The sequence below is a fragment of the Corynebacterium sp. Z-1 genome (assembly GCF_031844665.1).
GTDB classification, from domain to species: domain Bacteria; phylum Actinomycetota; class Actinomycetes; order Mycobacteriales; family Mycobacteriaceae; genus Corynebacterium; species Corynebacterium sanguinis.
Genome location: NZ_CP134621.1, coordinates 2,102,452 through 2,159,632 on the forward strand (window position 1 = coordinate 2,102,452; position 57,181 = coordinate 2,159,632).

Here is a 57,181-nt window from a genome sequence, read left to right on the forward strand (position 1 = left end):
CAGATTGTTCCTGCCCGAGGTGGGCTTTGCTCAACCCGGCTTGCCGTGCCCCTCCCCTTTACGCCACCAGCGGCGCCTTGGTGGCGCCGGGGATGGACTCCTCTAGAAACTCCTCCACCAGCGCAATGAGGCGCTGAACCACGCGAGGGTCGGGGTGTGGCTCGATACCGGTGATGACCCGACTGCGCTGGACGGAGAACGCGGTGAACGTCTCGGCCCACTCCTTGCCGCGCTCCGACGTCAGCCGGAGTTTGTCCCAGGCGCTTGCCGGTAGCCTTTTGCGCTTGCGTATGACTGGCGAGCCGGCGTTGACTGCCCCCGCCACCCTCAAGGCGGCACGGTACGCGTTTTCCATCGCCACATCGAGGGCGCCAGCTGCGTAGTCTGCCTGCGCCTGGGCGAGAAGCACATAGGCAGAGCGGAAGAATCGCTCACGCCTGGTTCCGTGCGCGGCAGATCCATAGGCGGCCTTGGTGGTGGCGGAGACGATGCTTGACATTTCTTACCTTCCGAGTGCGGGTCGTTTAATTACCTTGATTGCCATCACTCTAAAACGCACGTTCGACATCCCCCGCTCCTTTATAGTACATTTGTTCTAATTACGTAAATGTCTGCTGAACACTGCCATTTCCAGCACGCCGCGTGGTTCGATAGAAGGGTGACTGTGACATATCGTCGCCTCAGCGGCCCCGAGTTCGCGATCCTCGCCCCCGACCTCGTTGACATTTACATCGCGGCGATGGGCTACGACCCCGCGATTCGCTCTGGGCGCATCGCGGTCTGGCAACGCGAGATCATCTGGCCCGGCTTCACTGCCGTCACCGCCATCGAACGCACCGCGTCCAACACCTCCGGCGGCACGGTCGACGAACGGGTCGTCGGCATCGCCTATGGGTTTATCGGGAACCGCGAACGGTGGTGGGACCAACAACTCATGCGGGGCCTGCGCGAAAGCGGCGGGCTGAGCGCGCAGCACTCCGCGATGCTGCGCGACTACTTCGAGGTCGCCGAGATCCACGTCCACCCCTCCCGCCAAGGCGCGGGAATCGGGCGGGCCCTGTTGTCCCAGTTGTTGTGGAACGCCCCGGCGCGCTGGGCGTTGTTGTCCACACCCGAGGTGCCGAACGAATCCAATCACGCGTTCGGCCTATATCGTTCGATGGGCTTTCACGACATCCTGCGCGACTTTTACTACGCGGGCGACGATCGCCCCTTCGCAATTCTTGGCCGCACCCTTCCCCTGCCCGCCGGCGGGTAGTGTTAAAGCGAAATATCATCGCGGATTTATAAGGAGAGCGCAGTGGTGAGTGTGCCGAGCGAATTGGCCATCGGCGAAGTAAGCCCGGCCGATTTCCCCTCCGCTGTAAAGGACGCTCTCGAGGAATTCCTCGACGAGCGCTACGCCGAGGTGGAGAAGATCGGCCCCCCGGTCACCCGCTCCGTTCAGCACCTGCGCGACTTCATCCTCGGCGGCGGCAAGCGGATCCGCCCCCTGTACGCCTGGACCGGCTTCTTCGGCGCGCGCGCCGCAGGCGGGGTTGGCTCCGAGGACCCGGAGGCTGTCCTGCGCGCCGTGAGCTCGCTCGAACTGATCCAGGCGTGCGCGCTGATTCACGACGACATCATCGACGCCTCCGATACCCGGCGCGGCAACCCCACAGTGCACCGCGCCGTGGAGGCCCGCCACAGTAAAGACGACCTGTTCGGCGACTCGGCGGACTACGGGCGCAACGAGGCCATCCTCATCGGCGACTTCGCACTGATCTGGGCGGAAGACATGTGGCGTTACTCGGGCCTCAGCGAGGCCGCGCTGACCCGCGCCGCCGAGCCGTGGCGCGGCATGCGCACCGAAGTCATCGGCGGCCAGCTGCTCGACATCGCGCTCGAGGCCGCCGCCAACGAGTCTGTCGAGATGGCCAACAACGTCAACCGCTACAAAACGGCCGCCTACACCATCGAGCGCCCGCTGCACCTCGGTGCCGCGATCGCCGGCGCGCCAGCGGACACGATAGAGGCGTTCCGCGGCTACGGCCGCGACATCGGGATCGCCTTCCAGCTTCGCGACGACCTACTCGGCGTCTTCGGCGACGAAGCCGTCACCGGCAAGCCGGCTGGCGACGACCTGCGCGAGGGCAAGCGGACGGTCCTGCTCGCCGCGGCGCTGAATCGTCTCGACGCCACCGACCCCGTCTCCGCCGCCCGCCTGCGCGATCGCGTGGGCCGCACGAGCGATCGCGACGAGCTCGCGGAGCTCGCGGCGATTGTGGAGTCCAGCGGCGCGATCGCGGACGTCGAAAAGCAAATTGCGGACTTAACTGAGTCCGGGCTTGCCCACTTGAGCAGGGCGGGTATTGATGGCGAGGTTGCGAACACGCTGCGTGATCTGGCGATTCGGGCGACGGAGCGCCGTGCCTAGGTCGGTATGGCTCGGCCTCGCCGCGGGGATTGTTATCGCCCTCGGCAGCTACGGCGCTGGCGCCACCCGCAACCGCGGCGGCGTAATGCGCGAGCTCGGCTTGGGCCACCTCATGTACGGCCACGGCCGCTCCATCATGGACGCGCTGCTCACCGCCGGCATTATTGCCCTAGTGGTGGCGTGGGTCTGGTTTGGGCGCGACCTCACCCGCCAGCGCGCGGGTTTTGCGGAGACTCGGCGCGCGACCTGGCTATGGACCGCCGGGCTCGCCCTCGCCGCGCCGATCCTGTCGCGCGACGTCTACTCCTACCTCATGCAGGGCGCAATGCTTCGCGACGGCTTCGACCCCTACACCGAAGGCGCCGCGGTCAATCCGGGCCCCTACCTCTACGAAGTCAGCCACGACTGGCGCAACACGACCACCCCCTACGGGCCGCTGCACCTGTGGATTGGCGAGCGGATTACCACCCTCGTCGGCGACAACGTCACCTTGGGGATCGTGGCGTACAAGCTGCTTACCCTCGCCGGGTTCGCGGCGATCGTCTGGGCCGTGCCCCGCATCGCCGCAGAACTCGGCGGCAACCCCGCCCTCGCGCTCTGGCTCGGCGTGGCCAACCCGGTGATGCTGCTGCACATGGTCGGCGGGATGCACAACGAGGCGATTATGGTCGGGCTCGTCAGCGTGGGCCTGCTCGCCTGCCTGCGCAACCGTTTCGTGCTCGGCATCGTGGTGATTAGCCTCGCGGTGTCGCTCAAAGCCACCGCCGCGATCGCCCTGCCGTTCGTGGTGTGGATGGCCTACAACCGCCGCCGCAGTGACACCGCCACACTCGCGCGCAACGCTGTCAATTTCGTGCTGGTCGGCGCGGTGTCGGTCATGCTGACCATGGCCGTGCTGTGGGCCGTTACTGTGCTCTCCGGCTCCTCCTTCGGCTGGGTCGCCGAGATCTCCGGGAACTCAAAGGTGGTCAACCCGCTCGCCGGCCCCACCTTGGTCGCCGACGCGTTCACTCCCCTCGCCCAGCTTTTCGACGAGCACTTCCGCTACAACGCGGCACTCGCACTCGCGCGCCGGATCGGCGCGGTGCTGATGCTCGTCGGCCTGGCTCTGACGTGGTTTATCTTCCGCCGCAACGACCGCGAGGCGGTGGCGGGCATCGCGTGTGCCTACGCAGTGGCGTTCGTCGCCAACGCGGTGACCTTCCCGTGGTACTACGCCTCGCTGCTCTCCCTGCTGGGCACGGTGAGTACGCCGCTGTGGGTGCGGCGCGCCACGGTCTTCTTCTCCGTCGTGGTCGCTCTCGCCTTCACCGGCAGCGGCAACCACCGCTTTTACGACGGCTGGTTCATCGTCGTGTCCTTCGCCGCCGCCTGGATCGCCGCCGAGGTGGTCTACCCGCGGGCGCCGACAACGCCGGCTGAGGCTAGAACGCCATCGCCTGCGCTCGCCTGATCACCTCACGTGCGCCGTGGCCGTGCAGGGCGTCGACGGGCCGGCCGGGCAGCGACTCGTCGTCGGTGAACAGGTAGTGGAGGATCTCGTCGGCGCTGTAGCCGCCGTCGTGAAGCACCATGATGGCGCCGCCGACGAACTTGGATAGCTCCCCGTCCTCGCCTAAGAGGCGCTCGGGGACGTACTTCACCCCGTCTTTGCGGTAGACGAGCAGCTTGTGCGCGCCAACAAGGTCGTGCACTTTGGTCACGGGGACGCCAAGGTACTCGGCAACATCTGGCAGGGGTAGCAGCGCCTCGTTGGCGAGCAATCCGTCGAGGTCAATATTCGGCGTAGTCACGTGAGATACCTTACCCGCGCGACGGCTGTGGGTTGGCTGTTGGAGGCGCTTGTCGGCCATACTGGAACACATGACTGAGCTTGCCGTGGGTGACTATCTGGACAACCGCTACGTCATCGATCGCCCCATCGCCCGCGGTGGCATGTCCACGGTGTACCGCTGCGTCGATGTCCGCCTCGGCAGGGAGGTCGCCGCGAAGGTGATGGATAACCGCTACGTCGACGACCACCTCTTCCTCACCCGCTTTCGGCGCGAAGCCCGCGCCATGGCTCAGCTGTCGCACCCCAACCTGGTCAACGTCTACGACTTTTCCCACGAGGGCGACCACGTTTTCCTCATCATGGAGCTGATTCGCGGCGGCACGCTGCGCGAGTTGCTGGCCGAGCGCGGCCCGATGCCCCCGCACGCGGCCGCCGCGGTGATGCGCGCGACGCTGACCGGGCTCTCGATCGCCCACCGCAAGGGGATGGTGCACCGCGACATCAAACCGGACAACATTCTGATCAACTCTGACCACCGCGTGAAGCTCGCCGACTTCGGCCTCGTGCGCGCGGCCGCCGATTCAACCCATTCAACCGACCAGATAGTGGGCACCGTCAGCTACCTCTCGCCCGAGCAGGTTGACGGCTCCCCGATGGGCCCGGCCTCCGATGTCTACTCCGCCGGCATCGTGTTATTTGAGCTGCTCACGGGCACCGTCCCGTTCTCCGGCGACACGCCGCTCGCCCACGCGTACGCGCGGCTGAACAGGGACGTCCCGGCGGCGTCGTCACGCATTGAGGGCGTGCCCAAGCTTGTCGACGAGCTCGTGGCGACAGCCACCGCCCGCCACCCCGAGGACCGCTTCGTCGACGCCGCCGAGTTCCTCGCCGCGCTTGACGACGTCGCCGCAGCGCTCGACCTGCCCGACTACGTGGTGCCCGTGCCGCGCGACTCCGCCGCGAACCGCGCCGCGGCCCACCCCACGGCCGTGACCCTGCTGAACACCCCGCAGCCCAAACCTGCGGCCCCCGCGCTTGAGCAGCGGCTATTTCCTGAGTCGAGCAGCACCCGCGTGATTGGCGCGGCGCCGCCAGTTGCCCCCGTACCCGCTGTGCCGCCAGCGCCCGCCCCGGTTCCGGTGCCCGCCACCCCGCGCCCGCCGGAGCAGCAGGCGCCAGCGCCCGTCGCCCCGCCACCGGAGCCGCTGACCAACCGCAGCGCGCTCGGCACCGCGTTCTTTGCGGTGCTGTCGCTGCTGGTCATCGCGCTAGTGGCCATCGGCGCGTGGTGGTTCGGCTCGGGCATGTACGGCGAACTCCCCGCCCTTATTCGCTAGGACGGGGAGACGGTGTTCGAAGACTGCGCTTAGTAGCGCAGCATCTCCGCGACGAGGAAGGCCAGCTCGAGGGCCTGCTCGGTGTTCAGGCGCGGGTCGCAAGCGGACTCGTAGCGACCCGGCAGGTCCAGGTCGGTAATGTCCTGCGCGCCGCCGAGGCACTCGGTGACGTTCTCGCCGGTCAGCTCGATGTGGATGCCGCCCGGGTGGGTGCCCATCTCGCGGTGCACCTCGAAGAAGCCCTGCGCCTCGTCGATGATCTTGTCGAAGTGGCGCGTCTTGTACCCATTGGAGGCGGTGAACGTGTTGCCGTGCATCGGGTCGGACTGCCAGACCACCTTGTGGCCGGAGGCCTCGACGGCCTTGACAATCCCGGGCAGCACGTTGCGGACGTTCTCATGGCCCATGCGGATGACCATGGTGAGGCGGCCGGGCTCGCGGTTCGGGTCCAGCTTCTCGGCGTAGGCCACGGCCTCCTCAGGCGTAACCTTCGGGCCGAGCTTGATCCCGATCGGGTTGTTGATCATCGCGGCGAAGTTGACGTGGAAGTCCTCCATGCCGCGGGTGCGCTCACCGATCCAGAGCTGGTGCGCGGACAAATCGTAGAGCTTGGTCTCACCCGAGCTGTCCTCGGCCAGGCGCAGCATGGCGCGCTCGTAGTCCACCAGCAGCGCCTCGTGCGAGGCGTAGATCTCGCTGGTGCGCAGGAGCTCGTCGTTAACGCCGCAGGCACGCATGAAATCGAGCGAGCGGGTGATCTCACGCGCCAGCGCCTCGTAGCGCGCGCCTGCCGGCGACGCCGCCACGAACTGGCGGTTCCAATCGTGGATGTGGTTGAGATCCGCGGTGCCGGACGAGGTCAGCGCGCGTACCAGGTTCATCGCGGCGGAGGCGTTTGCGTAAGCGCGGACCATGCGGGCCGGGTCGTGGCGGCGGGCCTCCGGCGTGGGCTCCACGCCGTTGACAATGTCGCCGCGGTAGTTCGGCAGGCCGTTTTCGTCCAGGTCGGAAGAGCGCGGCTTCGCGTACTGGCCAGCGATGCGGCCAAGCTTGACGACGGGCACCGACGCGCCGTACGTCAGCACCGCCGCCATCTGCAGCAGGGTGCGCACGTTGGCGCGGATGTGCGGCTCGGTGTTGGACTCGAATGTCTCGGCGCAGTCACCGCCCTGCAGGAGGAACGCCTTGCCCAGTGCGACGTCGGCAAGCTGAGTCTTCAGCGTCTCGATCTCGGGCGCGAGCACCACGGGCGGGACCGACTCGAGGAGCTTGCGCACGTTGCTGGCCTCATCCGCATCCCACGACGGCTGCTGCTTGGCATCGCGGGAGATGACGTCCAAAAACGTCTCGTTCAAGTCTCCCGGCAAGGGGGGAAGATCGGGTAGCGCCTCTTTGGGGATGTCAATTGTCCAACTCACCCCTTAAGTTCTATCACGCCGCCGCTAGTTTTGAAACCCCAGGTCACACCAAGTGCAATTCACCTGGTGGAACGGTGCTCCCGCAGCGTGGAAATGGCTCCGCTGTCCTCGAGGGGTAAAACCTCCCTGCAGGCGTTGAACTTAGCCACGTTGTGGCGGGCGTCGACAAGCGCATTGTGATTGCCCTTCGGCAGGCTCGGCAGCTTCGGCCGCCCGGCCATCTCCCAATACTGCTTCAGCTCGCGGGTAAAGCGCGGCAGCGTGCGCGGCAACCCGCTCATATCGCCCCACAGCTGCGCCAGCACCACATGGTCGTAGGCGCCGACCCACGCCCACAGCTCGGGCTGGGTGTCGGAGGCGGTGAGAAACGCGGCGACCTCGCGGCGGATCTGCGCCTTCGTCTTCCACTCCTCGCCTCCCGGGCTCGGCAGCTTGTCCAACACGTTGTCGCGCACCCAGCGGTTGGCCCGATCGGCGCGAAATTCCGTGGACACGGCGTAGTACTCGCGCCCGTCCTCGGCGACGATTCCGATGGAGACCAGCTCGATGGTCACGCCGTCTTCGATGAACTCGGTGTCGTAGAAGTAGCGCACCCGGCTCACGCTCGGTCGCCCGGCTCGGCAGGCGGGGCGTCGTGCGCACCGCGGCGCGGCCAGAACATCACGAGCCCCACCCCCACTACCGACAGCGGTGCAACAATGTTGATGCCGCGCCCGGTCTGGGTTGCAATCAGCACCGCAATCACGAAAACGCAGCACAGCGCAATGCGGATGATGAGGTCTCGGTCCATGGGTTCAATCCTATTTACCTGGCTTTGGGCTCGGCGCCCTCGGGGTAGCCGTTGCCCTCTTCGAGCGACTTCTTCACGTCGGCGGCGTACATGTCCACGTACTCAAATCCGGACAGCTGCTGGATCTGCGCCATCACGTAATCCGAGAAGGGGCGCATCACCTCGCGCGACTGCGGGTCGAACCCGTTCTCGCGCGCCCACTCGTGCGGGTTGATCGGGGTGCCAATCTTCATGCTCACCTTTTTCGGCCGCGGGATCACGGTGCCGATCGGGTTGGCGTCGCGCGTGCCGAACATCGCCACGGGGATCACGTCGACGTTGTTGGTCATGGCGATGCGCGCCATGCCCGTCTTCGCCTTGTACAGGCGCCCGTCCGGGGAGCGGGTGCCCTCCGGGTAGAAACCGAGCAGCCTGCCCTCGTCGAAGACTCCCTTTGCGGCGCGCTGCAGGTCCTCTGCGGCACCCGCGGACGTGCGGTCCACCGGGATCTGACCCACCGAGCTGAAAAAGAAGCGCTGGATCGCGCCGGAAAGCCCGGGAGAGGTGAAGTACTCCTTCTTCGCGGGGAAGGTCAGCTCGCGCCACACCATCAGCGGCAGATAGAAGGAATCCATCACTGCCTGGTGGTTTGATGCCAGGATCGCTGATCCCTTACGCGGGATGTTGTTGGAGCCCTCAATCTTCGGGCGGTTCCAGAACAACAGCGGGATCCCGATGAAGATCCTGAAAATCATGTACCAGACGCTGACCATTTCCCCTCCTACACCAGTTCGCGGGCCAAATCGGCCACTCCGAGCATACCCGCTTCGGGGCCTCGTTCGGCGCACGTTACGTGCGGAAGCGGACGATACCCCGCCCCCACCATGTCGTGCGCCATCGCCTCGCGCGCGGTTCCTAAGAAAAGGTCCGCGTCACTGCTGACTCCCCCGCCGAGCACGATCAGCTCGGGATCCAGGACGTCAGCGACGATGGAGAGGCCCATGCCCAGCCAGCGGGCGAACTTATCGACGGCCGCCTTGCCCAGGGCGTCGCCACGCCGCGCCGCGCGCATCACATCGTGGCCCGTGGCGCGCTTGTCCACCACCGCGCGGTAGAGCCCGCAACCCTTGTAGCCGCCTGCCGACGCCACCTCGACGGCCGTGTCGACGAGCGCCGTGCCCGAGGCGTAGCGCTCCAGGCAGCCGTGCTTGCCGCAGGAGCACACCCGCCCGCCCGGCACTACCGTGATGTGTCCGAACTCGGGCGCGGTGCCGAACGAGCCGCGGTAGATCTCGCCGCGGTGCATCAGCGTCGCGCCGATTCCCGTGCCCACGGCGAAAAACACCCACGTCTCAGCGTCGCGGGCGGCGCCGAAGCGGTACTCGCCCCACGCCGCCGAGTTCGCATCGTGCTCGAGGCGCACCGGCAGGCCGATGGACTCTTCAAGGATGGCCTTCACGGGGGCGTCGTTACGCCACGGCAAGTGCGGGGCGAAGCGCACCTTCTCGCAGGCCGGGTCCAAAAATCCGGCGATCGCCGCGCCGACCGCCGCGATGTCGTGGTCGCGGCGTACCTCGGCGACGAGCCGGGTGATCGCGGCGGTGAGCTCCTCCGCGTCGTGCGGCGTAGCGATCGAGTGCGAGTCGATGATTTCCCCGGCGCCCGTGACCACGCCCGCGCGCGTGTTCGTGCCGCCAATATCGAAGCCGATGGTCAACGGCGCGGCGTTCGCGCTTCGGGTTTCGGAGAGCATAGCCAACTATGTTAACCCGCCGGGCACAGAAGGCTGTAGAGCCTATCGCCCAAGGCCTCCCAAGAAAAGGCGCGCTCCACGTGGGCGCGGCCGCACCGGCCCATCTCGCGGCGGCGCGCGGGGTCATCCAGCAGTGAGACGATCGCGGCGGCCACCGCGTTTGCATCCCGGCCGTCGACCACGATGCCGGTCTGATCCGTCACCGTCTCCGGCGCCCCGCCCGAATCCCCCACCACAACGGGCACGGCGCACGCCTGGGCCTCGAGGTAGACAATGCCGAGCCCCTCGACGTCGAGGCCCGCGCCGCGCGTGCGCGCGGGCATGGCAAACACATCCGCCGCGGCCACGATGTCGCGCAGGCGCGTGCGATCCACGGCGCCGGTAAACACCACGGCGTCGCCGAGACCCTTCGCGCGCTCTTTCAAAGCTCGCTCGTAGGGGCCCGTGCCGACGATGACGAGGCGCGCGCCCGGGTGGGCGGAGAGGACGTTGGGGAGGGCATCGAGAAGCGTGTCTTGGCCCTTGCGGCGCACCAGCCGCGACGCGCAGACGATCAGCGGCCCGCGGACGCCCAGCTCGGCGCGCACAGCGGCGCGCTCAGCCTCGCTTGCGGGGCGGAAAAACTGCTTGTCGACGCCCGACGGCAACGCCACGAATCTCGGCGAGGACCCAAACGCGCTGCGGAAGCGCCCGAGCGCGTACTCGGAGATGTACGTGACCACGTCCGCGCGCCGCCCGATGACCGAGAGCACCTGACGCGCGCCAGGCAGCATCGACCAGCCGACCTCATGGCCGTGGGTCGAGGCGAGAACCCGCCGCGCTCCAGCCGACTTCGCCGCCGCCCCCATCAGCGCCAGGGGCGCAGCGGCTCCGAACCATACGGTGTCCACGCCGTGTTCGCGGATGAGGCGGCGCATCTCGCGGACCGTCGCCGGGGTGGGGAGCATGACGCGGCGCGGCCAGCGCACCACGGTGTAGCCAACGTTCGCGTCCCAGCGCCTAGCCGCGTCGGCGTCTTGAGTGGAGGCGAACACGAGGAGCTCGTCGGGGCCGGCCCTCCGCACGAACTCATCGGCGAAATCCCTCACATACGACTGAATCCCACCGACAGCGGGTGGGAAGTCGTTGGTGACGAGCAGCACCGGCATTCTAGTAGCGGACCGCTCCCTGCACCGGCATCGAGTTCAGCGGCACGACCTGGACGGGGATGCCGTAGTCGGATGCGTGGACGACCTGGCCGTTGCCGATGTACATGCCCACATGCGTGACACCCGGGTAGTAGCCGACGATGTCGCCCGGCTGCAGATCCGACATGGACACGGGGGTGCCACCAGCTAGCTGCGCCTGGGAGGTGCGCGGGATCGACTTCCCGTTCTGGGAGTACGCCCACACCATCAGCCCGGAGCAGTCGAAAGCATCGGGCCCGGCGGCCCCCCAGCCGTAGGGCTTGCCCAGCTGCGCGAGCGCAGCGGCCGTGATCGCGTTACCGAACGCACCCGGGTCAAGCATGTCCGCAGGCACGGGGTTGGACTGGTTCGTCCAAGCCTCACGCGCCGCGGGCGAGAGCGCATCCACACGGGCCTCAACGTCTTTGATCCGGGCCTCGATGTCAGCACGCTCCTTTTCCAGCTGCGCCAACTGTGTGTCGAGCTTGACGCGGTTGTACTGCGCGGTCGCCTTAGCGACGTCCGCTTCACGCGCGGCCTGAATCGCCTCTTCGTTCGCGGCGCGCAGGCCATCAAGCTGCTCCTGGCGCTTGCGGGAAATGGATCCGAGGTAGGTGGTCTTGTCAATGACCTCCTGCGGGGTAGCGGAACCGAGCGTGTTCACCACATTGTCCACCTGCAGCGTGCGGTAGGTCGAAGTCGCGACAGCGTTGACGTCCCCCTGCTGCATGGCGCGGGCTCCACGCACCTCCTCGGCCCTAGCCTGGGCAGCAGCGGCCGCCCGAGCGCTATCATCGAGCTCCACACGCGCCTGCTCGAGCTGGCCCTCGAGGTCCTTAATCTGCTCCATCTTCGCGGTCGCTTCGTCCGAGACGGTACCTAGTTCCGCAATGAGGGTGTCCAGGTCTTCGGCGTGTGCGGGAGAAACGAGTCCGGCCACGGTGGCACCCGCGACGGCCAGGGAAACGGTTGTGTATGCAATTGTTCCGGCGCTTCGGCGAGCGCGCGGAGGAAGAGAGTGCTTACCCACGGTGGACTTCCTCGACACTTTCCTTGTAAAACCCTTTAACAGGATATGGGCCGCATCCGCAACGGACACGGCGCTGGAGCCGCAGCTAAGCAGCTCGAGCTTTATAGAACTGTTACACACTATAGCGCCCCGAACCCGAGAATCAAGACATTGCCCCCGATTTGTTTTGAGGCGCAAAACTGGCCCCGCACGCCGTCGCGCGGGGCCAGTTTGAGAATGCGTTTAGAAGCGAACCACGGAGTGGATCGGCATCATGTTGAGCGGGCGCTCCGTAACCGGGGAGCCGGAGTTTAAAGCGTCGATGATGGTGCCGTTGCCGGCGTAGATGCCGACGTGGGAGGCGCCGCTGTAGTAGACAACGACGTCGCCCGGCTGGATGTCGTTCAGGCTGACGGGGGTGCCGCCGGAAGCCTGCGCCTGAGAGGTACGCGGGATGGACTTACCAGCCTGTGCGTGGACCCAGGAGGTGAAACCGGAGCAGTCGAAGGCGTTGGGGCCGGCCGCGCCGTAGACGTACGGGGAGCCGATCTTGGAGCGGGCGATGTCAACGATCTGCTGGCCAGCGGAGGGTGCCGGAGCGACGATTGCCGGTGCCGCAGCAGCTTCGACGGTCTGCGCGGACGTGTCAGCCGGGGCGGTGGCGTAGCGGGTCTCAGCCTCCGCGAGGAAGTCGGAGAAGCCCGGGATGTTGGTTACGCCCGGCACAGCCTTGACTGCCGCGATTGCAGCTGCGACGTCACCGGTGGGTGCCTGACCACCCAGCGAGGGGATCCACATCTCAATGCCGGGGATGGCAGCGATCCCGGGGACGTTCTCGATGCCGGGAACCTGGACGCTGACGGGGCTGTTGGGGACACGAACCTCAGCAGCCTCTGCGGTGGCCGGTGCCAGAAGGGTTGCGCCCGTAACGAGGGCGGAAACGGCAGCAATGTTGCGCGCTGCGGACGAGTTCTGGCGACGGTGCTTTGTCACGTGAAATACTCCATATCTTCTCTTGCCTACCGGGTTAGCTGTCGGGTTGGACTCGAGAAAAGTCCTGCGCCGCTCCTTCTTGACCCAAACGAGTCGGGAAAAGATCCTTGCGCGCATTCACCCCAGGTGTGGCCCGCGGGCCCTGTAGTGGGTCCCCGGCTCCCCTTCAGCCGCAGGCGCCTTGTGCGCTGTGGCTGCCGAGGACTCGGCGTTATACGTTTTTGTTGTCGTAACTTGCATCCAACGATCGTTGCCGCAATGTCTCGAGTAGGTTACGAAACCGCAACGGCAATTGTCCAATGCGACATCCGTTATCGCGTCGTTATTTTTGTACAACCGCGCATTCAGCCTCACCCGAGGGGTGGGCTCACCGTTGCCACCACGGGGACTAAAGTAGAAATTATGCTTTCTAGCTGCATGTTTACGAAATTCCCGAGGGTCAATCGCAGAAACCGTTGCCCCGGCGGCCCCGCCGAAGATTGGCCGCTGTGACGTTTGACACACGTAATACGTTACCGGGTCGCAATAGAGAAATGGGCCTCCCTTTCGGGAGGCCCATTATTCGCGCTCTAACGCGGCACTGTTCTCAAACTACTTGTCATCTCGCGGCGTTGCGTCGCGGTCAGATGAGTGCTTGGTAGCTTCCAATGTGCGCAGCGTCTCAATTTCGTCGTGGTGGTTGCTCTCCGCGGCGTCGCGCACCCGCTCGGTGACGCCGAGCTCCGCCGGAGAGAACGTGCCGATCGTTTCGGAATCCGCGTAGCCCAGCTGGTTCATCTGCTTCGGCACACGAGCACCCGCGTACTCCAGCGGGATCGGGTGACCATGCTCGTCGACCGGGCCGAGAGGCTGGTGGATCTCCACGAAGGCGCCGTTCGGCAGCTTCTTGATGATGCCGGTCTCGATACCGTGCTCCAGAACTTCGCGGTCGGAACGCTGGAGGCCGACACAGATGCGGTAGGTGATGAAGTACACCAGCGGCGGCAGAACGATCAGGCCGATGCGTCCGAACCAGGTCATCGCGTTGAGCGAAATCTGGAAGAAGTGTGCGACGTGGTCGTTGCCGCCGGAGATGGTCAGCAACAAGAAGAATGTCACGGCCATGACGCCGATGCCGGTTCGCACTGGAACGTCGCGGGGGCGCTGCAGGAGGTTGTGGTGAGCACGGTCACCAGTGACCGCCTGCTCAATGAACGGGTAGGCAAAGAGCAGCATCACGAGGATGCCACACATCAACGCCACCCAGAACGCACCCGGGATGGTGTAGTTGCCCAGGTATAGCTCCCACGCCGGCATGACGCGCGCCGCGCCGTCCGTCCACAGCATGTAGACGTCGGGCTGGGAACCAGCGGAGACCTGCGAGGGGTTGTAGGGCCCCAGGTTCCAGATCGCGTTGATGGTGGTCAGACCCGCCATGCCGGAGAGCACGGCGAAAACAACGAACATGAACCCGATGGCCTTGACCGCGAACACCGGCATGATGCGGATGCCTACGACGTTGTTCTCCGTGCGGCCTGGGCCGGGGAACTGGGTGTGCTTCTGGAACCACACGAGAAGCAGGTGGGCCGCGACGAGCGCGAGGATCAGGCCCGGCAGGATCAGAACGTGCAGGATGTAGAAGCGGTCCAGCATGAGGTCCGACGGGAAGTCGCCGCCGAAGATCGCCCAGTGCATCCAGGTACCGATGATCGGGATGCCGACGATGATGGCGGACATGATGCGCAGGCCCACGCCGGAGAGCAGGTCGTCGGGCAGGGAGTAGCCCATGAAGCCCTCGATCATGCCGACGAGGATCAGGGTGACACCGATGATCCAGTTCGCTTCACGCGGGCGTCGGAAGGCGCCGGTGAAGAAGATGCGCAGCATGTGCGCGAACATGGACATCATGAACATCAAAGCGGCCCAGTGGTGCATCTGGCGGACGAACAATCCGCCGCGCACCTCGAAGGAAATGTCCAGTGCCGTTGCGTACGCACGCGACATCTCGACGCCGTTGAGCGGCAGGTAGCCACCGTCGTAGATTACCTTGGTGATCGATGGGTCGAAGAACAACGCCAGGTAAATACCGGTCAGCAGCAGGATGATGAAGCTGTACAGCGCCATCTCACCGAGCATGAACGACCAGTGCGTCGGAAAGACCTTGTTCAGCTGCGGGCGCAGGAAACCAGAGACAGTGTAGCGCGAATCAATATTGTCCGCGGCTTGTGCGAGTTTAGTGCTCATTAGGACTTACGCTCCCAGAATGCAGGGCCAACGGGCTCGATGAAGTTTCCGCTGGCAACGAGGTAACCTTCTTCGTCAACTGTCACAGGAAGCTGCGGCAGGGCACGTGCGGCCGGGCCGAACACCGGCTTGCCGTAGTGCAACGCATCGAACTGCGACTGGTGGCACGGGCACAGGATGCGGTTGGTCTGAGCCTCGTACAGAGACGTCGGGCAACCAATGTGCGTGCAGATCTTCGAGTAGGCGTAGTAGTCGCCGTAGTGGAACGTTTCCTGCCCCTCGCGCTCGACGACGCGGTTAGCGTCCTCGGAGCGCAGACGGATTAGCATGACGGCGTTACGCGGACCGTGGATGGAGTGCATGTGGTTTTCGTAAACCTCGCGCTCGGGGTCGTAGGTTGCGCCGTCATTGACGTCCTCCTCGTAGAGGGGGAAGACCGTCTCCATCGACCCGGCCGCCAGGTCCTCGGGGCGCATACGCACCACGCGCGAAACACCGGCGGTGGTGTAGTGCTTGCCTGCCTGGCCCTCGTGCAGCTCGGCGATGGCACCGGTATCGCGGCCGAGGTAGACCTTCACACCTTCCTCGATCTTGGTCCAGCCATGCGTCCACAGGGTGCCGTCGCCGTAGTAATTGAGCTCGTGACGAGGGCGCCACGGGTTCTTAATCAGGCCACCGAGCGGGGCGATGATGATCAGGCCGGTCAACAGGCCAGCGCCACCGAGCAGGCCCTGCATGACTTTACGACGACCGAGGGTTGAGGTCTCCCAAGCGTCGTTAAGCAGCGCGGTGGTCGTGCGGCGATCGAGCTCGCTGGAGCGACCGTCGTGGCGGCGCTGCACCGAGATCTCCTCCGGCACGAACTTCTTCACGTACTGGATGATTGCGATGCCCAGCGCACCCAGCGCGAGCATCGACGTCAGGCCGAGCAAGGGGGTGTAGAGGGTGTACATCCACAGGCCTTCATCGCCATGGAACTTCGGCTCCCACGGCCAGAACAGGTACACGCCGAGAAACGCGAGGCCCATCACAATCGAGATGGTCAGCCACACATTGATGCCGGCCGCTGCGGCCTTTTCGCGCGGATCGCCTTCCACCGGGAAGCGTTCCTTGCGGTACGCAACGGTGACGTCATCGAGCTCGGTGCCCAGTGCGGCGAGCTCGGCGTTGTTCATGCGGTCGAGTTCCGCGTCAGTGTAATTCTTCTTCACTTCATTGCTCATGAGCGCGATCCAATCCAGATAGCAGCAGCGGCGACGAGAGTGACGCCGATGATCCACATAGCCATACCCTCAGAAACCGGGCCGAGGCCACCGAGTCCCCAGCCGCCCGGGCTCGGGGTCTCCTTGCTGGACTTGATGAAGGCGATGATGTCCTTCTTCTCGTCCGCAGTCAGCTGACGATCGGAGAACTTCGGCATGTTCTGCGGTCCGGTCAGCATCGCCTGGTAAATCTCCTGCTCGTTGGCAGGGTCGAGCTCAGGCGCGTACTTGCCGGAGGACAGCGCGCCACCGCGGCCGGTGAAGTTGTGGCAGGAAGCGCAGTTGAGGCGGAACAGCTCGCTGCCGCGGGCAACATCCTCGGCCTGAATCTGGCCGTCGTAGTTCTTTCCGCGCAGCTCCTCCATCGCGATGGAACCGTCTTCGTTGTAGACAAGCTCCGGCCCGCCACCATTTGCCGCGACGTAAGCGGCCATGGCGAGCGCCTGCGACTCGGTGTAGCGCGGGCGCTTGCGTTCGGCTTGGGCGTCATTCGACATCATCGGCATACGTCCAGAGTTGACCTGGAAGTACACAGCGCCCTCACCGGTGCCGATCAGAGACGGACCGCGGTCCTGAACGCCTTGGAGGTTAGCGCCGTGGCACGTGATGCAGGCGACGTCGTAGAGGTCTTTGCCCTCCTGGATCAGCGCCTGATCATCACGCTGTGCCGTCGCCACTTGGGCGTTGGGGGTCAGAGCGGTAGCCAGGAAGCCAGCACCGGTCAGGCCGAGAGTGAGAGCAGCGGCGCCCGCGACTGTGCGCCGCATCTTGCGGCGGCTCCGCGTCTTCTTTGGGGTGTTATCCATCGTGTTCCCTTAAGCGACTGTGAGTCTTATACGTGGCGTCTTCCCGCGGGTTCCGCGGGCAAGGCGCATTACTGAACGAGGTACAGGGTGACAAAGACGCCAATCCAGATGACGTCGACGAAGTGCCAGTAGTAGGAAGTCGCCATCGCGGCAGTAGCCTGCGCCGGCGTGAACTTCGACTTGGCAACGCGCAACATCACCACGATGAAGGCGATGATGCCGGCCGTCACGTGCGCCATGTGGAAGCCGGTGATGATGTAGAACACCGAGCCGTACACGGAGGCCTGAGGAGTCACTCCGTGGCTGACCATCTCAAACCACTCGAAGGCGACGAGCCCGAGGAAGACCACGCCGAGCCCGATGGTGACGCTGAACCACCTGCGTAGTCCGTAGACGTCTCCCCTCTCCGCGGCAAACACGCCCATCTGAGAGGTCACGGAAGACAGCACGAGAACGATCGTGATGATGAGACCGAACATCACGTTCAGGTACTCAGTCTGCTTCTCCCAGTCCCCGGTGGTCATGCCGTTTGCACGCGACGTGAAGTACATCGCGAACAGTCCGGCGAAGAACATCAACTCTTGGGCGAGGAACGCGATCGTGCCCACGCTGACCATGTTCGGCCGGTTCAGCACTGGGACACGATTCGGCGGTGTCGCCATCTCTTGGTTAGTAATTGCGGTCGTCACGCATGTGATTATCGCCCTTTTTGTCCTGAAAGTCACCTCGTATACCCCCGAAAAGTGACTGACGGAAAGGCTTCAACCTGCCCTTATTTTCACGCGACTTGTGCTAAGGAAAATTTCTCGTGCAAGGCGGGAACTTTCACACCCGTCTATCCGACTCGGATTACTGCAGGTCATCCCCTTAGGCGCGCACGTTGCTTATCGGCGCCCCCACTAACCGCCCGGACATTTCGCGCGCTTTCCCCCCTCCAGGTGGGCCCACCCTCCCCGGCTAGTGACAGTTCTCACATCTTGACCACCGTGCGCCGCGCGCTCCCCCAACTTTCGGTTGACCCCTTGGGTCTAGTGGCCTCGGTCGCCGCAATGCAAAACCCCCCTCACCTTTCGGTTTGAACTAGCCCCCGAAAGTTGGACTGGTTTAATTCTAGGCGGTTAGGGGTTGAAGGGTCTGATTCCGATATTGCATCGGAGTCAGACCCTTTAGTCGTTGTTGGACGCGTTCGGTGTTGTACCACCCGATGTACTCGTCGATCGCTTGGTTGAACTCTGCGACCGTGTCGAAAACTTCACCGTGGTACATCTCGGTTTTCAAGTGTCCAAAGAAGTTCTCCATGACCGCGTTGTCGTAACAGTTGGCTTTACGCGACATCGACTGAACACCACCGTGTTCGTCAATGAGTTTGCGCCAAGTCGAGTGCTGGTACTGGAAACCTTGATCGGTGTGCATCATCCACCCGGTTTCAGGTGCACACGCTGCGATCGCCTTGGATAAAGAATCGGTGGTAAATGCTGTCGACGGCGATGTAGCCACGGTGTGAGCGACGATTGAGCGGTCGAACAAGTCCATCACCGGCGACAAATACACCTTGCGGCCTGCGATTCTGAACTCGGTGACATCGCTGACAAAGACGGTGTTTGGCTTATCCGGGGTGAATTTGCGCTCGAGCTTGTTGTCAGCGATGCGGCTGACGGTTCCGGAGTAGGAGATGTAAGGCCTGTGCTGGCGGACCTTGGCTCGAAGACCCATCTCATGCATGAGTTTGTAGACGAGTTTGTGGTTGACCACCCACCCCTGATTACGCAGGTCCAGTAGTACTCGCCGGTAGCCGTAGCGATGCTTGTTGCGTTCGAAGCTCTCCCGGATCGCGTCTTTGAGCACAGCATGCCTATCCGGCTCACCGCGTCGTTTCTGGTGGTAGAAGAACGTCGACCGCGGGATACCTGCTGCCTCTAGCAGGTACTCCAGGCGGTGGTGCGACTTGAGGATGACGATCGCCTGGACTTTCAGACGTGTCCCTGGTTCCTCAAGTCCCGCAATTTTTTTAGGTAGGCGTTTTCCGCTTCCAACCGCTCGATCTGGCGGCGCAGCTTCTCCTCTTCCGTGAGCCTCTTCGGCGCGGACGAGCCTTTGGGCCTGCCCTTCGGCTTCGGTTTTAACGCGTCATCGCCACCTTTACGCCATTTCCGGGACCAATCTTTGACGAGTTGGTCTGACGACAGGCCAAACTCGCGTGCAAGATCCATCTTTGTCTCGCCGGCAAGGTGGCGTTGGACAACTTCCTTCTTGATGTCGAACGAGTGCTGCTGCTTTGTCGGTTTCTCCACAAGACATAGCCTGCCATGCAGCTGAAACCGACGACGCAGCGTACGGACGGCGTATTTGGAGACACCAAGAGTCTTGGCAGCGGTTCCGTAGCTCATGCCTTGCTCGAAACACTCCACCAGCTGCTCACGCTGATGTTCGCTCAGCGAACTTCGTGCTCTCAATGGAAACTGCTCCTCACTAGTTGGTAACTGATTTCTCAGTCCAACTAATGGGGAGCAGTTCAGTTTGGGGGGGTGTGTGCGGCGAGGCTAGTTAGTGCTTCTCGCGCGGGATTCCGTACTGCAGGTTGAGCTGCGTGGTGGTCCAAATCAACAGCACCGCACCGATGGCGACGAGCCACAGCTGCCAGAAGGCAATGCCGAGGCCAAGGAAGAAGATCGCGGCCGCCATCGCGAACGGCCAGATGGAGTTGGGCGAGAAGAAGCCGAGCACGCCGGCGCCGTCCTCGATCTCGGCTTCCTCCCAATCCTCCGGGACGATGTCCATGCGGCGCTCAGTGAAGTCGAGGTAGACGGCGAGCATGAAGGAGAGGGCGGTGGCGAGCACGAGGCCCACGCTGCCGACCCACTCGATTCCGAACAGGTACGCGTCATCGCCGACCCAGTTGGTAGCCAGGATGTAGAAGAGGGCAATCAGGGCAAGGAAGGTGCCCATTGCGTAGAAAACTTTGGATCCAGGTCCCATTGATCTTCGCTTTCTTAGACGTTCTGGTTAGGGTCGGTGTAATTCTGGCCGTCGCGGGTACCGGTGCGGTCAGAGTTGAACGGGCGGGTGGTCGTCGCGTACGGATCCTGCCCGATCGACTCAAGTGCCTGGGCGTTAGATGCGTCCGGGTTGTCGTTGCGGAACTGGATGTATGCGCGGAAGTCCTCCGGCGACACGGCGCGAACCTCGAAGTTCATCATGGCGTGGTAGGTACCGCACATCTCGGCACAGCGTCCAACGAAGGCACCTTCGCGGTCGATGCGCTCAATCTGGAACGAACGCTGCTGCTGGTTCGACTCCGGGTGAGCGTAGACGTCGCGCTTGAACAGGAACTCCGGAACCCAGAATGCGTGGCTCACGTCGCCGGAGGCGAGGCGGAACTCGATCGGGGTTTCGGTCGGTAGCACGAGCACCGGGACCTCGTCGGTCGTGCCGGTGGTCTCAATGACGTTGTAGTTGAGGTAGGACATGTCGCCCGTGGAGGTGCCGTGGATCGGGTTGGCGTTCGGCATGTCCTCTGCGTCGAACTTCGTATCCTCAGCCAGTGCTTGGCGGGCCTCGTCGACACCGTTGTAGAGCTGGCCCGTCGGGGAAAGGTCCGCGCCAATCTGGGAGTAGCCGAACTTCCAGTTCCACTGGAATGCGGTGACGTCGACGGTCACCTCGGGGTCCTTATCCAGGGCGACTGCCTTGGTCTGCGCCTGAACGGTGAAGAAGAACAGAACGAAGACGATGATGATCGGGAGGATCGTCAGGCCGAGCTCGAGCGGCACGTTGTACTGCAGCTGCTTCGGGAACTCGTCGTCAGTCTTCTTCGCCTGCGCCTTGGCGTTCCACTTGAAGATGGCGACGAGGAACAGCACCCACATGATGATGCCGATGGTCCAGGCGGCAACCCAGACCCACACCCAGAAGTTGTACATCTGGACACCCTCGGGGGTGATCGGGTCGGGCCAGCCCATGTCGAGCACGTTGGCCAGCGCTGCCGGCGGAGCTACCTCGCAACCAGCCAGAGCGAAGCTGCCGAGCAGGAGCGAGCCCGCGACTGCGACCTTTTTGGCCAAGCTGCGGTTCTTTTCCTTTTCCACGTGTGTCTGCCTTCCTGTCCACACTTCAACAATTGAACGCCCATGACTAGATAGCCCTATAGATACGGCTGAGCATTCCTACGCAATCAGAATAGATCATCGTGCCTTTTCTTTAAGAAAACACAGGCAAGCCCACAACTTTCGGGGGCGGCCCAGAATGTCGGAAGGAGGTCCGCACCATCTTTGCGCTGGTGGGGCCCGTAATTTAGCGCGCTTCCTGCCACCCAAGACCGCCGGTGTAGTCCAATTCACAAAACCGCGGGGAACAATCAACCTAAAGTTGGCCCCCATCCGGGGACGCGCCAAAGGATGAACCACGATTGCCGCCATCACCGGCCAGGTCGGTTCACACTGCGCGGCGAGGAAACTCTATTCTTGGGACGATGGCGTCGCTCAAGCGGCGCGACCTTATATATAGGAGGCATTGACGCATGTGCGGTCTCGTCGGTTTTCTCGCCGCGAACAATGACGCATCTCACTTCGTAGGGGCAGTGGAAAGGGCTTTGCCCTGCATTTACCACCGCGGTCCGGATGCCGCAGGTACGTGGAACGACGACGACGCTGTGTTCGGTTTCAACCGACTGGCGATCATCGACATTGAGCACTCCGACCAGCCGTTGCGCTGGGGCCCCGCCGAAAACCCAGGCCGCTACGCGCTCGTGTTTAACGGTGAGATCTACAACTACCTCGAGCTGCGAGACGAGCTCGCGGCCGAGGGCTACACCTTCAACACCGAGGGCGACGGCGAGCCGATCGTGGTTGGCTTCCACCACTGGGGCGCCGACGTGGTCAACCACCTGCGCGGCATGTTCGGCTTTGTCATCTGGGACACCGAGACGCGCACGATGTTCGCCGCGCGCGACCAGTTCGGCATCAAGCCGCTGTATTTCGCCTCCACCGACAAGGGCACCGTGTTCGCCTCCGAGAAGAAGTCCATCCTCGAGATGGCCAATGAGCTGGGCCTGGGGCTGGAGCTGGACCGCCGCGCGATCGTCCACTACACCGACCTGCAGTACGTGCCGGAGCCGGAGAGCCTGCACGCGCAGATCCGCCGCGTCGAATCCGGCAGCACCGTCACCATTCGCCCGGGCGGCACTGTCGACGCCAAGCGCTACTTCACCCCCGAGTTCAAGGCGTCGCCCGTGGCCAAGGGCAGTGAGCAATCGCTTTACGACGCCATCGCCCGCGCGTTGGAGGACAGCGTCGAAAAGCACATGCGAGCTGACGTGACCGTGGGCTCCTTCCTCTCGGGCGGGATCGACTCCACGGCGATCGCCGCGCTGGCCAAGCGGCACAACCCGAACCTGTTGACGTTCACGACCGGGTTCGAGCGGGAGGGCTACTCCGAGGTCGACGTCGCGGCTGAATCCGCTGCGGCGATCGGCGTCGAGCACATCGTGAAGATCGTCTCCCCCGAGGAGTACGCCGCGGCGATCCCGAAGATCATGTGGTACCTCGACGACCCGGTGGCCGACCCCTCGCTCGTGCCGCTGTACTTCGTGGCGCAAGAGGCGCGCAAGCACGTCAAGGTCGTGCTCTCCGGCGAGGGTGCCGACGAGCTGTTCGGCGGCTACACCATTTACAAGGAGCCGCTGTCGCTCGCGCCGTTTGAGAAGCTGCCCACTCCTCTTGCGCGCGGGCTCAACCGGCTCAGCCGCGTCCTGCCGGACGGCATGAAGGGAAAGAGCCTGCTCGAGCGCGGCACCACCCCTATGGAGGAGCGCTACTACGGCAACGCGCGGTCGTTTAACTTCGAGCAGCTCCAGCGCGTTCTGCCGTGGGCCAAGCGTGAGTGGGATCACCGCGAGGTCACCGCGCCGATCTACGCTGCCTCCCGCGAGATGGACCCGGTGGCGCGCATGCAGAACCTCGACCTGTTCACCTGGATGCGCGGCGACATCCTAGTCAAGGCCGACAAGATGAACATGGCGAACTCGCTGGAGCTGCGCGTGCCGTTTTTGGACAAGGAAGTGTTCAAGGTCGCCCAGACGATCCCGTTCGACCAGAAGATTGCCCACGGCACGACCAAGTACGCGCTGCGCAAGGCGATGGAGCAGATTGTTCCGGCACACGTGCTGCACCGCAAGAAGCTTGGCTTCCCGGTACCGATGCGCCACTGGCTCGCCGGCGACGAGCTCTTCGGCTGGGCCCAGGACACCATCCGCGAGTCCGCGACCGACGACATCTTCAATAAGGCCGAGGTCTTGGAGATGCTCAAGGAGCACCGCGACGGGGTAGCCGACCACTCCCGGCGTCTGTGGACGGTGCTGGCGTTCATGGTCTGGCACGGCATCTTCGTCGAGCACCGCATCGACCCGGACATCGAGCACAAGGACTACCCGGTCACGTTGTAGGTGAGCGCTGTGCTGGCGTCTTCATCGCTGAGGTATAGCTACTAGACCTCAACGCAGCGCGCTCCGAAAAACCCCAGTTCACGTGTGACGCATGTGGCACCAAACCCGCTGAGGTATAGCAGCTAGCCCTCAGCGGCCCCCAACAACCCCCAGCCCCAAACGCCCCCGCCCCCCAAAAAACCGAGTGCCAAAAGTTCCCTCCCGCCTGCAACGTTTGCCAGTTCCCCAGGACACGCAACGGCCCGATGTAAAACTTGTCACACCAGCCCACGCGAAAAGACGCCCCGGGCGTTGCTGGGGGCGTCGAGAAGCGAGCGCGACTTAGTTGAACGAGTCGCCGCAGGCGCAGGACCCGCCAGCGTTGGGGTTGTCGATGGTGAAGCCCTGCTGCTCGATGGTGTCGGCGAAGTCAATGGTCGCGCCCATCAGGTAGGGCACGCTCATCTTGTCTACGACGAGACGGACGCCGCCGATCTCGTCGGCCTTGTCGCCGTCGAGGTCGCGGTCGTCGAAGTACAGCTGGTAGCGCAGGCCAGCGCAGCCGCCCGGCTGAACGGCAATGCGCAGCGCGAGGTCGTTGCGTCCTTCCTGGTCGAGGAGGGCCTTGGCCTTAGCCGCGGCCGCGTCGGTCAGCGTGACGCCGGTGGTGGAGGTGGGTGCAGTCATGTGATGCTCCTTGACAAACTGTGAAAGATCTTGCGAGCCAGCCTACCTACTGCCCGCTTCTTGGGGTACAACGCCAATGCGGCAAGCCATATTCCCGTAACGTCAGCGAGGCCTTGTAGCCTTAAGGGCGTGAAACTTCCGTGGCAGAAAACCGAGAACACCAAGGCGGCTGCCGGCTCCACCAAAATTGAGCTGCCGCAGTCCACTGCAGGCACAAGCGAGCCTGTCGACGCCGCCACAACGCGGGAGGAAAAGAAGCTCCCCAAGGGCTACACCCCGCCGAAGGGCCGCCCGACCCCGAAGCGCATTGAGCAGGAGGTCAAGCGCGGTGTCGTGCGCGACCCCAACGCGCTGACGCCCGCGCAGCAGAACCAGCGCAACAAGGAACTGCGCAAGTCCATGTCCAAAGAGGAGTGGAAGGCCTACAAGAAGAAGCAGCGCGATGAGCGCCGCGCCTCCAACCGCGAGATGCAGGCCCGGATGGACCAGGGCGACGAGCGCTACCTGATGGACCGCGATAAGGGCGAGGTGCGCCGCTACGTGCGCGATTGGATCGATTCGCGCTACTTCATCAACAACTGGGTCATGCCCATCGCGCTGGTGATCCTGGTACTAACGTTCCTGGTGTCGTTTGCCAGCCCGCAGGTGGCCAAAATCATTACGTTTATCTCCATGGCGTTTATGCTGACGATTATCGCCGAGGGCTTCATCATCGGCCGATCCGCGAACAAGGCCGTGCGCGCCAAGTTCCCCGACACGGATGAAACCGGCTTCCCGCTAGGCATGTACGCCTTCTCGCGCGCCACCCAGCCGCGCAAGTGGCGCACGCCGAAGCCGCAGGTCGCAGCCGGATCGAAGGTTCAGTAGTGTTCGCCGCGGTGGATGTACCCGACGAGGCCGCAGCGGCCCGCGTGCTCGAAGGCCTTTCCGTCTCCGTGCGGGGGCGTTCCCTAGGCCGCCTGGGAGAGATCGCCGCCTGGGTCGCGTCCGTGACCTCGTCTGCTACCCCGGAACCGTTCGACCGGGCGCGCGCGATCATCGTCGCGGGTAACCACGCCGTGGCGCAGCGCGGCATTTCGGCGCTGCTGCCGGAGGCAACGGCCGTACAGGTCGAGGAGATCCGCGCCGGCGGCGGCCCCGCCAACACCGCGGCGCGCATGGCCAACTGCACGCTGCGGCTTGTCGACGACTTCGCCGACGCCCCGCACGGCTCCATCGACGTCGAGGACGCGATGAGCCAGGACGTCTTCAACCAGGCGCTGGCCTTAGGCACCCAGATCGCCGACAACGAGGTCGACGCCGGCACGGACCTGATCATCCCCGGCGACCTCGGCGTGGGTAACACCACGGTCGCCGCGGCGGTGTTCGGCGCACTCACCCGCACGGAGCCCGCTGTGGCAATCGGGCGCGGCAGCGGCATCAACGACGAGGTGTGGAAGGTCAAGGTCGTCGCCGTGCGCGATGCCATGTTCCGCGTCCGCGGGTTCCGCGACGACGTCCCCGCGGTGCTGCGCGCGATATCGGGGCCGGACTTCGTCACGCTCGTCGCGTTGATCGCCCAGGCCGCGGTTCGCCGCACGCCCGTGCTTATCGACGGCGCGTACGTCGCCGTCGCCGCCTTCGTCGCAGAAAAACTCGCCCCGGGCACCAAGCGGTGGCTGATCGCCGGGCAGCTCAGCCCAGAGCCCTGCCACGCGGTATGCGTCCAGGCGCTCGAGCTCACCCCGGTGCTGGCGCTCGACATGTCCACCGGCCAGGCCGCCGGCGCGATGCTCGCCCTGCCAGTTATCAACGCGGCCGCCGAGCTCGCTGGTGAGGAGCTCGGCGGCCAGGAGGGCTAAGGCAGCTACGCGGTGGCGGGCGCCTCGACGAGCACCTGGTTCCACCCGTGGGTGTCCTCGACCTCGCCTTCCTGGATGGCGCGCAGCTGCTTGCGCAGCTTCATGCTCACATCGCCCGCCTCGTTGCCGCCGATGGTGAACTCGCCGGAGTTGGACAACACCTTGCCCACAGGCGTGATCACGGCCGCGGTGCCGCAAGCCAGCGTCTCGGTGATCTCGCCGGAGGCGACACCGTCGCGCCACTGATCGACAGTGATGCGACGCTCCTCGGTGCCGTAGCCGAGGTCCTTTGCCACCTGCAGGATGGAGTCGCGGGTGATACCCGGCAACAGCGAGCCAGACAGCGACGGGGTGACGATGGTGACGCCCTCGGCAGAGTCCTCGGACCCGTAGACGAACATCAGGTTCATGCCGCCCATCTCATCGATGTAGGAGCGCTCGATGGCGTCGAGCCACACGACCTGGTCGCAGCCCTTCTGCTCCGCCTGGGCCTGCGCGAGCAGGGACGCGGCGTAGTTGCCGGCGAACTTCGCGTCGCCGGTGCCGCCCGGCGCGGCGCGCACGTAGTCCTCGGAGATCCACACCGACACCGGCTTCACGCCGCCGCGGAAGTACGCGCCAACCGGCGAGGCAATGACGTAGAAGGTGTAGGACGAGGACGGCTTGACACCAAGGGATGCCTCGTTAGCGATCATGAACGGGCGCAGGTACAGAGACGATTCCCCGCCGGCTTCGGGGACCCACGCTTCGTCGATGGTGACGAGCTGACGCAGCGACTCCAGAAACAGCTCGTCGGGAAGCTCCGGCATGGCGAGTCGGCGCGCGGACGAGCGCATGCGCGCGGCGTTCTGCTCGGGGCGGAACGTAGTGATCCCACCGCCGCGGTTACGATACGCCTTCAAGCCCTCGAAGATCGCCTGGCCGTAGTGCAGCACGCTCGCCGCGGGGTCGAGCGAGATCGGCCCGTAGCGGCGGACCTGCGGATCGTGCCAACCGCGTTCCCTGCTCCAATCAATGGAGACCATGTGGTCGGTGAATACCTGCCCGAACTTCGGCTCCCGCAAAACCTCGGCGCGCTCGGCGTCCGGAGTTGGGTTGGGGTTGTTCGTGACAGTGAATTCAGTGGAGTTCAGGGTGGTCATGCGAACATACTCTACTCCTTTGACACGGTACGGTTGATCAGAAATAAACTTTCCGATTTCCCCAGGAAGAAAGGATTGGTTGTAAATGACGTTCGAGGTTTCGCTGCCGGCACGCGGCACCACCGTTGAGCTGGAATTCGCCACGGAGGTTCCGGCTGATCCGGGTGTTGCGCTCGTGCCCGTATCCACTAGCGACGGTCTGGAGCTGCCGGTCACGGCGCTCGCCGCCCAGGGACTGCTGGAGAGCCTCGAGGCCGTCGGCGCGCGAGGCAAGCAGGGCGAAGTGAGCCGCTTGCTTGTCGACGACCACCTGACGCTGTCCTTCGGCCTCGGCGACTCCGATGAGATTGACGAAGACGCCGTGCGCCGCGCCGCCGGCGCTCTCGCACGCAACCTCACCGGCGTCGAGCGCGCCACGATCACCACCGAGCTGGGCATCCGCCCCATCGTCGAGGGGCTCCTACTCGGCGGCTACAGCTACACGGGGCTGAAGGCCCAGCCGGAGGAGGAGACCGCGCCGACGCGCATCACCGTCGTCGGTAGCGACTCCGCCGAGTCCCGCGCGGAGTTCGACCGCGCCGTCATCATCGCCGAATCCGCGCTGCTCGCCCGCGACTTGGTCAACACCCCCGGCAACTTCCTCTACCCGGAGACCTACGCGCGCATCATGGAGGAAGTCGCCGGCCAGTGCGGGCTTGACGTGGAGGTCTACGACGAGGAGTACCTCGCGGCCAACGGGTTCGGCGGCATCGTCGCCGTGGGCCAGGGCTCCGCGCGCCCGCCGCGGCTCGTTCATCTGGTGTGGGACGGCACCGAGGGGGCGTCGTCACGCGCGATTGCTCTGGTGGGCAAGGGCATCACGTTCGATACTGGCGGGATTTCGCTGAAGCCCGCGCCGCAGATGGAGGACATGATTTCCGACATGGGCGGCTCGGCCGCTCAGCTGGCCTCCATCGCCGCCGCCGCGCGCCTCGGCGTCAACGCGCGCATCGAAGCATGGCTGCCGCTGGCGGAGAACATGCCCTCGGGCAGCGCCACGCGCCCCGGTGACGTGATCACCCACTACGGTGGGCTGACCAGCGAGGTTCTCAACACCGATGCCGAGGGGCGCCTCGTGCTTGCCGACGCCCTCGCCCGCGCTTCCGAAGATGCCCCCGACTACCTTATCGAGGTCGCCACGCTGACCGGCGCGCAAATGGTCGCGCTGGGCACCCGCACCACCGCGGTCATGGGCAGCGACGAATTCCGCGACCGCGTCGCCGAGATCGGCCGCGAAGTCGGCGAGAACGCCTGGGCCATGCCGCTGCTAGAGGAGCAGGAGGAGGAGCTGCGCTCCCCCATCGCCGATATGCGCAACGTGCACAATTCCCGCAACGGCGGCATGCTCTACGCTGGGCTCTACCTGTCCCGATTCATCCACGATGACACGCAGTGGGTGCACATGGACATCGCCGGGCCGTCCTGGAACACCGGGAGTGTGCACGGCTACACGCCGAAGCGCGCCACGGGCACGCCGGTGCGCACCATCGTGGAGGCGCTGAGCGAGCTGGCTGGCAAGTAGTTAGCTGAAAGGGTCTTCGCCGCGCTCGAACTTCGCGCGGCGTTGCCTTTGCTCGGCGCGCCGGCGCAGGATGCGCTCCTGCTCCATCTTCTTGCGCATGCGCTCCGGGTAGCCCGTCTCCTCGACGTCGTAAAGCGTGATGCCCAGAAGCTTGGCTACGGCGTCAATGCCTTTCGGGCCGCCGATGCGGCGGCGGGTGAAGTTGCCGGCTTCGTCGACAAGCACGACGGACATTTCGTTGACCACGGTCTCCGGCTCTACGAAACCCTCGACGTAGGCGCGACCCGCGACCCACTGGCGCAGGTACTGCGCGTCGTCCGGGCGGATCGTCTCCCCGGGAGCGCGCGGGGGCTTGAGCGGCGAGGAGGATTTCCGCTTGCCGAATAGGTTGAACACGCAACTCATCATACGACCCCCCGTGACCAACAGCACACCCGGGAAACGGGTACTCTAAAGCCTTGAAGATGACGTCGTAAATTACCTGCGAGGAGACAGAAACCATGGCGCACTCAGTAGAGATGCCCGAGCTGGGCGAATCGGTAACCGAAGGCACAATCACCACGTGGCTGAAGGAGGTCGGCGACACCGTTGACGTCGACGAGCCGCTGCTCGAGGTCTCCACGGACAAGGTCGACACCGAAATCCCGTCACCCGTCGCAGGTGTGATCCTCGAGATCAAGGCGCAGGAAGACGACACCGTCGAGGTCGGTGAGACCATCGCAATAATTGGTGAAGAGGGCGAGGCGCCGTCTGGCGATTCCGCCGACGATTCTGACGAGTCCGAGGCTCCTGCCCAGGAGGAAGAAAAGAAACAGCAGGCTCCGGCCAAGAAGGCCGACAAGCCCGCATCCGGTTCCGCCACCGACGTCGAGATGCCGGAGCTGGGCGAGTCCGTCACCGAGGGCACCATCACCACCTGGCTGAAGCAGGTCGGCGACGAGGTCGAGGTCGACGAGCCACTGCTCGAGGTCTCCACCGACAAGGTTGACACCGAGATCCCCTCGCCGGTTTCGGGCACACTCGTTGAGATCCTCGCTGAGGAAGACGACACCGTCGAGGTCGGCGCCGTCATCGCCCGCGTCGGCGACGCAGATGCCGCTGCCTCCGCAGCATCCGACGAGCCCGAGCAGACCAACCGCGGTGAGGACAACGTCGCAGACGCCGACGAAGAGGTCACCGAGGACAACTCCTCCGCAGGTGAGGGCACCAACCCGGAGGACGCACCGAAGAAGGACGAGAAGAACTCCTCCGCAACCAACCTGAAGGGCTCCGGCGAGTCCACCAAGGTCGAGATGCCCGAGCTCGGCGAGTCCGTTACTGAGGGCACCATCACCACCTGGCTGAAGCAGGTCGGTGACATCGTCGAGGTCGACGAGTCGCTGCTCGAGGTTTCCACCGACAAGGTTGACACCGAGATTCCCTCCCCTGTCGAGGGCACCATCCTGGAGATCCTCGCCAAGGAGGACGACACCGTCGAGGTCGGTGAGACAATCGCCATTATCGGCGACGCGGAAGCCGCCGCGGGCGACTCCAGCGAGGACACCCCAGAGTCCGAGGCTGCGGCTGAGGAGCCTGCCGAGGAAGAGGAGAAGGAAGAGCCCAAGCAGGACGACAAGGCCGCTGCTGGTTCCGCCGCCAACGAGCGCTCTGAGCAGGACGCCAAGAAGGACAGCGCCGACGAGGAGGCCACCAACGCGTCTGCCGCGTCGACGAAGCTGGACAACCGCGGCGACAAGGTTCCGTATGTCACCCCGCTGGTGCGCAAGCTCGCCGACAAGCACGGCATCGACCTGAACTCGATCGAGGGCACCGGCGTGGGCGGGCGCATCCGCAAGCAGGACGTCCTCGCCGCCGCTGAGGCCGCGAGCGGCGCCTCGAGCGACTCCTCCAGCGAGGCGGCCGCCGATAAGGCGCCGGCTTCCAAGGACCCGCGCTCGAACTGGTCCACCGCTGGTGTCGACTCCTCCAAGCAGGAGCTCATTGGCACCACGCAGAAGGTCTCGCGTATCCGCCAGATCACGGCGACGAAGATGGTCGAGTCGCTGCAGACCACCGCGCAGCTCACCCACGTCCAGGAAGTCGACGTCACCGCTGTCGCTGCCCTGCGCAAGAAGGTGAAGCCGAAGTTCGTGGAGAAGTACGGTGTCAACATCACCTACCTGGCGTTCTTCGTCAAAGCTGCCGCCGAGGCCCTGGTCTCCCACCCCAACGTCAACGCGTCCTACAACGCCGAGGCCAAGGAGATCACCTACCACGCGGACGTCAACATCGGTATCGCCGTGGACACCCCGCAGGGGCTGCTCGTGCCGGTGCTGAAGAACGTCGAGAAGATGAACCTGGCCGACATCGCCAAGGGCATCGCCGATCTGGCTGAGCGCGCGCGCAACAAGAAGCTGCGCCCGGATGACCTCTCCGGTGCAACGTTTACGGTGACCAACATCGGCTCGTCCGGCGCGATGCTAGACACGCCGATCCTCACCCCGCCGCAGGCCGGAATCTTGGGCACCGCCGCGATTGAGAAGCGCCCGGTTGTTGTCACCGACAACGGCGTGGACGCTATCGCGATCCGTCAGATGACCTACCTGCCGTTCACCTACGACCACCAGCTTGTCGACGGCGCCGACGCCGGACGCTTCGTCACCACGATCCGCGACCGCATCGAAACCGCCGCGTTCGAAGACGATCTGGGGCTCTAAGCTCAACCCCGCGTCACCTTGGCCTCCCCGGTTTTCACACCGGGGAGGCCATTGTTTTCCCAGTACAGGGGCCTAGGTGTGGCTTATGCCACCAACCGCACGCGACTGTGTCGGAGGACTCGTTAAACTGTTGGTAACACTGCACCCCCGATTCAAGGAGAACGCGTTGGATTTCATTTCCCGTCACATCGGGCCCGACCAAGCTGAAGAGCAGGAGATGCTCGCAGCCTTGGGATACGACAGCGTCGAAGCTCTCGTTGACACGGCCATGCCGCCCGGCATCAAGGCGAAAAAAGAGATCACCCTTCCGCCGGCGTTGAGTGAGCAGCAGGCGCAGACCCGCCTGCGCGAACTGGCCGACAAGAACGTCGTTCTCAAGGCCTTCTACGGCCAGGGGTTCTCCTCCACCCTGACCCCGCCGGTGATCCGCCGCGGTGTCGTGGAGGATGCCGGCTGGTACACCGCCTACACCCCCTACCAGCCCGAGATTTCCCAGGGACGCCTCGAGGCGCTGCTGAACTTCCAGACCATGGTGCAAGACCTCACCGGCCTGCCCGTGTCTAACGCCTCGCTTCTCGACGAAGCCTCCGCCGCCGGCGAGGCCATCGGCCTGATGTCGCGCGCGGTGAAGAAGGGCCGCCGAGTGCTTCTCGACGCCCGCCTGCACCCGCAGGTCATCGCCGTCGCCTCCGAGCGCGCCCGAGCCATCGACCTCGAAGTCGAGGTCGCTGACCTTTCCCAGGGCATCGTCGGCGAGGATCTCGTTGGCGTCGTGCTAGCCTACCCGGGCACCGAGGGCGACATCCTCGACCCGCGCCCGATCATCGAGGCCATCCACGAGCGCGGTGGCCTCGCCGCCGTCGACGCCGACATCCTCGCGCTCACGCTTCTCGAGTCCCCGGGCGAGCTCGGCGCCGACATCGCCATCGGCACCACCCAGCGCTTCGGCGTGCCGCTGTTCTACGGCGGCCCGCACGCCGCGTACATGGCGGTGTCCGACAAGCTCAAGCGCCAGATGCCTGGCCGCCTCGTAGGCGTGTCCGTCGACGCTGAGGGCTATCCGGCTTACCGCCTGGCGCTGCAGACACGCGAGCAGCACATTCGCCGCGAGCGCGCGACGTCCAACATCTGCACCGCCCAGGCCCTGCTCGCGGTGACGGCGTCGATGTACGCCGTCTACCACGGGCCTCAGGGGCTCACCGAGATCGCTAAGGCCGTTCATGACCGGGCTGCGAGCTTTGCGGCGTCGATTAGCGAAGGCACCGTGCGCCACGCGCACTTCTTCGACACCGTCGCCGTGGACGTGCCTGGCCGGGCCGCAGAAATCAAGCAGTCGCTGGCCGACAAGGGCTACCTCGTGCGCACCATCGGCGCCGACACCGTCGTGGTCAGCTTCGGCGAGGACACCGAGGACGAGGACCTGCGTGTGCTCGTCGAGGCGTTCGGCGGCACCGTTACCGTCGGCGACAGCACGTTGCCGGAGGAGCTCGCACGCACCACCGACTTCCTGACGCACGAGACGTTCAACGCCATCCACTCCGAGACCCAGATGATGCGCTACATCCGCACCCTGGGCGATAAAGATCTTGCGCTGGATCGCACCATGATCCCGCTGGGGTCGTGCACGATGAAGCTCAATCCCACCGCGGGCCTGGAGTCCATCACTTGGCCGGGTTTCGCCAACGTGCACCCGTTCACCCCCGACGAGTACACCGAGGGCTGGCGCGAGCTGATCACCGAGCTGTCCGACTGGCTCGTTGAACTCACCGGCTACGCGGCCGTGAGTGTCCAGCCGAACTCCGGCGCCACGGGCGAACTGGCCGGCCTGTTGGCCATCCGCCGCTACCACGTCGCCAACGGCGATTCCGAACGCGACATCTGCCTCATCCCGGCCTCCGCGCACGGCACGAACGCCGCCTCGGCGACGCTGGCCAACCTGCGCGTCGCCGTCATTAGGACTGCCGCCGACGGCTCCATCGACATCGCGGATCTCGACGCCAAGCTGGAGCAGCACGCCGGACGCGTCGCGGCGATCATGCTGACCTACCCCTCGACGCACGGCGTGTACGAAGACACGGTCCAGACCGTCGCCGACAAGGTCCACGCGGCCGGCGGGCAGGTCTACATCGACGGCGCCAACATGAACGCCCTGACCGGCATCGGCCGCCCGGGGGACTTCGGCGGCGATGTCAGCCACCTGAATCTGCACAAGACGTTCACCATCCCGCACGGTGGCGGCGGCCCGGGCGTCGGCCCGATCGGCGTGGCGGAGCACCTCGTGCCCTTCCTGCCGGCCGACCCCCAGGTCTCCCGCGAGCACGCATCCACCGACGTGCCGGAAGGCGCGGGAGTGCCGATCTCGTCGACCACCTACGGCTCGGCCGGCGTTTTGCCGATCTCGTGGGCGTATATCGCTATGTCGGGCGCCGAGGGGCTGAAGAAGGCCACCCAGAACGCAGTCTTGGCGGCGAACTACCTCGTCAACGAGCTCAAAGACTCCTACCCGATCCTCTACACCGGCAACGCCGGACTGGTCGGCCATGAGTGCATCCTCGACCTCAACGGCATCGCCGCCGAATCCGGCGTCACCGCCACCGACGTGGCCAAGCGCCTGGTGGACTACGGCTTCCACGCCCCGACCCTGGCCTTCCCCGTGGCGGGAACGCTCATGGTCGAACCCACCGAGTCCGAGGACCTCGCCGAGCTGAAACGCTTCATCGAAGCGATGCGCAGCATCCGCGCCGAGATCCAGGAGATCGTCGACGGCACCATCGAGTACGAGAAGTCCGTCGTGCACAACTCCCCGTACACCGCCTATAGCGTCGCGCGCAGCGAGTGGCCGTACGAGTTCTCGCGCGAGCAGGCGGCCTACCCTGTGCCGAACCTGATCCACAACAAGTACTTCCCGCCGGTGCGCCGCATCGACGAGGCCTACGGCGACCGCAACCTGCAGTGCGCCTGCCCGCCGCCCGAGGCCTTCGACATCGAGCCCGATGCCGTCGAAGAGGTCGACGTGGTAGTCACCGAAGAAAACTCCAAGTAGGAAAGGCTTATACCATGCCAGAATCACCCCTGAAAAGCACGCACGAGGCGCTCAACGCCTCCTTCACGGACTTCGGCGGCTGGACCATGCCGCTAAAATACGGCAGTGAGCTCGAGGAGCACCGCGCGGTGCGTTCCGACGTCGGCATCTTCGACCTGTCCCACATGGGCGAGATCGACGTCATCGGCCCTGACGCAGGCGCATTTTTGGACTACGCGCTGATTTCCTCCCTGTCCAACCTGAAGGTGGGCAAGGCGAAGTACTCCATGATCGTCGCCGAGGACGGCGGCATCCTGGATGACCTAATTAGCTACAAGCTCGCCGAGGACCGCTACCTAGTGGTGCCCAACGCGGCCAACACGGATGCCGTCTGGCTGGCGTTTCAGTCGCGCGTCGGCGACTTCGATGTCGAGCTGACCAACCGCAGCGAGGAGATCGCCCTCATCGCCGTCCAGGGCCCGCGCGCGCTCGAGGTGCTCGAGCCGCTTGTCGACGGCGCCCCTGGCGACCTGCCCTACTACTCCGCCGGCGAAATGAAGCTCGGCGAGGGCGCTGACACCATCGACGTCATCGTCGCCCGCACCGGCTACACCGGCGAGGACGGCTTCGAGATCTACTCCAGCTTCGACAACGCGCCCTCTGTGTGGGAGGCCGTTATCGGCCACGGCACCCCGTGCGGCCTCGCCGCGCGCGACTCGCTGCGCCTGGAGGCCTCCATGCCGCTCTACGGCCACGAGCTGACCGCGGACATCACCCCGGTGGAGGCGGGCATGGGCCGCGCCTTCGCAAAGAAGGAGGCCGACTTCGTGGGCAAGGAGGCCCTGACCGGCCGCGAGCCCTCCGTGGTCATCGCGGGTTTGACCTCGCAGGATCGCCGCGCCGCGCGCGAGGGCGCCGAGGTATACATCGGCGACGAGAAGATCGGCGTGGTCACCTCCGGCCAGCCGTCGCCGACGCTGGGCTACCCGGTCGCGCTCGCCCACCTCGACCCGCAGCGCGCAGAAATTGGCACCGACGTCGAAATTGACATCCGCGGGCGCCGTTACCCGTTTACTATCGTTGAGACACCGTTCTACTCCCGAAAGGACTCCTAACCTCATGGCTCACTCCCTGCCCCAAGAATTCTCCTACTCCGAAGACCACGAGTGGATTAACGCCCCGCAGGACGTTGCCGAGGGCACCGTCGTGCGCGTCGGAATCACCTCGGTGGCCACCGACCGCCTCGGTGAAATTGTCTTCGCCGACCTGCCCCAGGTGGGCGACGAGGTCACCGCGGGCGAGACCTGCGGCGAGGTCGAGTCCACCAAGTCCGTCTCCGACCTCTACTCCCCCGTCAGCGGCACCGTCGCCGCCGTCAATGAGGAGATCGACGGCAACTTCGAGATCATCAACAAGGACCCGTTCGGCGAGGGTTGGCTCTTCGAGGTCACCATCTCGGCGGCAGGCCCGCTGATGACTGCGGATGAGTACGCTTCATCCAACGGCGTCTAAAATGCGACTAGAGTGTGGAGCATGAGTGCTCCGCGCGAACCTTTCTTTCCGGCCAATCAGCCCATCCGATCTTCGGGTGGGCCTTTGGACGTTCGCTACCTTGGCTTGGTCGATTACACCGACGCCTGGGAGCTGCAGGCTGAACTTGCGGCCCAGCGCGCCACAGGCGACATCGGCGACACCGTTTTGGTTTTGGAACACCCGTACACCTACACGGCAGGTAAACGGACTCAGCCTGGGGACATGCCCGACGATGACGCCCCTGTCGTCCAGGTTGACCGCGGTGGGCGCATCACGTGGCACGGCGAGGGCCAGCTCGTGGTCTACCCCATCATCAAGCTCGCCGACCCGGTCGACGTTGTCGACTACGTGCGCCGGCTTGAAGAAGCCATCATCCACGCCGTGCGTGAAGCCGGCGTGACAACCGCAGGGCGCATCGACGGCCGCTCCGGTGTCTGGGTCCCCCACAGCACCCGCGCGGCGAGCGCTGAGGCACCGACCCGCGACCGGAAGATCGCGGCTCTGGGCATCCGTGTTACCCGCGGGGTGACAATGCACGGTCTGTCACTTAACTGCAACAACACCCTCGAAGCGTACAACCGCATCGTCGCCTGTGGCATCAACGACGCTGACGTGACCACGCTGAGCCTGGAGCTGGGCCGCGATGTCACCACCGATGAGATGAGCACTCCGCTGATCGATGCGCTCGATCGCGCCCTATCAGGCGAGCTCGCGGTAGAAAACCACACCTTCGCTTCCGCCCCCGACCCCTCGAAGGGCATAACCCGCATTCTCTAGTGGCTTGACAGAGGGGATACCCTTAAAGGGTGACTGTTGCACCTGAAGGCCGTAAGCTGCTGCGCGTCGAGAAACGAAACGCGCAAACCCCAATCGAGGCGAAGCCGCGGTGGATCCGCAACGCCGTGAAAACCGGTCCTGAGTACGAGGACATGAAAAAGAAGGTGGCGGGAGCCTCCCTTCACACGGTGTGTCAGGAGGCGGGTTGCCCCAACATCCACGAGTGTTGGGAATCGCGCGAGGCAACCTTCCTCATCGGCGGCGCGAACTGCTCGCGCCGCTGCGACTTCTGCCAGATCAACTCCGCGAAACCAGAACCTCTCGATCGCGGCGAACCGCAGCGCGTGGCGGAATCGGTACGCGAGATGAACCTCAATTACTCCACCATCACAGGTGTCACCCGCGACGACCTAGAGGATGAGGGCGCGTGGCTCTACGCCGAGGTTGTGCGAAAGATCCACGAGCTCAATCCGCACACAGGCGTGGAAAACCTCACCCCGGACTTCTCGGGCAAACCCGACTTGCTGCAGGAGGTCTTCGAGGCCCGCCCGGAGGTGTTCGCGCACAATGTCGAAACTGTGCCGCGCATCTTCCGTCGAATTCGCCCGGCGTTCCGTTACGAACGCTCCCTCGATGTCATCCGCCAGGCTCGAGACTTTGGCTTGATCACCAAATCAAACCTCATTCTGGGCATGGGCGAAACACGCGATGAGGTCATGGAATCTTTGCACGATCTTGCCGATGCAGGCACTGACATCATCACCATTACCCAGTACCTTCGGCCCGGTCCCCAATTCCACCCGATCGAGCGTTGGGTCAAGCCGGAGGAATTCATCGACTACCGCGACGCGGCGTACGAAATGGGGTTCGGTGCCGTCATGTCCGGCCCGCTGGTGCGCTCGTCCTATCGTGCCGGCAAGCTCTATGTAGAAGCGATGGCTCATCGCGGTCGCGAGCTGCCCGACAACTTGGCCCACCTCGCCGAAACCTCGCAGGGTGATACGGCCCAGGAAGCGTCCACTTTGTTGGACAAGTACGGTCCATCCAAGGACACCCCGGTGGTGACGCGTTAAGGCACGCACATCCGCTCCGCCGCCCGCGAAGACCTCAACGTCTTGGCGGGCGATTTTCGCACCCAAAAAAGCGCTGAGGTCTTCCGGATGAAGACCTCAGCGCTTATCTGCTGAAAGCCGCGCCCTAACTCAGGTCGGTGCCGCCGTTGACCATCATCGGACGGTCAAGAACCACCTGCGGGATCTTGAAGGCGTCGACGAGCACGTCGGCCCACGGGCCAAGTGAATCCACGAGATCGTTGACAGCAGCCTTGGCAGCCTTGCAGCGGCCGCTGGAGAGCACGCCGTGCTCCTGGTACCAATCGGCGTTCTCGACGATGGTGTTCAGCACGAACAAGTCGCGAACCTGCTCGAACACCCGACGTTCCACAGATCCGGCGGGCAGCTTCTCCTCGGCCTCGATCATGGCCTGGACCATCATGCGATCGCCATATGCAATGGCGGTCTCAAGAAGGTGGTCCTGGGCGCGGTCGATGACCTTGGCCGCGTCCTTCCGCTCCATCTTCCGAGCGACCTGGACACGACGAACGAGGGAGTTGAGAACATGCTCTTCGCGTGCCTGGACAATGCGCAGCTGCTCCTCGGCATCGAAAAGCGAGCCCGTGCCGACAACGCGATCCGAGATCGACTGGACGCTGGCGGCGATACCGGAACGGCGGGTGAGGATGTCACCGATGTTCGACGCAACGAACTTCGCCATCCCGAACGGCGACATTTCGGAGACCTCCCAGCCGTAGGCAGTGAGAAGGTTCTTGCCCACGAGCTGGCGCAGGATTGTGTCATCGCCTTCAAACGTGGTGAAGATGTCGACATCCTGACGGAAAATCGTCAGCAAGTTCTCTGCCATGTATCCGGCACCGCCGCAGGCCTCGCGGCACTCCTGGAGAGTCGCGTTGGCGTGCGTTGCAGCAGTGGCCTTGAAGATCGCGGCCAGGGATTCCATCTCGCGGCCGGCGCGGTCCTGCTCACGCGTCGGGTTGGCAGGATTCCACTCACCGGACATAATCGCGTTGGTCTGCTCCTGGAAGCGGTCGAGCAGCTTGTTCTGGAACACTGCAATCGCGTAGGACTTCGCCAGCGGGATAAGCAGGCGGCGACGGTGCACGCGGTAGTCCATCAGACGGGACTCCTCGCCAACGGTACCCGCCTCGAACTGGCGACGGATCGTCGCGTACTTCACGGCGATGGCCAAGCCGGCGCGGGTTGCACCCGCGGCTGATGCGCCGACACCAAGACGGCCGCGCACCAGGGTTGCCAGCATGGTGAAGAAGCGGCGGTTCACCGACTCGATGGGGGAGCTGTAGGTGCCGTCCTCGGCGACATCCGCGAACTTGTTCAGCAGGCGCTCACGCGGGATGCGCACGTTGTCGAAGACGATCATTCCGTTGTCCACACCGAGCAGGCCACCCTTGTGGCCGTGGTCGGAGGTGGTCACGCCGGGAGCGTCGGTGCCGTCCTCCTCGCGGATGCGCACGATGAAGCAGTGAACGCCCTTGGACTCCTCGGAGTCCGGGGTGATCAGCTGTGCGAAAACCGCGGCCCAGCGCCCATCGCGTGCGGCGTTACCGATGTAGGCCTTCTTCGCGCTCGGAGTCGGAGTGTTGATGATGAACTCCTGGGTCTCCGGATCGTAGGTCGCAGTTGTCTCGATGTCCTGGACGTTGGAGCCGTGGCCGATCTCGGTCATGGCGAAGCAGCCGAGCATGGATAGGTCCATTGCACCCTGTGCGAACTTGACGTGGCGCTCAGTGCCGAGCGCGTCGATCGCTCCACCCCAGAGCCCGAATTGGACACCGGACTTGATGCACGCGGAGTTATTGACCTGCGCAATCAACTCGAGCGAGGAAACGCCCGCTGCGACCTCCCCCTGCCCGCCGTTCAGCGGGGAGAAGGAAGGCTGGATCTTGCCGCTCGAGGCAACTTTCTTGACGTTTTCCAGGTTAGCGGCGCGAATCTCGTCGAGCGTTCCGTCGATCTTCGGCAGCACCGATGCATCATTGAGCAGCGGGCGCAGGGATTCCTTGCGCTCCTTGTAGTTGCCGTCGAGAAGGTCGGCGAGCGCCTCCACTGCCGCGAAGTCCTGCTGCGCAGGCAGAGCGGCCGGCTGGTTCTTCTCCGGGCGGCCACTGGCCTTCGTGGTGTCAGTGGCGAGGTGCTTGACGTCTTTGACGTCTTCCTTCGGAGGATTGGGGAGAGACATGGAAGGAACCTTTCGGGTCAGTGTTGGAGATTAACGCTCGATGATGGCAACGACGCCCTGGCCGCCCGCGGCGCAGACGGAAACAAGCGTGCGGCCGCCGCCATTCTCAACGAGGGTCTTGGCTGCGGAAGCGAGGATGCGGGCACCGGTCGCCGCGAACGGGTGGCCAGCTGCCAACGAGGAGCCCTTAACGTTGAGCTTGGCTCGGTCGATCGAGCCCAGCGGGGCGTCAAGGCCGAGGCGCTCGCGGCAGTAAGTCTCGTCTTCCCACGCCTTGAGGGTGGCCAGAACCTGCGAGGCGAATGCCTCGTGGATCTCGTAGAAGTCAAAGTCCTGCAGGCTCAGGCCGTTGCGCTCGAGCATGCGCGGCACTGCGTAGGTCGGTGCCATGAGCAGGCCGTCCTTACCGTGGACAAAGTCGACAGCGGCGACCTCGGAGTCAACGATGAATGCTTGGGCCTCAAGGCCGTGGGCCTGGCCCCACTCTTCGGTGCCGAGCAGCACGGCAGCGGCGCCGTCGGTCAGCGGGGTGGAGTTGCCGGCGGTCATGGTTGCGGTGCCGCCGTGCTGGATCGCGTCCTGCTTGCCGAAGACGGGCTTGAGCTTGGACAGCTTCTCGACGCTCGAGTCCGGGCGCAGGTTGGTGTCGCGCTGCACGCCGAGGAACGGGGTGACCAGGTCGTTGAAAAAGCCGGCATCGTAAGCCTTGGCCAGGTTCTGGTGGGAGGCTGCAGCGAGCTCGTCCTGAGCTTCGCGCGAGATCTCCATCTCGCGAGCGGTGATGGCGGCGTGCTCACCCATCGACAGGCCGGTGCGGGGCTCGCCGTTTTGCGGCTGTTCCGGCGCCAGCTGGCTCGGGCGGATGGAGCCGAACAGCTTCAGCTGGTCGGCCGGCTTCTTTGCGTTGGAAGCCTTGATCAGGGTCTTGCGCAGGGTGTCGTTGACTGCCAGGGGTGCGTCCGAGGTGGTGTCGGTGCCGCAGCCGATACCGGAGTCGATGCGGCCCATGGCGATGGCGTCGGCGACCTGAATGGCGGACGTCAGCGAGGTGCCGCAGGCGTGCTGGACGTCGACGGCCGGGGTGGTCGGCGCGAGCGCGGAGCCGAGCACGGACTCGCGAACGAGATTAAAATCGCGGGCGTGCTTGAGGACGGCACCGCCAGAGACGAGTCCGAGGCGCTCATCCTGCAGGCCGTAGCGGGCGACGAGGCCGTCGATCGCGGCGGTGAGCATGTCCTGGTTGGACGCGTTTGCGTATTCCTTGTTGGAACGTGCAAAGGGGATACGGTTGCCGCCGAGAATGGCGACCTTGCGAGGCTGATTCACTGTATTTTTCCTGCTTTCAACTGGTGGAAGTTCGGAGTTGAAGTTATTTCTCGTTGTACTATACAACACAAAAGAGTAGTGCTGTAAGGTAAATCACGAACACAAACGGCACTACCCCCGAATTAACAAGGAGCACACCGTGGCCAAGAAGGGCTTTCTCGAACAACTCATTAACTCTCCGCTAGCGGCAAAGGCTGGCGTCCCGCAAGGCTACCCGCTGCGCCGCTACAAGGCAGGCGAGCCTCTGCTGCACGCCCCCGTTGTCATCGGCGGACAGGGCCGACTTGTCGAGGCTCTCACCTCCACCCTCGAGGGCCCCTACAAGCTCCTCAAGGCCGAGGCCGACACCCCGCGCGCCGGCATCGTCTTCGACGCGACGGAGATTGCCCGCCCCGAAGACCTCAAGCAGCTGTACGACTTCTTCAACCCGCAGATGCGCAAGATCGCGGACAACGCCCGCATCGTCGTCATCGGCACCACCCCGGAGCTGATCGAGGATACCGACGCCCGCATCGCCGCCCGCGCCCTGGAGGGCTTCTCGCGCTCCGTGGCCAAGGAACTGCGCAAGGGCGCCACCGCCCAGCTCGCCTACGTCGATCCCGCCATCGATTCCAACAACTTCACCCAGGTTGAGTCCACCCTGCGCTTCCTGCTCTCCGGCAAGTCGGCATACGTCGATGGCCAGGTCATCCGCATCACCGACGTCGCCGCCGCTGCCCCCGCCGACTGGGAGCAGCCGCTGGCGGGTCGCCTCGCCGTGGTTACCGGTGCCGCCCGCGGTATCGGTGCGGTCATCGCTGAGACCCTTTCGCGCGACGGCGCCAAGGTCATCTGCGTCGACATCCCGCAAGCAGGCGAGGGCCTGACCCAGACCGCGAACAAGATCAAGGGCACCGCACTTCCGCTCGACGTGACCGACCCGGCCGCCGCCGACAAGCTCGCAGCGCACGCTGAGGAGCGCTACGGCCGCAAGATCGACATCCTCGTCCACAACGCGGGCGTGACCCGCGACAAGCTGCTCGTCAACATGGACGACGGCCGCTGGAACATGGTCCAGAACATCAACCTGGTCGCCCCGGTGCGCATCACCGAGAAGCTGCTGGAGGCCAACGCACTGGGTGAGTCCCCGGCCGTCATCGGCGTGTCCTCCATCGCCGGCATTGCGGGCAACCGCGGCCAGACCAACTACGGCACCACCAAGGCCGGCGTGATCGGCTTCGTCGACGCGCTGCACGACCGTCTCGCAGATCTGGGCGGCAACATCAACGCCGTGGCCCCTGGCTTCATCGAGACGGACATGACCGCCGCTATGCCGACCGGCCCCCGCGAGGTTGGGCGTCGCATGAACTCCCTGCAGCAGGGTGGACAGACGATCGACGTTGCCGAGACCGTCGCGTACTTCGCCGCCGCCGCCTCGAAGGCCGTCAACGGCAACGTCGTCCGCGTCTGCGGCCAGAGCATGCTGGGGGCGTAAATTTCATGACCACCCGCATTTCTTCTTCCCAGCCGGACAAGGCGCCGGAGGCCTCCTACAAGGTTCTCAAGGCCGTCCCGGACTTGGACAAGGTGATGAACGACATCAAGCGCGGCATGCTGCCGGTCGTGGGCACCAAGCACTCCGCCGATGCAGATCCGACCTCGCGGACCGAGGTCCGCGGCGTGAAGGTCGACGTTGCCAAGCTCGCGGCCTACACCCAGGCCACCGGCCTGCGCCTGTCCAACGAGCTGCCACCGACCTACTTCTTCGTCGTCGCTTTCCCACTGACGATGGACCTCATGGCGCGCGAGGACTTCCCCTTCGCTGCCACCGGCGCGGTTCACATCGCCAACGAGATCACCCAGCAGCGCGCTTTGCGTGTCGACGAGTCCTACACCGTGCGCGCCCACGGCGAGAAGCTGCGTCCGCACCGCAAGGGCCTGCTCATCGACATGGTCACCCAGGTCTTCCTCGACGGGGAGACTGACGGCGAGCCGCTATGGACCCAGGTGTCGACCTTCCTCGCCCAGGGCCAGAAGTTTGCCAAGAACGCGCCGGTGGCACTGTCTACCCGCGGCGCGGACAACGGCCGCCGCCTCGATTCGCCGGAACTTCCGGACTACGCCGCCAACGGCCACATCAAGGTCACCGGCGAGACGGTGAGCAACTATGTGGAGGCCTCGGGCGACAAGAACCCGATTCACACCTCCAACATCGGTGCAAAGCTGTTCGGCTTCCCGGGGATCATCGCCCACGGCATGTACTCCGCGGCCGCTGCGCTGCGCTTCCTTGAGGGCAAGCTCGGCGGCGCGCTGCGCTACCGCGTGGAGTTCTACAAGCCCGTGGTCATCCCGACCCGCGTAGCGGAGTGGGTTGTGCCGGAGGGTGACGAAAGCGTCAACATCCAGCTGCGCAGCACCTCCAAGCCGGAGAAGCTGCACCTCAACGCGCGGGTTGATTACCTGTAGCGCATCAACGTCAAGCGTCGAAAAGCGCCCCGCTCCCCTGGCTGATGGAGCGGGGCGCTTTTCGCTTCCCAATCCCGTGGAATAGAGTAGGAGTCATGGCAGATCCCAAGGACAAGGCAGCGCGTAAGGCTGCGAAGAGTCAAGAACGCGCCGCGAAACGCGCCAAGCGCAAGAACACCCGCGGCCAGATCTGGCAGGCGTTCAACATGCAGCGCGAGCGCGATAACAAGCTCATCCCGCTGATGATCTTGTGCGTGCTCGGCGTGGGCCTGCTGTTCTTCCTCATCGGCCTTCTGTTCAACGCTGAGTGGTTCATGCTGATCCCGGGCCTACTGCTCGGCGCGGTGCTGGCGATGTTCGTGTTCTCCCGCCGCCTGGAGGCCTCGATGTACGCCGAGGTCGCCGACACCCCGGGCGCTGCTGCGTGGTCGCTGGAGAACATGCGCAACACCATGGGCATTGTATGGGTGACCAAGACCGCGGTGGCCGCGAACCCGCAGCTGGACACGGTCCACCGTGTCGTGGGCAACCCGGGCGTGGTGCTTGTCGGTGAGGGCAACGTCAACCGTCTCAAGCCAATGATGGCCAAGGAGCGCAAGCGCGTCGACCGCCTTTTGGCCGGGGTGCCCATCCACGAGGTCTTCGTCGGCGACGGCGAAGGCCAGACCAGCATCCGCGACCTCCAGAAGACGCTGCTGAAGCTGCCGAAGAACTACAAAAAGGACGAGGTCTACGCCTTGTCCACCAAGCTTGACGCGATGGATGCGCGCTCGCGGCCGGGCCAGCCCGCTGGCCTGCCCGGCGGCCCGCTGCCGAAGGGCGCGCAGTCGATGTCGGGAATGAACCGCAAGATGCGCCGCATGCAGCAGCGCCAGGGCAAGTAGCGCCTAGCGCGCTCGCTTATCGACGCCCTCAGCTACGAATCACAGTGGTTCCCGTAGCACGGTCGTGCATGCCGCGTCCGTTGGCATCAACCATGGCGGCGGGCAGGATGAACCCGGTCAAAAGCGTGCGTACGGCGGCGCGCCAGAGTCCGACGCGTTGGTGTGGGGCGTCGACACGCGCCACGCCCATGCCCAGCGCCATCATGCCCGGGGTGCGCGCCAGCAGCCAGCCGCAAAGGATGCCCAGCGCCAGCCACAGCAGGTAGGTCAGGGTTGCGGTGTCCCCGAGTGCGTCGGTGTTGAAGCGGATGAACGCGGCCGCTGCCCAGCAGATGCCCCAGTCGATGGCGACTGCCCCGGCACGCCTGGCGACGGAGGCTTGCGCACCTGGCCCAGTCTCCGGGAGTCCAAGGTTTTGCCCGGCGTAGGTTCCAAACTCGTCGATCTCGCGGTCTCGCCCCAGGGATTTAGCCATGTCCCTAGCGTACTTGGGCCCGCGTTGGCCCTGGCAATCGTTGGGGGCACCCGTGGCGCGTCGTCTGTAGGATGGGCTTGTTAGCATTCAACCCCATCAAGGAGTGAAAAATGGCCTTCGACAATATCGAGGACGCCAAAAAGTTCATTGCAGACGAGGGTGTCGAGTTCGTCGATGTCCGCTTCACCGACGTTCCCGGAACGGAGCACCACTTCTCCATCCCGGCGTCGATGTTTGACGAAGACGTCGTTGAGGAGGGATTGGCGTTCGACGGGTCGTCGATACGCGGCTTTACCACCATTGAAGAATCCGACATGACGCTCATGCCGGACCTCGCCACCGCGAAGGTTGACCCCTTCCGCGCGGAGAAGACGCTGAACGTGAAGTTCTTCGTCAACGATCCGTTCACGCACGAGCCCTTCTCGCGCGACCCGCGCAACGTTGCCCGGAAGGCGGAGGACTACCTCGCGTCGACAGGCATTGCGGATACCTGCTTCTTCGGCGCCGAGGCCGAGTTCTACCTGTTCGACACCGTTCGCTACGAGGTCACCGGCAACAACCAGTTCTTCGAGTTCGATTCCGAGGAAGGCTGGTGGAACCGCGGCGCGGAGTCCGAGATCGACGGCTCCCCCAACCTGGGCTACAAGAACCGCGTCAAGGGCGGCTACTTCCCCGTGCCGCCGTACGACAAGACGGTGGATGTGCGCGACGCGATGGTCAAAAACCTCGCTGCCTCCGGCTTCGACGTGGAGCGCTTCCACCGCGAGGTAGGCAACGGCGGCCAGCAGGAGATCAACTACAAGTTCAACACGATGCTGCACGCAGCGGACGACCTGCAGGATTTCAAGTATATCGTGAAGAACACCGCCACCCAGTTCGGCAAAACGGCGACGTTTATGCCGAAGCCGCTGGCCGGCGACAACGGCTCCGGCATGCACGCCCACCAGTCGCTGTGGAAGGACGGCAAGCCGCTGTTCTACGACGAGGCTGGCTACGGCGGCCTGTCCGACATTGCGCGCTACTACATCGGCGGCATCCTCGAGCACGCCGGCGCGGTGCTGGCGTTTACAAACCCGACGCTGAATTCCTACCACCGCCTCGTGCCAGGCTTCGAGGCTCCGATCAACCTGGTGTACTCGCAGCGCAACCGCTCGGCCGCGATCCGCATCCCGATCACCGGCTCCAACCCCAAGGCCAAGCGCATCGAGTTCCGCGCCCCGGACCCCTCGGGCAACCCCTACTTCGGGTTCGCCGCGATGATGATGGCGGGCCTCGACGGCATCAAGAACCGCATCGAACCGCACGCCCCGGTGGATAAGGACCTCTACGAGCTCCCGCCGGAGGAGGCCAAGGAGATCCCGCAGGCCCCGACCTCGCTCGAGGCGGCGCTGGTGGCGCTGGAGCGCGATCACGACTTCCTCACCGAGGGCGACGTGTTCACCGAGGACCTTATTGAGTCTTATATCAAGCTCAAGTACGACCGCGAGATCACACCCTCGCGCCTGCACCCGACCCCGCTCGAGTTCGAGATGTACTACGACTGCTAGTTCGCCCGGCATTCCTGCCCCGGCCCCGCCCCACAGCCTCACGGCTGTGCGGCGGGGTTTCTCGGTGGTGCAGTAGTCCTCTCGACTCCGAGATGTCCCTTCGGGTGGCAGGAAGTCGGAGAAATCTTAAAATTCAGCCACTTCGTGCTACCCGGAGGAACACATAAAGGCCACGGGTGGCGCTTGACATGCCAATTAAGCCTCGGAATTCCGGAATCCGGCGCCCTTAAAACCACTTGACGCCGCCAACTAACGCCGTTAGCCTGAGAACTAACACTGTTACCCCAAGGAGTGCCGTCATGAAGCCCCGGACCACCATCGCCCTCACCACCACCGCCCTGTTCACCGCCACCGCCACCGCCGGATTCCTGTTCCCCTACCGCGTCGAACACCGTGCCACCGCCACCGCGACCGCCGACCAGGCATGGAAGGTCATCGCCGACCTGCCCGGACACAGCACCTGGAACCCCCACACCGTGGAACTCAGCGGCACACCCGAGGTCAATCAGACGCTGCTCAACCGCACTCGATCCAGTGGGACGGAGTTCACTTTCCGCCCGGTCGTCCTCGTCGCCGACCCCGGGCGGGAGCTGCGGTGGCGTGGAACCACCGGGATCCGCGGCGTGGCGGACGGGGAGCACTACTTCCGGATCGAACCGGGGCCCACAGCAGATACGGTGACCGTCGTCCAGGGTGAGGAGTTCCGCGGTGCCACCGTCCCCCTGCTCCGGCCCTTCCTCGACCTGGAGGAGGAGTTCGCCACCAGCACCGATGCCCTGGCCGCGGCGATCACGGCGCACGCGGGCGGGTAGATTGCGGGTATGGAACGCCCGACCCCACCGACCCTGTCACCGCGCACCGCGGAGATCGTCTCCATCGCGCGCGGGATGCTCGAGGAGACCGGCTGGGAGGCGCTGACCATGCGTCGGCTGGCGGAGCAGGTGGGGATGAAGGCGCCGTCGTTGTACAACCATGCGGCGAACAAGGAGGAGCTGGGGACGATGATCCTCACGCAGTCCTTCTTCCTCATGGGGGATGCGCTGTGGGCCGCCCGGAACGTCCCGGAACTGCTTGCGGCGTACCGGGTGCAGGCGACCACCCATCCGCATCATTACCGGTTGGCCACCACCGGCCCGTTGGACCGGGGCGAACTGCCGGCGGGTCTGGAGGAGTGGTCGGGCGCGCCGTTCGCGCGGGTGACCGCGGATCCGTTGCAGGCGCAGAGTCTGTTCGCGGCGGCGCACGGCCTGGCGATCCTGGAGATCGACGGTCGTTTCCCGCCCGGTACGCCACTCGATGACCTGTGGGCGCACACCGCGCGGGTGTACTCCTAGCGTTCGTTGATGGCGCGGGCCATGGCGGATTGGCCGGTGGCGGTGGGATGCAGGGGCCAGGCGTCGGTGGCTACGCCGGTGATGTCGGCCCAGCGTTGTTCGGGCGGGGCGCAGACTATGTGGTTCTCGGCGCCCTCGGGGAGGACGAAAGTGGCGTCGTGACGCTGGGCCGATTCCTCGACCACCGCATTGATCTCCGAGGTCAGGGCGACGGCCCATTCCCGGTCGGCGGGCGTGACCAGGGAGAGCTCTGGGCATTCGACACCCGCGGCCACCAGCGGCAGGTAGCCGGTGGCGACGATCTCCGCCTCGGGTGAGCGCTCCCCGATGACGCGGTAGAGCTCGTCGAGTTCGGCGGGCAGGGCGGCCAGCTCGTCGCGGATGCGTTCCTCGAGCTCCGCGGCGCAGTCGGTGGGTTGTCTGCTGTCGGCGGCCCGGAGGATGCAGGCGGAGATGTCGCCGAAGCCGATGTCATTGCCGCCGACGGACAGTGTGACCAGGGTGGTCTCCGGGGTCAGCGCGTCGACCTGCGGCGGCAGGGTCGCGCCGTCGGTGGGCCGCGGGCCGAGGATGGTCTCCACGACCGCACCCTGGCAGGTGACGTCGGTCGTCTGGTCGGCGGTGACCAGCGAGGGATAGTTGTCGGCCGAGCGCAGGCAGAACGGCGTCTCGTCGAGGGCGGCGCTACGGCTGCCCATCGAGGCGTAGGAGTCACCGAGGGCGACGTAGTTCACGCTTGTCGACGCCTCCTCCCCCACCTCGGCGCTCTCCTCACCGCAGGCGGTGAGGGGCAGGACGGGGACGAGGGCGGCGGGCAGCAGGCGTGGGGGTCGGCGCATGCCCCCACGGTAACCCCCGCTAGGAGGTGAGGGAGGGGGTCTGGGTGGTGACGGCGGCGTCGACAAGCTCGTCGGCGATGGCGTTGATCCAGGTGGTGCCCTGCTCGCCCGGCGTGAACACGTACTCCGGGAAGTGCTCCTCGAAGGTGAATTCGGCCTGGGCCGCGACGATGGTCATGCCGACGCGGCCGACGATGTCGTTCCTGTGGGAGACGGCGGTGCGGGCGGCGACGGAACCGTAGCCGATGAAGCCGATCGGCTTGCCCGCCCACTCGGCGAAGAGCAGGTCGAAGGCGTCCTTCATCGGGCCGGGGACGGAGGCGTTGTACTCGGCGGTGACGAAGATGAATGCGTCGAAGCCACCGATCAGCTTGGCCCAGGCACGGGTCTTCTCATCGGCGTAGGCGCCGTCTTTGACCCCTTTCGGCGCAGCGGCGGTGTTCGGGTTGAGGTCCTGCTCCAACAGGTCGATTAAGTGGTAGGTGTGGCCGTCGGCACGCGCCTGAAGCTGCTGCATCACCCACGTTGCTACGTCGATTCCCGTGCGACCTTCGCGAATGGACCCGAGAAAGACTCCGATGTCCATTGATGCTTCTCTTCTTTTGGTGACGTATCACTTATATTATAGGACGGCGGCAGACAAACATCTAGCGCGTCAGAGCAAGCGCGTACACCATGTCCAAAAGCGGGGTCTGAACACCGCCGCGCTGCGCCATCCGCCGCAGCGCCCCCACCTGCGCGTCCAGCTCATTGGGCAAGCCCGCCGCAATATCGCGGTGCATGGAGCTCGTCGCCTGCTCGTACTGCGCGTCGCAAAACGCGAGGTTCGTCTCCACGGCGTCGTCGCTCAAGTCCACCCCCAGCGCGCGGCCCGCGGCGAAGACTTCCTCCATCAGGCCCCTGAGTTGCGGCCGCAGCTCGGTACGTAGGTAGCCGAGCGGCCGTTGCGCCACCGCCCCGAGCACGCCCGTGGTGGCGACGAACATCGCCTTCATCCACACATCGGTCAACACGACCCCGTCAGCGCCGTGGTACCTCGAACCGATCCCGGCGTTCTTAAGAGTGTCGACAAGCAAAGGCGCAACTTCAGGCGTCTCGGTGACCCCGGGAAGCAACCCGAAGCTAAGCGACAGTGGCCCGGGGTTGAGCGTGATCTTCGCTGGCGCGGTGCGGGTCATGTAACCGCGCACGACCCCGGCGAGCACGCGCTCGGCCCCGAACACCTCCGCGGCGTCAAAGTGCACCTGAACGGAGTTGTGCGTGGTTACCACCGGCACGTCGGGCACAGTGTCCACGTCCGCGAAGGTGGCGTTGCCGGCAAGCGCCTTAGACGCGACGATGACCACATCGACGCCGCCCAGCTTCTCGACGACCTCCTCAGCGCCCTGACCCGCCGCGAAATCCGTCACGGTGGTTGACCCCTCCGGGCTGGTCAACCGCAGCCCGGAGCCGCGCAACGCGTCAAGCGTGTCCCCGCGCGCAATGAACCCAACCTCTTGCCCCGCCTTCGCGAGCAGCCCGCCGAAATACCCGCCGACGCCACCGGCACCCACAATCAAAATCTTCATGCCTTGCACTCTAGCGCCGCGCATTTACGTCGACGTCGCCCCCGTATCCGGGCACATGGCCGCGCGAGGTGAACTGCCACATCGTCGGCTCCTGCTTGCCCACCGCCTTCGGCCACGCGGAATCGCCGGGGTAGGTGCCGTCGTCGGCCCCGTACTCCGCCAGCCACAGCTTCCCGAAGGGCCGCGTGTCGGCACCGAGCATGCGCCAGCGCCACCAGCGGCGCGACGTGTAGATGCCGGCAACGGGCACGCCCGCGGAGGTGAAGAGGGAGTGCGCGCGGGCGACGTCGTCAAGCGATAAACCCGCCGGGGTCTCACAGTCGAGCCACATGGGCACACGCAGGTCCTGTAGCACGGCGAGGCTGGCCTCGACCTGCTCTCCCACGCTTGTGCCCTCGGAAGGGCTGCGCAGGTAGTGATAGGTTTCCACCTCAATACCGGCACTGCGCGCGTCGTCGAGGTGGGAGGTGAAAACGTGGTCGCGGTAGGTGCCGTCCGTCGTGCGCAGCACCACGAACGATGCGCCCGAGGCGGCCAGTGACAACCCGTCCTGGTGCTCGGAGACGTCGATACCGAAACGCATCAGCGCTTGGTCAGCCCCAGCCGGGGCACGAACTGCGCGGGGTGTCGGCGTTGCGAAGCAGCGTCCGCGATCACCAGGCGCCATTTCGGGTCCGTTACCGGCATCGAGGAGATCGGAAACCACCCGACGTCGACGGATTCGTCGTCGCCCACCACGGGCTGTGCGGCCGGGTCGTCCGCCTCCAGGCGCAGCTGCACCGACATGTACGAGGCGCGGTCCCCATTGACGTGGGTGATCGGCCCCACCGACCCCACGCCAAGCAGCGCCACCGACCGCGCGACGACACCAGTCTCCTCGAGCACCTCGCGCTCGGCGGCGTGGTGCGGCTCCTCGCCCGGATCGCAGATCCCCGTCACCGGCGTCCACTCGCCGGTATCGGAGCGCTTCACCAGCAGCACATCGGGCACCGCCCAGGGTGAATCGGTGGTCGAGTCGCGCAACACAATCGCTGTCACCGACGGCAGCCACATCAGATCCGTGCCGATCTTTTCGCGCATGGCAACGATGAACTCGGGAATGGGCATGGTTCAAGTGTAACGCCGCAACCGTGGGCTAGAATTGCCACCCATCATGACCGAACCCCAGCTTGCCGACGCCCCAGCTAACGAGCCCGTCGACGCCAACACCAGGCTGCTGCGCGCGCTGCCCGCGCCGGTGTTCACCGTCGCTTACGGCGCCGTGCTCATCGGGCTGATCGCCGGCGGCATTGTCCTGGCGGACACGGCGAGCTCTCACGAGGACGCTCCCCCGAGCGTCGGCAAGCCGCTGCGGCCGTTCAACCCAGTGGAAACGAGCGCGGACAACGTCGAGGCGTCCGTGCGCACCTACCTGATCGCGGACGCCGCCACCGCGCGAACGTCGACGGGCGTGACACTCACCGGAACGATGACAGACACTGCGGAAGCCAGCCTGGCGGAATTCTCGGGCCACGTCTCGCGCCTTCTCCAGCAAAACTGCGTCGACAACATGACGGTGCGCACGCAGGACAACCTGCGCATCAACCTCTGGGGATACTGCTACAACTCCCCCGGCCCGGCGGCCATTGAAAGCTACGTCACCGACGCCTTGGCCGGCACGACCGACTCCGTGTCCTTCTACTTCTACCCCGGCCGCCCCGTTGAGCACATGGTGGCCATGACCTGGTTCAGCAATTCCCCTGCCGCTGCCAACTCGATCGTCGACAGCTGGGATGACCTTGAACCGGTAGAACCCACCGACCAGCTCGTTCTCACCGCTTACGACCCCGAAAAAGTCCGCGTGCAGGAGAAGTACGGTCGACGCGTCGACCGGCCGGACGAGTACTTCGAAGACCCCACCGGAAAGGCATTCCGCGAAAAGTGGGACGCACAGCAACGCGGTTAGATGCTGCGAATCTCCCACACCGCGTCCGGCACGACCGCGTTAATCACCTGCATCGTCTGCTCCATGTTCGAGTACGACATCAGCCTCGGGTTGTCCATCCCCTCGTAGCACTCCTCCTCCGAACGGCCCGCCTCGGTGCCGGAAACGACGCCGATGATGGTGGCGCGCCCGTTGACGTCCTGGAACACCGGTCCGCCCGAATCTCCCTTGGCCGCGCAAACCGCGGCGATGTCGCCCTTGGTTTCCCGGGTGGAGTCGGAATCGGTCGTGATGATCTGCACGCGGCCCGTCTCTTGGAACTGCCCACAGGTGTAACCGGTGGTGCCTCCCGTTTTGCAGATGAAGCCCGGCGGGGTAGCCAAATCTTGCGCGATCCCGGTCTCGATCGGGTCGCCCACCAGCGACATGTACCGCTGCGGGTCCGTGATCTCGATCACGGCAACGTCAATATCCGGCGCGCCCTCGCTGTAGAGGCCCGAGTAAATGAAGTGGCCCACCTCGGTCGCGTAGTCCTGCGCCGTGGTCGCGTTTGTCGGCCACACCAGATCCCCCTCGCGACCGCAGTGGCCAGCCGTGACGGCGAAGTTCCGGCCCTCGGCGTTGCTGAAGGAAAACGCGACGGTGCACGACTGCGCGGTAAAAGCCTCGCCGGGGCGCGGGTAGTGATCCGTGGATTGGATCAGCGTGCCCGGCGCCCACAGGGCGAAACTGGGCATGCGAACGACGTTGACCACCTCGCCCGCAGGGACCTCCGCCGGGGCCGGTGGCGGGGCGCCGGCGTTGTCGCCCGGGGTCTGCACGGCCTCGAGCGCCTGGCGCTGTTGGATGGTGGCGGTCGGAAACTGCGACGCGTTGATCCCCGCCCACACGATCATCGCAACCGTGAACAGGGTGATGACCAGGATCGTCGTCCAGGCTCCAATCCCGACGCCCCGCACGGGGGCCGCGTGCCGCGCCGATTGCGGATTAGGACTGCTCACTGAGGCTTTCCTGGGTGTCGTCGTTCTCAGCCTGGTTATTCTTCAGGTCGTTGATGAACTTCTCCGGGTCGAATTCCGCGAAGTACTCCTTGCCCGCGAACTGCTCCTGTGCCATAACTTGCCCCCTTGAAACTCGAGCGTTAAACGTCCGTGCTCTGGATCGAGTCGATAATGTAGTCCTTCACCTTATCGGCATCGTTGGGCAGGTCCACAACGTGGCGCTCGGCATCCAAGACGTGCGCAAACCTCTCCGGCACGTCCGGGACGAAACCCAGCGCCTCGGAAATCGTCTCCGAGAACTTCACCGGCAGCGCTGTCTCCAGCACCACGATCGGGGTGTCAACCTGCTTCGCGACGCCTTGCGCGACAAACATGCCGTCAGCCGTGTGCGGGTCAATCAGGTAGTCGTACTTCTCGTGGACAGCCTTGATCGTGGCCACCCTGTCGGCGTGGGTGGACGTGCCCGAAAGGAAACCAAAGTCCTCGCGGATGCGCTCCATGCACTCCGGGTCGCCGAGATCGTCCGCGGAGAAGCCACCCTGCTTCGCTTTCACTGCAAAGAGCTCCGCGGTCACGGTTGCGTGGCGCCCGGTGGCGTCGAAAATGAAGCGCTCGAAGTTCGAGGCCCGCGAGATGTCCATCGACGGGCTAGAAGTTGCGTGGGTCTCGGCCGCCGAACGCGGGCGGTAGTTGCCGCCGGAGAAGAAGTCGTGCAGCACGTCATTTTCGTTGGTGGCCACGATAAGCTTGTCAATCGGAAGCCCCATCTGCTTGACCACATGGCCCGCGCAGATGTCCCCGAAGTTGCCGGTGGGCACGCAGAAGGAGATCTCCTCGTCGTTGGATTCGGTGACGCGCAGGTAAGTGGAAATGTAGTACACCGTCTGAGCAAGAAGTCGCGCCCAGTTAATGGAGTTGACTGCCCCAATGCGGTACTTCGCCTTGAACGCCGCGTCTGCGGACACCTCCTTGACCACGTCCTGGCAGTCGTCAAAGACCCCGTCGAGGGCGATGTTGAAGATGTTGGGATCATCAAGGCCGAACATCTGCGCCTGCTGGAACGCGGTCATGCGCCCGGCCGGGGTCAGCATGAACACGCGGATGTTGTCGCGCCCGCGCATCGCGTGCTCGGCGGAAGATCCGGTATCGCCGGAGGTGGCGCCGAGGATGTTGAGCTCCTCGCCGCGGCGCGTCAGCTCGTACTCGAACAGCTCGCCGAGCAGCTGCATCGCGATGTCCTTGAACGCCGCGGTGGGGCCCTCGGACAGGTGCGCGATGTAGAGGGCGTCATCGAGTTTTGTTACCGGGACGATCTCCTCGGTGGAAAACACCGGGGTGCGGTAAGCGCGCGCGGTGATCTCCTCGATCTGCGCCGGCGGGATGTCGTCGACGAAGAGTTTCACCACCTCGGCGGCGAGGGCTGCGTAGCCTTGGGCGTCGAGAAGCGTGCGCCACGCGTCGAGAAGATCGGGCGTAATGCGCGGGTAGACGGCCGGAAGATAAAGACCACCGTCGGGGGCGAGGCCCATCAAGAGGATGTCGGTGAACTTGGCGGCCGCGGCCTTGGAATCGCGCGTTGAAATGTAATCCACGGTCTACCACTGTACAAGGCGGGGCCCTGGAGTACGTTCACTCACATGTCCTCTTTCCACCCCCGTGACCGCGTAACCCCCCGAGCTGTAGTGATCTGGCTTGCGGCGGTGGCCGTCTACGTCGTGGCGGTGACGGGGCGAACCTCCTTCGGGGTGGCGGGGCTCGCCGCAATGGACCGCTTCGACGTCGACGCCTCGCGCATCGCATTGTTTACCTCCGTGCAGGTCGGCGTGTACGCGCTGGCGCAGATCCCGGTGGGACTACTCATCGACCGCCGCGGCCCGCGATTCATGCTCGTGACAGGAGCGCTGGTCATGGCCACCGGCCAGGTCATCCTCGGATTCACTGACTCCTACCCGCTGGCCATTGCCGCGCGCGTGCTCATCGGCGCGGGCGACGCCACCGCGTTCCTCTCCGCGCTGCGCCTGTTGCCCTACTGGTTTCCGATGCGCCGCACGCCGCTGTTTACGCAACTGACCTCGGCAACCGGCCAACTCGGACAATTCCTGTCGGCGATCCCGTTTCTCCACCTGCTTCAAGCCCGGGGCTGGACGGTTGCCTTTGTCTCACTCGGCGCGGTGGGGACACTCGTCGCGCTCGCGGCGTTTGTCGCCGTGGCGGATTCGCCCGACGCGCTGGTGAAAACAGAGACGACAAGGCGAATTCCGGTGCGCGAGATCGTCGCTCGCGTGTTGCGTTCGCCACTGTGCTGGGAGGCGTTCACCATCCACGGCCTGGGCATGTTCTTCATGATCAACTTCGCACTGCTCTGGGGCATGCCGCTGATGATCCAGGGCATGGGCTTAAGCGCCGCCCAGGCGGGGACGGTGCTGACGGCGTTTACGGTGACCACGATGCTCGGCGGGCCGTGCCTCGCACCACTGTCGGGGCGCACGGGCGAAAACCGCGACCTCGCCGCAGCGCTGGTCGCATCGCTGCACTGCGTCGCCTGGATCATCTTCTTCGCCTCCCCCACTTCCCGCGGCTTCGGTGCGCTCATCGTGCTCGCCGTGATTATGGGCCTGGCCACGCCGGTGTCGAACTTCGGGTTCGACACCATCCGCGAGGAAATGCCGCGCAGCATCGTCGCCTCCGGCACGGGCCTGGGCAACATGGGAGGCTTTTTCACCGGCATGATTTCCGCGCAACTCATCGGCCTGCTTCTCGACGCCGCAGCGCCCGACGGCAACTACACCTGGGGCGACTTCCGCTACGCCTGGGTTGCCGCATTCATCCTCTGGGGCATGCTGCTCGCCGGGTTGTTCACCTCGCGTTACTACGTGGTCCGTGGCAGGCGCGCACGCTAGGTGCTCACTCGGAGTCTGCGCGCTGTAGCTACTAAACCTCAGCCCACCCCCAGCGGCACCCCTACGGGCGCGGCGGTTCAAGCCGCCCGTTGAGGATGTCGATGACGGACCGGATTGCGGCGTCGCCAAGCGGCGCGGACCCCGTCTCACGCTTCGCCGGCGTCGCAACCGGCGACTCCGCCCGCACAACAAGCGTCGTGCCGTCGAGCTCGAGAGCAGCTCGCTTATCGACGCCCGCCGCACGCGCCGCCTCCACCAACGCAGCCAGGTCCGCGAAAGTCGCCGAACTCACGTCAACACTCAAATTGATAGCCATACCCGCCCAGTGTATGGCTAATTGAACTCCAGCGACGGGACCTCGCCCCAGAACACCTCTTCGACAACCTGGTGTGCCCGGCGCGTATCGCGCAGGTAGTCCTCCAGGAACTGCTGCTGGTCCTCCGGGTCGTAGCCCGCGGAGCCTGCAACCTGCGCGAGCTGCGGGCCCGGCGCGGGCAACTGATCCGTGCGCTTGCCCGAGACCAGCACCAGCGCGTTTCGCGCGTTCGTCGCCGCGAGCCACGCGGTGCGCAGCGTGCGGGCCTGGGCGCCGCGGATCACCTCCGGATCGTCGAGCTCGTCGAGGTAATCGAGCACCTGCAGCGTTGAGGTGTTGTGCAACCGCGGGTGGTTGTGGGCGTGCATCATCGTCAGAAGCTGCACGGTCCACTCGACGTCGCTAAGCGCGCCGCGGCCAAGCTTCGTGTGGGTGGCGCGGTCCGCGCCGCGGGGCAGGCGCTCGTCGTCCACGCGCGCCTTGATGCGCCGGATTTCGCGGATGTCTGCCTTCGACGCCCCGGACTCCGGGTAGCGGAACGGGTCGATCGCGCGCAGAAATGCCTTGCCTACCTCTTCGTCACCAGCGATCTCGGTGGCGCGAAGCAGGGCTTGCTTCTCCCACACCTCGCCCCACTCTCGGTAGTAGCGCTCGTAGGAGGCGATGGTGCGCGCCACCGCCCCCGAGCGCCCCTCCGGGCGCAGGCCCAGATCCACCTCCAGGGGCGGGTCGCCCGAGGGGGTGGA

Annotated in this window: 54 protein-coding genes, 1 pseudogene and 1 riboswitch (1 of these 56 cut by a window edge); of the genes and pseudogenes, 22 read left to right on the forward strand and 33 right to left on the reverse strand. The window is 64.9% G+C overall.

Annotation, left to right across the window (positions count from 1 at the left end; genetic code table 11):
- Positions 1–58 precede the first annotated feature (58 nt).
- Entirely contained in the window at positions 59–499 is a 441-nt protein-coding gene (locus RIU96_RS10225) for an SAV_6107 family HEPN domain-containing protein (RefSeq protein ID WP_136651499.1), read from the reverse strand.
- 159 nt (positions 500–658) lie between these two features.
- Here RIU96_RS10225 and RIU96_RS10230 point away from each other — a divergent pair, with 159 nt between their 5' ends.
- The 3 genes from RIU96_RS10230 to RIU96_RS10240 are packed head-to-tail and all read left to right on the forward strand — an operon-like array spanning position 659 to position 3,869.
- Positions 659–1,258 carry a GNAT family N-acetyltransferase gene (locus tag RIU96_RS10230; RefSeq protein WP_311204947.1) on the forward strand — a complete coding sequence of 200 codons (600 nt, stop codon included), beginning with the start codon at positions 659–661 and terminating at the stop codon, positions 1,256–1,258.
- Positions 1,259–1,303: 45 nt separating this feature from the next.
- Positions 1,304–2,416: a polyprenyl synthetase family protein gene (locus RIU96_RS10235; RefSeq protein ID WP_311196948.1), complete on the forward strand. Its 1,113-nt coding sequence runs from the start codon at positions 1,304–1,306 to the stop codon at positions 2,414–2,416.
- Positions 2,409–3,869, forward strand: coding sequence for an alpha-(1->6)-mannopyranosyltransferase A (locus RIU96_RS10240; protein WP_311204948.1), 1,461 nt, complete (start codon positions 2,409–2,411; stop codon positions 3,867–3,869). Before RIU96_RS10235 ends, RIU96_RS10240 begins: the two co-directional genes overlap by 8 nt.
- On the opposite strand, the gene RIU96_RS10245 is transcribed toward RIU96_RS10240, so the two are convergent.
- Positions 3,841–4,281, reverse strand: a complete 441-nt coding sequence (locus RIU96_RS10245) for an Rv2175c family DNA-binding protein (RefSeq protein WP_144740518.1) — start codon at positions 4,279–4,281, stop codon at positions 3,841–3,843. The genes RIU96_RS10240 and RIU96_RS10245 overlap by 29 nt on opposite strands.
- Between RIU96_RS10245 and RIU96_RS10250 the strand changes: the two are divergent.
- Positions 4,280–5,521 (forward strand): annotated as a pseudogene (locus RIU96_RS10250) (protein kinase); the annotation flags it as partial. The gene RIU96_RS10245 and the pseudogene RIU96_RS10250 overlap by 2 nt on opposite strands.
- A gap of 35 nt (positions 5,522–5,556) precedes the next feature.
- Here RIU96_RS10250 and RIU96_RS10255 read toward each other — a convergent pair.
- From RIU96_RS10255 to RIU96_RS10325, 15 genes are all read right to left on the reverse strand, one after another.
- Positions 5,557–6,945, reverse strand: a complete 1,389-nt coding sequence (locus RIU96_RS10255) for a class II 3-deoxy-7-phosphoheptulonate synthase (protein ID WP_144740512.1) — start codon at positions 6,943–6,945, stop codon at positions 5,557–5,559.
- A 59-nt stretch (positions 6,946–7,004) separates the two neighbouring features.
- The gene (locus RIU96_RS10260; protein WP_136651663.1) at positions 7,005–7,538 is read right to left on the reverse strand and encodes a polyadenylate-specific 3'-exoribonuclease AS; all 534 of its coding nucleotides are present in this window, start codon (positions 7,536–7,538) and stop codon (positions 7,005–7,007) included.
- Between the two features lie 5 nt (positions 7,539–7,543).
- Positions 7,544–7,735 (reverse strand): hypothetical protein, encoded by a 192-nt coding sequence (locus RIU96_RS10265; RefSeq protein WP_136651493.1) that lies wholly within the window; start codon positions 7,733–7,735, stop codon positions 7,544–7,546.
- A 14-nt stretch (positions 7,736–7,749) separates the two neighbouring features.
- Positions 7,750–8,487 carry a lysophospholipid acyltransferase family protein gene (locus RIU96_RS10270; RefSeq protein WP_136651492.1) on the reverse strand — a complete coding sequence of 246 codons (738 nt, stop codon included), beginning with the start codon at positions 8,485–8,487 and terminating at the stop codon, positions 7,750–7,752.
- Between the two features lie 8 nt (positions 8,488–8,495).
- The gene (locus RIU96_RS10275; RefSeq protein WP_259812450.1) at positions 8,496–9,467 is read right to left on the reverse strand and encodes an ROK family protein; all 972 of its coding nucleotides are present in this window, start codon (positions 9,465–9,467) and stop codon (positions 8,496–8,498) included.
- 11 nt (positions 9,468–9,478) lie between these two features.
- On the reverse strand, positions 9,479–10,615 hold the full coding sequence (locus RIU96_RS10280) for a glycosyltransferase family 4 protein (protein ID WP_311204949.1): 1,137 nt from the start codon (positions 10,613–10,615) through the stop codon (positions 9,479–9,481).
- Position 10,616: 1 nt separating this feature from the next.
- On the reverse strand, positions 10,617–11,663 hold the full coding sequence (locus RIU96_RS10285) for a C40 family peptidase (RefSeq protein ID WP_311197673.1): 1,047 nt from the start codon (positions 11,661–11,663) through the stop codon (positions 10,617–10,619).
- 222 nt (positions 11,664–11,885) lie between these two features.
- Positions 11,886–12,635 (reverse strand): C40 family peptidase, encoded by a 750-nt coding sequence (locus RIU96_RS10290; RefSeq protein WP_006839928.1) that lies wholly within the window; start codon positions 12,633–12,635, stop codon positions 11,886–11,888.
- 12 nt (positions 12,636–12,647) lie between these two features.
- Positions 12,648–12,856: riboswitch (cyclic di-AMP (ydaO/yuaA leader) on the reverse strand.
- Positions 12,857–13,226: 370 nt separating this feature from the next.
- A complete protein-coding gene (locus RIU96_RS10295) occupies positions 13,227–14,858 on the reverse strand; it encodes a cytochrome bc1 complex cytochrome b subunit (protein ID WP_006839927.1) in 1,632 nt (543 codons plus the stop codon).
- Entirely contained in the window at positions 14,858–16,081 is a 1,224-nt protein-coding gene (locus RIU96_RS10300; protein WP_006839926.1) for a cytochrome bc1 complex Rieske iron-sulfur subunit, read from the reverse strand. The genes RIU96_RS10295 and RIU96_RS10300 overlap by 1 nt, the downstream gene beginning before the upstream one ends.
- The gene (locus RIU96_RS10305) at positions 16,078–16,926 is read right to left on the reverse strand and encodes a cytochrome bc1 complex diheme cytochrome c subunit (RefSeq protein ID WP_006839925.1); all 849 of its coding nucleotides are present in this window, start codon (positions 16,924–16,926) and stop codon (positions 16,078–16,080) included. Before RIU96_RS10305 ends, RIU96_RS10300 begins: the two co-directional genes overlap by 4 nt.
- 68 nt (positions 16,927–16,994) lie before the next feature.
- A complete protein-coding gene (locus RIU96_RS10310) occupies positions 16,995–17,615 on the reverse strand; it encodes an aa3-type cytochrome oxidase subunit III (RefSeq protein ID WP_186309863.1) in 621 nt (206 codons plus the stop codon).
- A gap of 421 nt (positions 17,616–18,036) precedes the next feature.
- A protein-coding gene (locus tag RIU96_RS10315) for an IS3 family transposase (protein WP_246062663.1) occupies positions 18,037–19,379 on the reverse strand; the annotation gives its coding sequence in 2 pieces (ribosomal slippage) (positions 18,037–18,938 and positions 18,938–19,379; 1,344 coding nt in all).
- Between the two features lie 91 nt (positions 19,380–19,470).
- Positions 19,471–19,902: an aa3-type cytochrome oxidase subunit IV gene (locus tag RIU96_RS10320; RefSeq protein WP_144689204.1), complete on the reverse strand. Its 432-nt coding sequence runs from the start codon at positions 19,900–19,902 to the stop codon at positions 19,471–19,473.
- A gap of 14 nt (positions 19,903–19,916) precedes the next feature.
- Positions 19,917–21,011: an aa3-type cytochrome oxidase subunit II gene (locus tag RIU96_RS10325; RefSeq protein WP_144689206.1), complete on the reverse strand. Its 1,095-nt coding sequence runs from the start codon at positions 21,009–21,011 to the stop codon at positions 19,917–19,919.
- Positions 21,012–21,442: 431 nt separating this feature from the next.
- Here RIU96_RS10325 and asnB point away from each other — a divergent pair, with 431 nt between their 5' ends.
- Positions 21,443–23,365, forward strand: a complete 1,923-nt coding sequence (asnB, locus tag RIU96_RS10330) for an asparagine synthase (glutamine-hydrolyzing) (RefSeq protein ID WP_144689208.1) — start codon at positions 21,443–21,445, stop codon at positions 23,363–23,365.
- A 321-nt stretch (positions 23,366–23,686) separates the two neighbouring features.
- Here asnB and RIU96_RS10335 read toward each other — a convergent pair whose 3' ends face one another.
- Positions 23,687–24,031, reverse strand: coding sequence for a HesB/IscA family protein (locus RIU96_RS10335; protein WP_136651480.1), 345 nt, complete (start codon positions 24,029–24,031; stop codon positions 23,687–23,689).
- A 129-nt stretch (positions 24,032–24,160) separates the two neighbouring features.
- Here RIU96_RS10335 and RIU96_RS10340 point away from each other — a divergent pair, with 129 nt between their 5' ends.
- Both RIU96_RS10340 and RIU96_RS10345 read left to right on the forward strand, forming a co-directional pair.
- Positions 24,161–24,898, forward strand: a complete 738-nt coding sequence (locus tag RIU96_RS10340) for a DUF3043 domain-containing protein (RefSeq protein WP_311204950.1) — start codon at positions 24,161–24,163, stop codon at positions 24,896–24,898.
- A gap of 11 nt (positions 24,899–24,909) precedes the next feature.
- Complete coding sequence (locus RIU96_RS10345) at positions 24,910–25,872, forward strand: nicotinate-nucleotide--dimethylbenzimidazole phosphoribosyltransferase (protein ID WP_311196677.1); 963 nt, start codon at positions 24,910–24,912, stop codon at positions 25,870–25,872.
- A 5-nt stretch (positions 25,873–25,877) separates the two neighbouring features.
- Here the strand turns inward: RIU96_RS10345 and RIU96_RS10350 are convergent, their stop codons facing one another.
- Complete coding sequence (locus tag RIU96_RS10350; RefSeq protein ID WP_311204951.1) at positions 25,878–27,014, reverse strand: branched-chain amino acid aminotransferase; 1,137 nt, start codon at positions 27,012–27,014, stop codon at positions 25,878–25,880.
- A gap of 85 nt (positions 27,015–27,099) precedes the next feature.
- Here RIU96_RS10350 and RIU96_RS10355 point away from each other — a divergent pair, with 85 nt between their 5' ends.
- On the forward strand, positions 27,100–28,575 hold the full coding sequence (locus RIU96_RS10355; RefSeq protein WP_144779822.1) for a leucyl aminopeptidase: 1,476 nt from the start codon (positions 27,100–27,102) through the stop codon (positions 28,573–28,575).
- On the opposite strand, the gene RIU96_RS10360 is transcribed toward RIU96_RS10355, so the two are convergent.
- Positions 28,576–28,971 (reverse strand): oxidoreductase, encoded by a 396-nt coding sequence (locus tag RIU96_RS10360; protein WP_136651476.1) that lies wholly within the window; start codon positions 28,969–28,971, stop codon positions 28,576–28,578.
- 104 nt (positions 28,972–29,075) lie between these two features.
- Between RIU96_RS10360 and sucB the strand changes: the two genes are divergently transcribed.
- From sucB to lipA, 6 genes are all read left to right on the forward strand, one after another.
- A complete protein-coding gene (gene sucB, locus RIU96_RS10365; protein WP_144779820.1) occupies positions 29,076–31,271 on the forward strand; it encodes a 2-oxoglutarate dehydrogenase, E2 component, dihydrolipoamide succinyltransferase in 2,196 nt (731 codons plus the stop codon).
- Between the two features lie 166 nt (positions 31,272–31,437).
- Positions 31,438–34,314, forward strand: coding sequence for an aminomethyl-transferring glycine dehydrogenase (gene gcvP / locus RIU96_RS10370; RefSeq protein ID WP_259822157.1), 2,877 nt, complete (start codon positions 31,438–31,440; stop codon positions 34,312–34,314).
- A 14-nt stretch (positions 34,315–34,328) separates the two neighbouring features.
- The gene (gene gcvT / locus RIU96_RS10375; protein ID WP_136651473.1) at positions 34,329–35,408 is read left to right on the forward strand and encodes a glycine cleavage system aminomethyltransferase GcvT; all 1,080 of its coding nucleotides are present in this window, start codon (positions 34,329–34,331) and stop codon (positions 35,406–35,408) included.
- A 4-nt stretch (positions 35,409–35,412) separates the two neighbouring features.
- Complete coding sequence (gene gcvH / locus RIU96_RS10380; RefSeq protein WP_006839910.1) at positions 35,413–35,805, forward strand: glycine cleavage system protein GcvH; 393 nt, start codon at positions 35,413–35,415, stop codon at positions 35,803–35,805.
- 21 nt (positions 35,806–35,826) lie between these two features.
- Entirely contained in the window at positions 35,827–36,603 is a 777-nt protein-coding gene (gene lipB / locus RIU96_RS10385; RefSeq protein ID WP_311204952.1) for a lipoyl(octanoyl) transferase LipB, read from the forward strand.
- Positions 36,604–36,632: 29 nt separating this feature from the next.
- The gene (gene lipA / locus RIU96_RS10390; protein WP_311204953.1) at positions 36,633–37,676 is read left to right on the forward strand and encodes a lipoyl synthase; all 1,044 of its coding nucleotides are present in this window, start codon (positions 36,633–36,635) and stop codon (positions 37,674–37,676) included.
- Positions 37,677–37,800: 124 nt separating this feature from the next.
- Here lipA and RIU96_RS10395 read toward each other — a convergent pair whose 3' ends face one another.
- Positions 37,801–39,876, reverse strand: coding sequence for an acyl-CoA dehydrogenase family protein (locus tag RIU96_RS10395; RefSeq protein ID WP_311204954.1), 2,076 nt, complete (start codon positions 39,874–39,876; stop codon positions 37,801–37,803).
- A gap of 30 nt (positions 39,877–39,906) precedes the next feature.
- Entirely contained in the window at positions 39,907–41,202 is a 1,296-nt protein-coding gene (locus RIU96_RS10400; protein WP_311204955.1) for an acetyl-CoA C-acetyltransferase, read from the reverse strand.
- A gap of 139 nt (positions 41,203–41,341) precedes the next feature.
- Between RIU96_RS10400 and RIU96_RS10405 the strand changes: the two genes are divergently transcribed.
- The 3 genes from RIU96_RS10405 (at position 41,342) to RIU96_RS10415 (ending at position 44,531) form a co-directional block, all read left to right on the forward strand.
- Positions 41,342–42,676 (forward strand): 3-oxoacyl-ACP reductase, encoded by a 1,335-nt coding sequence (locus RIU96_RS10405; RefSeq protein ID WP_311204956.1) that lies wholly within the window; start codon positions 41,342–41,344, stop codon positions 42,674–42,676.
- Positions 42,677–42,681: 5 nt separating this feature from the next.
- A complete protein-coding gene (locus RIU96_RS10410) occupies positions 42,682–43,647 on the forward strand; it encodes a MaoC family dehydratase (protein ID WP_311204957.1) in 966 nt (321 codons plus the stop codon).
- A gap of 95 nt (positions 43,648–43,742) precedes the next feature.
- Entirely contained in the window at positions 43,743–44,531 is a 789-nt protein-coding gene (locus tag RIU96_RS10415) for a DUF4191 domain-containing protein (RefSeq protein WP_311204958.1), read from the forward strand.
- A gap of 28 nt (positions 44,532–44,559) precedes the next feature.
- Here RIU96_RS10415 and RIU96_RS10420 read toward each other — a convergent pair whose 3' ends face one another.
- Positions 44,560–45,006 carry an RDD family protein gene (locus tag RIU96_RS10420; RefSeq protein ID WP_311204959.1) on the reverse strand — a complete coding sequence of 149 codons (447 nt, stop codon included), beginning with the start codon at positions 45,004–45,006 and terminating at the stop codon, positions 44,560–44,562.
- Positions 45,007–45,116: 110 nt separating this feature from the next.
- Here RIU96_RS10420 and glnA point away from each other — a divergent pair, with 110 nt between their 5' ends.
- From glnA to RIU96_RS10435, 3 genes are all read left to right on the forward strand, one after another.
- Positions 45,117–46,553 carry a type I glutamate--ammonia ligase gene (gene glnA / locus RIU96_RS10425; RefSeq protein WP_311204960.1) on the forward strand — a complete coding sequence of 479 codons (1,437 nt, stop codon included), beginning with the start codon at positions 45,117–45,119 and terminating at the stop codon, positions 46,551–46,553.
- 299 nt (positions 46,554–46,852) lie between these two features.
- Positions 46,853–47,365: an SRPBCC family protein gene (locus RIU96_RS10430; protein WP_311204961.1), complete on the forward strand. Its 513-nt coding sequence runs from the start codon at positions 46,853–46,855 to the stop codon at positions 47,363–47,365.
- 9 nt (positions 47,366–47,374) lie between these two features.
- Entirely contained in the window at positions 47,375–47,887 is a 513-nt protein-coding gene (locus RIU96_RS10435) for a TetR/AcrR family transcriptional regulator (RefSeq protein ID WP_311204962.1), read from the forward strand.
- Here RIU96_RS10435 and RIU96_RS10440 read toward each other — a convergent pair.
- The 5 genes from RIU96_RS10440 to RIU96_RS10460 form a co-directional block, all read right to left on the reverse strand.
- On the reverse strand, positions 47,884–48,726 hold the full coding sequence (locus tag RIU96_RS10440) for an SGNH/GDSL hydrolase family protein (RefSeq protein ID WP_311204963.1): 843 nt from the start codon (positions 48,724–48,726) through the stop codon (positions 47,884–47,886). The two genes, RIU96_RS10435 and RIU96_RS10440, sit on opposite strands and share 4 nt — an antisense overlap.
- 19 nt (positions 48,727–48,745) lie before the next feature.
- Complete coding sequence (locus RIU96_RS10445; protein ID WP_311204964.1) at positions 48,746–49,312, reverse strand: NADPH-dependent FMN reductase; 567 nt, start codon at positions 49,310–49,312, stop codon at positions 48,746–48,748.
- A 61-nt stretch (positions 49,313–49,373) separates the two neighbouring features.
- Positions 49,374–50,294: a 2-dehydropantoate 2-reductase gene (locus RIU96_RS10450; protein WP_311204965.1), complete on the reverse strand. Its 921-nt coding sequence runs from the start codon at positions 50,292–50,294 to the stop codon at positions 49,374–49,376.
- Between the two features lie 10 nt (positions 50,295–50,304).
- Positions 50,305–50,877 (reverse strand): glycoside hydrolase family 25 protein, encoded by a 573-nt coding sequence (locus RIU96_RS10455; RefSeq protein WP_311204966.1) that lies wholly within the window; start codon positions 50,875–50,877, stop codon positions 50,305–50,307.
- Complete coding sequence (locus tag RIU96_RS10460) at positions 50,877–51,401, reverse strand: NUDIX hydrolase (RefSeq protein ID WP_311204967.1); 525 nt, start codon at positions 51,399–51,401, stop codon at positions 50,877–50,879. Before RIU96_RS10460 ends, RIU96_RS10455 begins: the two co-directional genes overlap by 1 nt.
- 46 nt (positions 51,402–51,447) lie before the next feature.
- On the opposite strand from RIU96_RS10460, the gene RIU96_RS10465 reads away from it, so the two are divergent.
- Entirely contained in the window at positions 51,448–52,239 is a 792-nt protein-coding gene (locus tag RIU96_RS10465) for a hypothetical protein (protein ID WP_311204968.1), read from the forward strand.
- Here RIU96_RS10465 and RIU96_RS10470 read toward each other — a convergent pair.
- The 3 genes from RIU96_RS10470 to thrC are packed head-to-tail and all read right to left on the reverse strand — an operon-like array spanning position 52,236 to position 54,811.
- Positions 52,236–53,219 (reverse strand): trypsin-like serine protease, encoded by a 984-nt coding sequence (locus RIU96_RS10470; RefSeq protein WP_311204969.1) that lies wholly within the window; start codon positions 53,217–53,219, stop codon positions 52,236–52,238. The two genes, RIU96_RS10465 and RIU96_RS10470, sit on opposite strands and share 4 nt — an antisense overlap.
- A complete protein-coding gene (locus RIU96_RS10475; protein WP_006839895.1) occupies positions 53,206–53,334 on the reverse strand; it encodes a hypothetical protein in 129 nt (42 codons plus the stop codon). Before RIU96_RS10475 ends, RIU96_RS10470 begins: the two co-directional genes overlap by 14 nt.
- 25 nt (positions 53,335–53,359) lie before the next feature.
- Entirely contained in the window at positions 53,360–54,811 is a 1,452-nt protein-coding gene (thrC, locus tag RIU96_RS10480; RefSeq protein ID WP_311204970.1) for a threonine synthase, read from the reverse strand.
- A 45-nt stretch (positions 54,812–54,856) separates the two neighbouring features.
- Here thrC and RIU96_RS10485 point away from each other — a divergent pair, with 45 nt between their 5' ends.
- On the forward strand, positions 54,857–56,119 hold the full coding sequence (locus RIU96_RS10485; RefSeq protein ID WP_259789395.1) for an MFS transporter: 1,263 nt from the start codon (positions 54,857–54,859) through the stop codon (positions 56,117–56,119).
- Positions 56,120–56,180: 61 nt separating this feature from the next.
- On the opposite strand, the gene RIU96_RS10490 is transcribed toward RIU96_RS10485, so the two are convergent.
- A complete protein-coding gene (locus RIU96_RS10490; protein ID WP_136651457.1) occupies positions 56,181–56,435 on the reverse strand; it encodes a Cgl2226 family protein in 255 nt (84 codons plus the stop codon).
- A gap of 17 nt (positions 56,436–56,452) precedes the next feature.
- Positions 56,453–57,181, reverse strand: partial view of a bifunctional [glutamine synthetase] adenylyltransferase/[glutamine synthetase]-adenylyl-L-tyrosine phosphorylase gene (locus RIU96_RS10495; protein WP_311204971.1) — the end only. 2,289 nt of this gene lie beyond the right edge of the window; the window shows 729 of its 3,018 coding nt (coding positions 2,290–3,018); its start codon lies beyond the right edge, outside the window; its stop codon occupies positions 56,453–56,455.

What these genes read in the sequence shown, in the direction of transcription:
- RIU96_RS10320 (WP_144689204.1), bottom strand. Translation starts at nt 19,902, where the DNA reads ATGGGACCTGGATCCAAAGTTTTCTACGCAATGGGCACCTTCCTTGCC.
- RIU96_RS10450 (WP_311204965.1), bottom strand. Translation starts at nt 50,294, where the DNA reads ATGAAGATTTTGATTGTGGGTGCCGGTGGCGTCGGCGGGTATTTCGGC.
- RIU96_RS10350 (WP_311204951.1), bottom strand. Translation starts at nt 27,014, where the DNA reads ATGACCACCCTGAACTCCACTGAATTCACTGTCACGAACAACCCCAAC.
- RIU96_RS10465 (WP_311204968.1), top strand. Translation starts at nt 51,448, where the DNA reads ATGACCGAACCCCAGCTTGCCGACGCCCCAGCTAACGAGCCCGTCGAC.
- RIU96_RS10460 (WP_311204967.1), bottom strand. Translation starts at nt 51,401, where the DNA reads ATGCCCATTCCCGAGTTCATCGTTGCCATGCGCGAAAAGATCGGCACG.
- RIU96_RS10275 (WP_259812450.1), bottom strand. Translation starts at nt 9,467, where the DNA reads ATGCTCTCCGAAACCCGAAGCGCGAACGCCGCGCCGTTGACCATCGGC.
- RIU96_RS10280 (WP_311204949.1), bottom strand. Translation starts at nt 10,615, where the DNA reads ATGCCGGTGCTGCTCGTCACCAACGACTTCCCACCCGCTGTCGGTGGG.
- RIU96_RS10270 (WP_136651492.1), bottom strand. Translation starts at nt 8,487, where the DNA reads ATGGTCAGCGTCTGGTACATGATTTTCAGGATCTTCATCGGGATCCCG.
- RIU96_RS10305 (WP_006839925.1), bottom strand. Translation starts at nt 16,926, where the DNA reads ATGGATAACACCCCAAAGAAGACGCGGAGCCGCCGCAAGATGCGGCGC.
- RIU96_RS10420 (WP_311204959.1), bottom strand. Translation starts at nt 45,006, where the DNA reads ATGGCTAAATCCCTGGGGCGAGACCGCGAGATCGACGAGTTTGGAACC.
- RIU96_RS10295 (WP_006839927.1), bottom strand. Translation starts at nt 14,858, where the DNA reads ATGAGCACTAAACTCGCACAAGCCGCGGACAATATTGATTCGCGCTAC.
- RIU96_RS10225 (WP_136651499.1), bottom strand. Translation starts at nt 499, where the DNA reads ATGTCAAGCATCGTCTCCGCCACCACCAAGGCCGCCTATGGATCTGCC.
- RIU96_RS10485 (WP_259789395.1), top strand. Translation starts at nt 54,857, where the DNA reads ATGTCCTCTTTCCACCCCCGTGACCGCGTAACCCCCCGAGCTGTAGTG.
- RIU96_RS10415 (WP_311204958.1), top strand. Translation starts at nt 43,743, where the DNA reads ATGGCAGATCCCAAGGACAAGGCAGCGCGTAAGGCTGCGAAGAGTCAA.
- lipB (WP_311204952.1), top strand. Translation starts at nt 35,827, where the DNA reads ATGAGTGCTCCGCGCGAACCTTTCTTTCCGGCCAATCAGCCCATCCGA.
- RIU96_RS10435 (WP_311204962.1), top strand. Translation starts at nt 47,375, where the DNA reads ATGGAACGCCCGACCCCACCGACCCTGTCACCGCGCACCGCGGAGATC.
- asnB (WP_144689208.1), top strand. Translation starts at nt 21,443, where the DNA reads ATGTGCGGTCTCGTCGGTTTTCTCGCCGCGAACAATGACGCATCTCAC.
- RIU96_RS10265 (WP_136651493.1), bottom strand. Translation starts at nt 7,735, where the DNA reads ATGGACCGAGACCTCATCATCCGCATTGCGCTGTGCTGCGTTTTCGTG.
- RIU96_RS10475 (WP_006839895.1), bottom strand. Translation starts at nt 53,334, where the DNA reads ATGGCACAGGAGCAGTTCGCGGGCAAGGAGTACTTCGCGGAATTCGAC.
- RIU96_RS10430 (WP_311204961.1), top strand. Translation starts at nt 46,853, where the DNA reads ATGAAGCCCCGGACCACCATCGCCCTCACCACCACCGCCCTGTTCACC.
- RIU96_RS10245 (WP_144740518.1), bottom strand. Translation starts at nt 4,281, where the DNA reads ATGTGTTCCAGTATGGCCGACAAGCGCCTCCAACAGCCAACCCACAGC.
- glnA (WP_311204960.1), top strand. Translation starts at nt 45,117, where the DNA reads ATGGCCTTCGACAATATCGAGGACGCCAAAAAGTTCATTGCAGACGAG.
- RIU96_RS10445 (WP_311204964.1), bottom strand. Translation starts at nt 49,312, where the DNA reads ATGGACATCGGAGTCTTTCTCGGGTCCATTCGCGAAGGTCGCACGGGA.
- RIU96_RS10455 (WP_311204966.1), bottom strand. Translation starts at nt 50,877, where the DNA reads ATGCGTTTCGGTATCGACGTCTCCGAGCACCAGGACGGGTTGTCACTG.
- RIU96_RS10355 (WP_144779822.1), top strand. Translation starts at nt 27,100, where the DNA reads ATGACGTTCGAGGTTTCGCTGCCGGCACGCGGCACCACCGTTGAGCTG.
- RIU96_RS10335 (WP_136651480.1), bottom strand. Translation starts at nt 24,031, where the DNA reads ATGACTGCACCCACCTCCACCACCGGCGTCACGCTGACCGACGCGGCC.
- RIU96_RS10395 (WP_311204954.1), bottom strand. Translation starts at nt 39,876, where the DNA reads ATGTCTCTCCCCAATCCTCCGAAGGAAGACGTCAAAGACGTCAAGCAC.
- RIU96_RS10410 (WP_311204957.1), top strand. Translation starts at nt 42,682, where the DNA reads ATGACCACCCGCATTTCTTCTTCCCAGCCGGACAAGGCGCCGGAGGCC.
- RIU96_RS10490 (WP_136651457.1), bottom strand. Translation starts at nt 56,435, where the DNA reads ATGGCTATCAATTTGAGTGTTGACGTGAGTTCGGCGACTTTCGCGGAC.
- RIU96_RS10300 (WP_006839926.1), bottom strand. Translation starts at nt 16,081, where the DNA reads ATGAGCAATGAAGTGAAGAAGAATTACACTGACGCGGAACTCGACCGC.
- gcvH (WP_006839910.1), top strand. Translation starts at nt 35,413, where the DNA reads ATGGCTCACTCCCTGCCCCAAGAATTCTCCTACTCCGAAGACCACGAG.
- gcvT (WP_136651473.1), top strand. Translation starts at nt 34,329, where the DNA reads ATGCCAGAATCACCCCTGAAAAGCACGCACGAGGCGCTCAACGCCTCC.
- RIU96_RS10440 (WP_311204963.1), bottom strand. Translation starts at nt 48,726, where the DNA reads ATGCGCCGACCCCCACGCCTGCTGCCCGCCGCCCTCGTCCCCGTCCTG.
- sucB (WP_144779820.1), top strand. Translation starts at nt 29,076, where the DNA reads ATGGCGCACTCAGTAGAGATGCCCGAGCTGGGCGAATCGGTAACCGAA.